The sequence below is a fragment of the Streptomyces guryensis genome (genome assembly GCF_021261325.1).
GTDB lineage: Bacteria > Actinomycetota > Actinomycetes > Streptomycetales > Streptomycetaceae > Streptomyces > Streptomyces guryensis.
Map to the genome: position 1 here is coordinate 113,087 of NZ_JAJSBI010000008.1, position 57,671 is coordinate 170,757.

Below are 57,671 nucleotides of genomic sequence, written 5' to 3' on the forward strand. Positions count from 1 at the left end.
GTCCTTCACCGCCGCCCGCTGTGCCGTGCGCACCTCGTTCACCCGGTTCTCCAGCTGCGCCACGGTGATCCGCTGACCGCCGACGACGGCTGCGGCACCGGGGTGCGCGTCGCTTCCGCAGGCGGTGAGCAGGGGGGCCGCGGCGGCGATCGCGGCGGTGAGGACGAGCGCGGTGCGACGGCGGCGGTGCAAGGTAGCCTCCCGAGGAGATTGTGCGACGGTGCACAAGGTCTTGCGGTGATCGATGGTAGGCAGTGGGTCGGCTGTGGCCAACCCATTCGACCAACGATTCACCACGACTTCGGGCACCGCCGCGTCCCTCGCCGCCTGCACGCGCGTACCGGGGTCAGCCGGTGATGGCCACCGGGGCGTCCCACGCGTCACGGTCCACGGTGATCGTGTAGCCGTTCCGCGTCTCCTTGCTGTTGACCAGGTACTGGTGACCGCGGCTGTGGTTCGTGTACTGGGTGGCGCCGAACGGCCAGTCCGTGGCTGTGGTGTTCTGCTTGTCCCACAGGGCGTACCAGAGGTTGCCCGGCAGATCGGTCTTGTCGGTGGCGTTCGCGATCGCCTTGGCGCTGGAGCTGGTGAAGCCGTAGTAGCCCGCGCGGTACACCTTGGCGCGCAGTTCCTTGTCGAAGGCGCGTACGTAGGTGAGCACGGCGTTGTTGCACGACGTGTTCGTGATGTCGTACGACTCCATGTCCAGGTAGATCGGGCTGCCGGCCTTCATGCCGAGCGCGGCGGACTTGGCGACGGCGTCGTCCGCGTCCGTCCTGCCGAGGGAGGCCGCGGTGGTGGCGGTCAGCTTCTCGGGGCTGGAGCCCGACTGGCAGGGCGGCTGGGCGCCGACGTAGAGCGGGATGAGCTTCCAGCCGACCGTGCTGACCGACTTCACCCAGGAGGCGGTCAGGTTGGGCTGGGAGCAGCCGCGGTTCCTGCCGCCGACGTAGACGGCGGCGGCTCCGTAGAGGCCGCCGTGCCATGCCTTCATCGCGGAGAGGGAGGGCGCGGCGCAGGTGTCGAAGGCGCGTCCGGTGTACGTCTTCTGCGCGGGCCAGGCGGTGGCGGCCATGGAGCTCTGCGCGGCGAGACCGGCTCCCGCGACCACGGCGGCACCGGCGACGGCCCAGGTGACGTATCTGCGCTTCTTGGACTGCCGATGGCCTGCCATGTGTACCCCACCCCTGGTTGCGCGTCGCGTGTGTCGTGCGTCGCGTGTTGTGCGTTGTCTGGTTCTGCGTCGCCTGGCGTAAAACGAACGGCAACCTATCCGGCGCCGGTCATGCGTTCGGGAAACGTAAGCCCTCAAAGATCACAAGAATCCCTCACGGCTCGGTAAAAACTAGCCGCGCACCTGCCCCAACCACCCCAGAGTGCGGCGGATTTCGGCCGCGAGCGGGTGGCCCGGGCCGCGCAGCCGGTCCACGTCGAGCAGCAGCCGGGCGAGCGTGTCGTGGGCGGCGGTGCGGTCGCCGAGGGCGAGCAGGAGCAGGCCGATGCGGCGGCGGACGTCGTGGGCGAGCTCGGGGTCGCCGGCCACGTACTGGTTCTCGTAGTACGGCAGCAGCGCGCGGTACTCGGCGAGCGCCGCCGCCGGTTCACCGAGGGACTCCAGGCACTGGGCGGCCTCGTAGCGGAAGCGGAGCGAATGCGGGTCCGCCTGGCCCGCCTCGGCGGCGCGTTCGTCGGCGAGGCGGCGCAGTTCGGGCAGTGCGCGCCGGTACTGGCCGTCGTCCATGAGGGTGGCCGCGTACTGCTTGCGCAGGGTGCGGACGACCGGGGAGTGCTCGCCGTGCTGTTCGGCGGCGGCGGGCAGGATCGCGCCGAGGATGTCGACGGCCTGGGTGATGCGGCCCTCGCCGAGGAGCCGCTTGACCTCGTCGACGGCGCGCGCGACGTCGGGCTTCTCGGCCGCGGTCGGCACGGGCGAGACGGGGGCGGGCTGCGGCGCGGGGGTACGCGCGCGGTCCGGCCACGGGGCGTGCGGGCGCAGGAAGGGGCGCGTGGGGTCGAGGGGTGCCCCGGTGGGCGTCCCGCGCGCGGGCAGCATCAGCGCCAGGTGCTCGTACACGTCCTGCGCGGACGCCGGACGGTGCTGCGGGTCCTTCGCGAGCAGGCGCAGGACGAGGTGTTCGAGCGGCTCGGGAACTTCGGGGCGGATACGGCGTACGGGCACCGGCGGCTCGTACAGGTGCCGGTGCAGCACGCCGAGCGCCGTGGAGCCCGCGAACGGGACGTCGCCGCTGAGGAGTTCGTGCAGCAGCACACCGAGCGCGTACAGGTCGGTGTACGGGCCGACCGCGCCGCCCATGGCCTGCTCGGGCGCCATGTAGGCGGGCGAGCCGATGGGTGTGCCGGTGTGGGTGAGGCGGGTCGTGTCGGCGTCCATGACCGAGGCGACACCGAGGTCGAGGACGGTGACCGTGCCGTCCTGCTTCACCATCACGTTGCGCGGCTTGAGGTCGCGGTGGACGATCGGCACGGCGTGCACGGCGCTCAGCACGGCGCACAGCTGGGCTGCGACCGCGACCGCCCACTGCCAGGGGTACGGGTCGTGCTCGGCGAGGTGGTCGGAGAGGTCGGCGCCGTCGACGTACTGCATGACGAGGAACAGCTCCTCGCCCTCGCTGCCCGCGTCGTGCACGGTGACCAGACCGGGGTGGTCGACCTGCGCGGTCACCCGGCACTCGCGCACGAACCGGCGGCGCAGTTCGTCGGCCTCCTGCCCGGCCACCTTGTCGGGGCGCAGCAGCTTCACCGCCACACGCCGGTCGAGCCTTTGGTCGTACGCCGTCCAGACCTGGCCCATGCCGCCCTGCCCGATGAGCGTCGACAGCGCATAGCGGCCGGCGACGACCCGTCCTGCCGCCACGGTCACCTTCCGCCCTCGTGGTTGCCCTCGGAGTGGCCGGGGTGCTGGCGCAGATAGTCGCTGAGCTCGTCGAGTTCGGCGCGCACCTGGTCGATACGGGCGGGCGCGGGGCGCTGCGGCGGGGGCGGCGGCACGGGTATGGGGGTGTGGTGCCCGGGCGCGGGCGCCACCGGCGTCTGCGGGAGCGTGGCCGCGTACGGCGACGGGGGCTGCGGGTAGCCGTAGCCCGGCGCGCTGGGCTGCTGCCCGGCGTAGGCCTGGTGGGGCCGGTGGAAGTGACGTATGTCCGCGTAGAGGTAGTAGCCGGCGCAGACCACGGCGTTCAGCAGCAGGATGATCATGCCCGTGTTGCCGTTCGGGGTGCTGAAGTCATCGGTGTGGTCGGTGCTCAGGAAGCCGAAGCTGATGCCGAGGACCACCACCGAGGCCGCGAAGATCCACCAGTCGGCGGCCCTGCGGGTCACGATCGCCGCGCGGAGCGTCGCCACCCACGCCAGGAATCCGATGCTGAGGAGCGCCACCGCCACGAAGATCACGCGCAGCAGGACCAGCACCCCGGTCGAGGGTCGACGGGGCGGAGGCGCGGCGTAGCCGTGGCCCTGCATGGCTGCTCCTGGAGGCCTGATGGGGACGGACGTGAGTACCGGCGTGAGTACCGGGTCCGAGCGTATAGGCCGACAAGGACAACGCGTCCCGGGTTGTACCCAACAGTTGTCGCGCTGGTCACGTGCCCCGATCGGGAACGTGTCAGTCCGGTGCGACCGTCCCGTCCGTCAGTCCGTCGTACATCCCGCGTACGAGTTGCTCTCCGAGACGGCCCGTGTGCCTGAGGGCGCGCTCGAAGTCGTCGAGGGCGCGGAAGCGTTCGCCGTAGCGTCGCTGTTCCTCCAGGGGCAGCCGGGGCAGTTGGAGGCGGCGCACGTCGAGGCGGGTGGCGGTGGAGGCGTAGCTGCTGGCCTGGCGGTTGTTGGCGGTGCCGCGCAGGAAGCCGGCGAGGAACCAGGGGTCGAGGGCCGCGGGATCGGGGCGCAGCAGGACGAGGTTGCGCCCGAGGGCGGCGCCCGCGGTCGCGTCGTCGATCACGCGCGACACCGAGCCGCCGCCGAGCACCGGCACGACGACGTCGCCCGGCTGTGTCAGCACGGCGTCCTCGTCGCTCTCGGGAAGGGCTCCGGAGGGGGCGGTCTGGGCGAGGACGTCGTGGTCGGTGAGGACGGGCACGCGCGCGTGGCCGCCGTTTCCGCCGGTACGCAGCACCAGCGCTCCCCCGCGCGCGAGTTCACCGACGGTGGTGAACGGCCAGCGGGGCGCGGGCTGTGCGTGGTCCGCGGGCGGCGGGGTGAGGTCGGCGGTCAGCCGGAGGGTCGCGCCGAGGCGTTCGCGTACGGCGGTCAGCTCGTCTGCGCCGCCGCCCGGGGCCGGCGGCGGAAGGTGGCGGGCCGGGGCGAGGTCGACGTCGTCGTCGAGGAGGTCGATGACGGGCAGGGAGCGGGCCAGGCCGGGGCGTTCGTCGAGCGTCCCGGCCCGGTCGAAGGCGCCCCAGGCGTCGAGCACGGCCTCCCGCACGGCCCGCCAGTCGGGCCCGCCGCGCCCTTCGGTGGCGTACTGCCCGGTGTCGGCGAGCAGCACCTCGGGCTGCGCGGGCGCCTTGTCGGGGCGGCGCAGCACCCACAGGTGGAGCGGGATGTTGTACGGGGGTGCCGCGCCGAGGGGCAGGGCGACGACGGCGCGCAGTGCGCCGCGGCGCAGCAGGTCGGCACGGATGCGGCGGCCGGAGCGGCGGGAGGCGGCGGCGGGTGGCATGAGCAGGACGGCGGTGCCGCCGTCGCGCAGGCGGGCGAGCGCGTGCTGGGCCCAGGCCAGCTCGGATTCGTTGCGGGCCGGGAAGCCGTACTCCCAGCGGGGGTCGTAGGCGAGTTCGTCGTGGCCCCAGTTGCGTTCGTTGAACGGCGGGTGGCACAGGACGGCGTCGGCGCGCAGCTCCGGGTAGGCGTCGGCGCGCAGGGTGTCGCCCGCGGCGCCGCGCACGGTGGCCTGCGTGTGCAGGGCGAGGCGGAGAGCGGTGAGCGCGGCGAGGTCGGGGGCGCTGTCCTGGGCGTAGAGCTCCTGGTCGGGGCGGGGGGCCACGGCGCGCAGTAGGGCGCCGGTGCCGCAGGCGGGGTCCAGGAGGGAGCGGGCGGGGCCCGCCAGGTCGGCCATGAGGCCGGCGAGTTCTGCGGGGGTGAGCGTGTACTGGCGCGGGTTGGCGTCGAGGTGCCGGCCGAGCAGGAACTCGAAGGTCTGGCGGGCACCCGATGCGGCGGCGAGTTCGGCGACACCGCGCAGGAGGGGGGCGGAGGAGAGGAGCTGGGGGCCGGAAGGGGTGTGCACGGCGGGCGGAACCGGGGTGGGGAGGGAGGCGGCGGAGGCGGCGTTCACAGCAGGCGGGGAGTTCACACCTGACGGTCCCCCTCCGGCCGATCCTCTGTGAACACCGAGCCCTCGAACCGCCGCCCCGAAGCGCGGCACGAGGACTTCCTCCAGCGCCCCCGTCAACATCGCCGCCAGCCGTTCGTCCGATCCGGCGCTCGCCTCCAGCCAGACCGTCGGCCGGTCATGGATGAGCAGCAGTGCGCAGCCGGCGTGCGTCAACGCCGTGACCGGGCCCTCGGGGTGCCCGGCGAGCTGTTGCCAGACGCGTTCACGGAGCGGTACCTCGGCGAGTTTGCCCTGCTTGCGCAGCCATCCCTCGACCTCGGCGAGCGCGAAGGACGGGCTCGTCTCGGTGCCGCCGACGGGCTTGGGGAAGTCGGAGTGGCGGCGCCGCCAGTTGCTGACGGCGGCGCGGCCGACGCCGGCCAGCCGGGCGATCCCGGCGGCGGTCACCTCTGTCGCGTTGTCCTGCACCCGCCCGGCTCCCCTCGTTGTCCGCACTGTGACGCCGAGCATACCGACGCACGCAAGATCCATGCATTCACGCCCGTGTACACACTCGGCCCCGTGCATCGTGTTGACTCGGTTCACAAGCTCTGCTCTTATTGACCCAGCGAACACCGTGAACGGCAACCGCCGGAACCACGGCGGTCGCCACATCCGAACGTCCGAGGGGGGACATCGCCATGGGCATGAAGGGCAAGATCGCGCTGGGCGCCGTCGTGGGGGTCGTGGTCATCGGTGCCGTATCGGCGAACGCAGGTGCCAAGGGAAGCGGTTCCGCCTCCGACTCGGGCTCCGGCAAGCGCTCCTCGGCCTCCGCGCAGCACGGCTCCGGGGGCGAGAAGGCGCAGGCCGCCGAGAAGAAGAAGGCCGCGTTCGCCGGGGACGGCGACTTCCAGGTCGGCTCCGACGTCAAGCCCGGTACCTACCGCACCACCGGCAACACCGACGGCATGTGCTACTGGGAGCGCGCCAAGGACGCCAAGGGCGAGACGGACTCGATCCTGGCCAACGACAATGTGAGCGGCACCAGTTACGTGACCGTCAAGGCCACCGACAAGCTCTTCAAGTCGAACGGCTGCAAGGACTGGGAAGCCGTCGACGCCAAGGCGAAGAGCACCCCCGCCGCCAGGATGGCCGGTGACGGCGGGATGTTCAGAGTCGGCTCCGACATCGCCCCCGGCACCTACAGGTCCACCGGCAACAAGGACGACTCCTGCTACTGGGAGCGCGCCAAGGACGCCGATCACTCGCTCCGGTCGGTCATCGCGAACAACAACGTGACCGGCACCGCCGTCGTCACGATCGGCGCCTCGGACGGCTACTTCAAGACCACCGGCTGCGGCGACTGGAAGAAGACGGCCTGACCCGGCCCCTCCCGTGACCGCCGCGGCCCGGGCACCCGGCACGGCGCCGGGTCCCCGGCCGCCCGGGCCCCACCCCGGATCCGGCTGCCCCCCGCCCCCACGCTTACGATGACCGCTCGCCGCCGACCGAGCCGGTTCCACCGGCTCCGACGGGTGGCCCCACACCCCACCCCCCGCGCCCCGGCCGCTTCCGGCCGACGTACGGCACGCCGTGCACTCCCCCGTCAGCACCATCCTCTGAAGGACTGTCATGCGCCTCTCGCCCCGTGTCGCCACCCTGCTCGCCGTCGCGGCACTCCCCTTGGCCCTCACCGCCTGCTCGTCCGGTTCCTCCGGCAACGGGGGCGCGGCTTCCTCCGACAAGGCGGTCGCGGCCAAGGCGAAGGACCCCAACGCCGGTCTGCCCACCGGTACGCAGTTGAAGAAGGCGCTGGCACCCGCGTCGGCCTTCCCCGTCGGGCTCACCCTTGAGGCCGCCGGTTCCACGGACACCGGTGGCACCTTCCTCTCCGCCTCCGGCGAAAGCACCGCGAAGCCGGACTGCACCAAGCTGGAGGCCACGTCCTGGATCCAGGTGAGCGGCTACAAGGGGGGCGTGTCGTTCGCGCAGAACGACTACGCGAACAAGGACAAGACGCAGGAGGTCGCCCAGGAGATCGACACCTTCCAGGGCACCACGGCCGCCGCGGTGATGAAGAAGCTGCGGACCGTCGCCACCGAGTGCGCCACGTTCACGGACACCGACGCGCACGCCAAGGTGAAGCTCGCCGGCAAGTCCACGGCCGGGCTCGGCGACGAGGGCTACTCGATGACGCTGACGAGTGCCACCTGGGAGAACGGCACCTCGCTGATCGCGACCCGGGCCGGGAACTCGGTGATCACCGTGCTGTCCACGGCGGGCGGCGACAACGGCGCCGCGTCCGCGAAGAAGGTGACGACGGCGGTCCTCGCGGCGCTGAAGAAGTAGGCGAGGCACCGACGACGCGGCCCCCGGCCGCTCCGTCCCGGGCTGCAACCGGTGCCGCATCCACACGTTGGGCTCGACGTACACCGCGTATCCCCGCTCCGGTTCGCAGCGCACCGGCACGAGCGCCCCGGGCACCTCGATGTCGCCCTGGTTGTCGAAGGGCAGCCCCGTCCAGCCGCGCCACTGTTCCAGCCGGAGACGGTCATGGAGGCCGGTGCCACCCGTTCGACGGTGGCGCCGGCCCCGGCGTGCACGCGCGGCCACGGGTCGTGGGGCAGCCCGTCGGGCCGTACGCGGTGGGCGTACTCCTCGCTGGGGGTGTGCGGTTCGAGGTGCTTGGCGCTGGGGCGGACCGGGGCGACGGCTTCGGTGAAGCCGTGGGTGCGGGCGTTGTCGCGCATCGCGCAGAGCGTCCTGGCGGACGGGCCGCGGCTCTGGACGTGCGGGGCGACCACGATCGAGATCGCGCAGACCGTGTCGGGGCGCACGCCGCGGCGCAGGTCGGCGAAGGCCCGCACGAGCACCCCGTCCCAGCACCGCGGGCAGTTCGCCGCCGCCCTCCGCGGTGAGCCGGAAGGGCACGCTGTACGCGTGCGCGACGACCTCGCCCCGCTCGTCCTCGGCGAACAGCACGTACTGCGGGAACTCGGCGGGAATCCGCCCGTGGTGGGAGTCGCCCACCGGGGCCTGGGCCGTGAACTGCGGCCGGCTGTCGGGCATGTCCAGCACCGGCCGCAGCATCTCCGGGCGTGCGGCGAGACCCGACACCTTCAGCTCCATGAGGTCACGTGACCCCGGGCACCCCCGTGTCAGTCCGCGTGGAACCTGGCCGGCGCCTCCGTCGGGTTGCCGCCGGACGGGAGTTTCTGCCCCGGGCAGGTCCCGAGCACCTTCTCCATCGCGGCCTTCTCGGCGGCGGTCACCCACAGCCCGTACTTCTTCTTCACCGCCACCTGGGCGGCGACGTACGTGCACCGGTAGGCCTTGTTGGGCGGCACCCAGGTCGCGGTGTCGCCGTCGCCCTTGGAGCGGTTGGTGCTCGCGTCGACGGCGAGCAGGTTGAGCGGGTCGTTGGCGAGGGCTATGCGCTTCCTCGCGTCCCAGTACTTGGCGCCCGTCTGCCAGGCGTCGGAGAGAGCGACCATGTGGTCGATGTCGACCAGGCTGCGGCCACGTTTGTAGGTCACCTTCTGGCCGGAGTACGGGTCCGACTCCAGGACGCCGTACGACACCTTGCAGGTGCCGCCGGTGAACTTCACGTCGCGCAGGTCCCGTTTGAGGATGTCGTCACGGGTGTCGCAGCTGTTGGTGTCGGTGTCCGCCCAGGCGGCGCCGAACCTGTCCCGGGCGTAACCCGTCTTCGGTGCCCTTCCCTTCACGGTCAGCGACTCGGCGGCCGAGAGGGCCGCGCCCCCGCCTCCGGTCTGTGTCGGCCCACCGGCCCCCGTCTTCGTCTCCGCCTTGCATCCGGCCACGGCGAACACCAGCACGACGGCGGCCACAGCCCCGCCCCTAAGACGCCTCACGGTGCGCCCTCCCCTTTGCCTGAGCAGTCCCGCCCCCGCACGGACGGTCTTCCCTCGTACGAGTTTCCGCACACCGTAGCGACAGGGCGCGCGGTGGCACTCGGGAGGTCCAGACCACAACCGGACTAAAGTGGGCGTTCCGCCCTCAACGGCCGTATCGTCGATCCTGAGTCACCTCGGGAAGGAGCTCTGGATGGGCATCTTCGACAGGTTCAAGAGCAACCGCCAGATGCAGGACAAGGCCAAGGACATGTCCGACGCGGCGGAACGCAAGGTCAACGAGAGAACGGGCGACAAGTACGAGAACCAGGTCGACGAGGCCCAGCAGCGCATCGAGGGACAGCTCGGCATGGATCGCGACAGGCCCGAACAGCCGTAAGGCCACGGCCGACGGCCCTGGGGCCACAACGCCAGCCGTCCGCGGAACCCGCCTCCCGCGGACGGCTTCTCATGCCCCTCTTCTTCTGCGGCCCTACGACCCTGCCCCTCTTCTTCTGCGGCCCTACGACCCCAGGATCGACGCCAGGAACTCCCCCACCCAGCCCAGCAACTCCCGCCCGACCAACGGCTTTCCGCCCACCTTCGCCGTCTTCGGGCGCGGGACCAGCACCTGGTGGACCGCCGGCTTGATGACGGTCCCCGGGTAGAGGCGCTTGACCCTGAGCTCCTGGGACTCCCTCAACTCCACCGGCGCGAAGCGGATGTTGTTGCCCTGCAGGACGATCTCGCCGACCTCGCAGGCGCGGGCGAGCATCCGCAGGCCCGCCACCAGCAGCAGGTTCTCCACCGGTTCGGGCAACTTGCCGTAGCGGTCGACGAGTTCCTCGCGTACGGACTTGATGTCCTCCTCCGTGTTGGCGGAGGCGATGGCCCGGTAGGCCTGGAGGCGGAGCCGCTCGCCGGGGGCGTAGTCGTGCGGGACGTGCGCGTCGACGGGGAGCTCGATCTTGACCTCCAGGGGCGGCTCCTCCTCCACCCCGCCCTCCAGGGAGGCCCGGTAGTCGGCGACCGCCTCGCCGACCATGCGGACGTACAGGTCGAAGCCGACGCCCGCGATATGGCCGGACTGCTCGCCGCCGAGCAGGTTGCCGGCGCCGCGGATCTCCAGGTCCTTCATCGCCACGTACATGCCCGCGCCCATCTCCGTGTGCTGGGCGATGGTGGCTAGCCGCTCGTGGGCGGTCTCCGTCAGGGGCTTCTCCGGCGGGTACAGGAAGTAGGCGTACCCGCGCTCGCGTCCACGCCCCACCCGGCCGCGCAGCTGGTGCAGCTGGGAGAGGCCGAAGTTGTCACCGCGCTCCACGATCAGGGTGTTGGCGTTGGAGATGTCGATGCCGGACTCGACGATCGTGGTCGAGACGAGGACGTCGTACTTCTTCTCCCAGAAGTCGACGACCACCTGTTCGAGGGTGGACTCGGACATCTGGCCGTGGGCCGTCGCGATCCGTGCCTCGGGGACGATCTCGCGCAGGCGGGAGGCCGCGCGGTCGATGGACTCCACCCGGTTGTGGATGTAGAAGACCTGGCCCTCGCGCAGCAGTTCACGGCGGATCGCCGCGCCGATCTGCTTCTCCTCGTACGGCCCGACGAAGGTCAGCACCGGGTGGCGCTCCTCCGGCGGGGTGGTGATCGTGGACATCTCGCGGATGCCCGTCACCGCCATCTCCAGGGTCCTGGGGATCGGGGTCGCGGACATCGTCAGTACGTCGACGTTCGCGCGCAGCTTCTTCAGCTGCTCCTTGTGCTCGACGCCGAAGCGCTGCTCCTCGTCGACGATGACCAGGCCGAGGTCCTTGAACTTCGTCTCCGAGGAGAAGAGGCGGTGGGTGCCGATGACGACGTCCACCGAGCCCTCGCGCAGGCCCTCCAGGACGGCCTTCGCCTCGGTGTCCGTCTGGAAGCGGCTCAACGCCCTTACGTTGACCGGGAATTGGGAGTACCGCTCGCTGAACGTCCCGAAGTGCTGCTGCACCAGCAGGGTGGTGGGGACGAGGACCGCGACCTGTTTGCCGTCCTGTACGGCCTTGAAGGCGGCCCGGACCGCGATCTCCGTCTTGCCGTAGCCGACGTCGCCGCAGATCAGCCGGTCCATCGGGACCGACTTCTCCATGTCGTCCTTGACCTCGGCGATGGTGGTGAGCTGGTCGGGCGTCTCCGCGTACGGGAAGGCGTCCTCCAGCTCGCGCTGCCAGGGGGTGTCCGGACCGAAGGTGTGGCCGGGGGCCGCCATGCGCGCGCTGTACAGCCTGATCAGGTCGGCCGCGATCTCCTTGACGGCCTTCTTCGCGCGTGCCTTCGTCTTGGTCCAGTCGGCGCCACCCAGGCGGTGCAGCGTGGGGGCCTCGCCTCCGACGTACTTGGTGATCTGCTCCAGCTGGTCGGTGGGGATGTACAGGCGGTCGCCGGGCTGGCCGCGCTTGGCGGGGGCGTACTCGACGACCAGGTACTCGCGGGTGGCGCCCTGCACCGTGCGCTGCACCATCTCGATGTAGCGGCCGACGCCGTGCTGCTCGTGGACGATGTAGTCGCCCGCCTCCAGGGTGAGCGGGTCGATGGTCTTGCGGCGGCGGGCCGGCATCCGGGCGCCGTCCTTGCCGGCCGCCTTCTGGCCGGAGAGGTCGGTCTCGGTCAGGACGGCCAGCTTGAGCGCCGGGTCGACGAAGCCGTAGTCGATCGAGCCGCACGCCACGTGCACGACGGACGGGGAGATCGCCCCGAGCTCGACGTCGAGGCGGGCCGCGATGCCCTCGCCGCCCAGCACCTCGACCGTACGGGCCGCCGGGCCGTGGGCCTCGGTGACGTACACCGTGCGCCAGCCGTCGGCGAGCCAGCCCTTGGTGTCGGCGAGGGCCTTGGCGGTGTCGCCGCGGTAGGTCTCGGGGGCGTGCATGCCGACCTTGAGGGTGTCGGCGTCGAGTTCCTCATCGGCCGCGAACGGCGAGACCGACCACCACATCATGTCCAGTTCGCGCGCCCGGTCCCGTACGTCCGCGATGGACCAGAGCGAGGCCGCGCCGACGTCGATCGGGGCCTCGCCGCCGCCCGCCGTCGCCGCCCAGGACGCCTGCAGGAACTCCTGGCTGGTGGCGACCAGATCGGCGGCACGCGTGCGTACCCGCTCCGGATCGCAGACGACGGCCATGGCGCCCTTGGGCAGGACGTCGATCAGCAGCTCCATGTCGTCGACCAGGACGGGGGCGAGGGACTCCATGCCCTCGACAGCGATGCCCTCGGCGATGTTGCCGAGCAGTTCGCCGAGCTCGGGGTGGAGTTCGGCGAGGGTGCGGGCACGCGTGCGTACGTCGTCCGTGAGCAGGAGTTCACGGCAGGGCGGCGCCCACAGGCCGTGATCGGCGACTTCCAGGGAGCGCTGGTCGGCGACCTTGAAGTAGCGGATCTCCTCGACGTCGTCGCCCCAGAATTCCACGCGCAGGGGGTGTTCCTCGGTGGGCGGGAAGACGTCCAGGATGCCGCCTCGTACGGCGAACTCGCCGCGCTTCTCGACGAGCTCCACGCGCGCGTACGCGGCCGCGGCGAGGGATTCCACGATCTCGTTCAGGTCGGCGGTCTGCCCGGTGCGCAGAGCCACCGGTTCCAGGTCCCCGAGGCCCTTGACCTGCGGCTGCAGCACCGACCGTACGGGCGCCACGACGACGGAGACCGGGCCGGTCTCGGGATCGTCGGGGCGGGGGTGGGCCAGGCGGCGCAGGACGGCGAGGCGTCGTCCCACGGTGTCGCTGCGGGGGCTCAGCCGTTCATGCGGGAGTGTCTCCCAGGACGGGTAGTCCACGACGCCGTCCGGCGGCAGCAGTGAGCGCAGGGCGGCGGCCAGGTCCTCCGCCTCGCGTCCCGTCGCCGTCACCGCCAGCACGGGGCGGCCGGTCTCGCGGGCGAGGGCGGCGACCGCGAAGGGGCGGGAGGCGGGCGGGCCGACGAGGTCGACGTGCATGCGGTTGCCGTCTGCGGCCGCCTTGACGGCTTCTGCGAGGGCGGTGTCCTTGACGACGGCGTCGAGCAGACCGTGCAGGCTCATTCGGGGCGGCTTTCGTCCGGGGGTGGGCAACGCGAATCGCCCGACGCGGTGACCGGGCCGGGGGTCTCCAGCGTACGTCGGCGTCGGCGCTGGTGCCGGAGGCTGTGGACAACGTCCGCCGCGGGGGCGCCGGGCCCCGGCTTTTCTCGCCCCCGCCGCCCCTTCCCGTCCCGTCCCTGGGGGCTGCGCACCCCAGACCCCCGCTTTCGGCCTGAACGGCCTCGTCCTCAAACGCCGGACGGGCTGAAAGCTCAAACGCCGGACGGGCTGAAAGACAAAGGACGCCGGACGGGCCGAAAGACGAAAGACAAAACTGCCCGGTGCCGGTGAGTCCCCCAGGACTCCCCGGCACCGGGCGCTCCCCCGCAACCCCCGTGTGCGGTGGCTGTGACCGATCGCTACTCGGTGGCGATCGCGTTCAGTACGTTCATCCGGCCCGCCCGGAACGCCGGGATCAGTGCCGCGAACAGGCCCACGAAGGCCGAGCCGATGAAGACGCCGATGATCGTCGGCCAGGGCACTTCGAGGGTCTTCAGGCCCTCCAGGGCGAGGAGTTTCTGGGCGGTTGCGCCCCAGCCCATGCCCAGGCCCAGGCCCAGCAGTGCGCCGAACAGGGCGATCACGACCGACTCCATGCGGATCATGCGGCGCAGCTGGCGGCGGGAGAGGCCGATGGCGCGCATCAGACCGATCTCACGGGTCCGCTCGACCACCGAGAGGGCCAGGGTGTTCACCACACCCAGGATCGCCACGATGATCGCGAGTGCCAGCAGGCCGTAGACCATGTTCAGGAGCTGGCCGATCTGGTCCTTCAGCTCCTGCTTGTAGTCGGTCTGGTCCCGGACCTCGTACTGCGGGTACGGCTTCAGCGCCGTCTTCAGGGCCGCGTATGCCTGCTTCTCCTGGCCGTCCCTGGCCTTGGCGAACATGATGACGTTCGGCGGGATCTTGCCGGCCGGGAGGTACTTCTTCATCGTCGCGATGCTGGTGTAGCGCGCACCCTGGTCGATGGCGACGTCGTCGTCGGTGATGGCCGCGACCTTGAGCCTGGCCGTGGCGCCGCCCTTGAAGGCGACCGAGAGGGTGTCGCCGACGTGCACGCCGTGCTTCTTGGCGTACTTGGAGCCGACCGACATGGCGTCGGTGCCGTAGGCGGCCGTGAGGGTGCCGGCCGTGGTCGCGCGGCGCAGGTCCTGGGCGTAGGACGGGTCGGCGGCGGTGAGGCCGTCGGTGTCCTTCTGCCCGTCGGGCGAGGTCAGTGTGGCGTCGAGCTGCTTGTAGCGGGTGACGTGGGCCAGGCCCGGTGTCTGCTCCATGGCCTTCTCGGCCTGCGGGACGATCCGCTGCTTGCCCTGGACGATGAAGTCCGCGCCGACCGACTTGTCCAGCTCGCCCGTCGCCGAGGCGACCATCGAGGAGCCGACCACCGACAGGCAGGCCACGAGTGCCAGGCCGATCATCAGGGCCGCGCCCGTGGCACCCGTACGCCTGGGGTTGCGCAGCGCGTTGCGCTCGGCCATGCGGCCGACCGGACCGAAGGCCCGCAGCAGCACCGCGCTGATCACCCGGACGACCCCGCCGGCCAGCAGCGGGCCGATGACCACGAAGCCGATCAGGGACAGTACGACACCGAGGCCCAGCATCCCCGATCCGTCGGTCGCCTTCTTCGCCGAGGCCGCCGCGTACAGGGCGGCCCCTCCGGCCCCGGTGAGGACGAGCCCGATCAGGGCGCGTACCCAGCCCGCCCTGCCGTCGGCCGGCGTACCGGCGTCGCGCAGTGCGGCCATCGGGGAGACCTTGCCGGCGCGGCGGGCCGGCAGGTAGGCGGCGAGGACGGTGACGACGATGCCGAGGAGCATGCCGGCCAGCGGCGTGGTCCACTTCACCGTCAGGTCCCGCGTCGACAGGTCCATGCCCATCGACCCCATGAGCTTCATCAGGCCGACCGCGATACCGACACCGGCCCCGACGCCGAGCGCGGATCCGACGACCCCGAGCAGCGTCGCCTCGACCAGCACCGAACGGTTGACCTGCTTGCGGGACGAACCGATCGCCCGCATCAGGCCGATCTCGCGGGTGCGCTGGGCGACCAGCATCGAGAAGGTGTTGATGATCAGGAAGATGCCCACCAGGAACGCGATCCCGGCGAAGCCGAGCATGGCGTACTTGATGACGTTCATGAACGCGCCGACGCCCTTGCGGTTCTCGTCGGCGTTCTCCTTGGCGGTCTGCAGCTTGTACGTCCCCGTACCGAGCGCCTGCGCCATGTTCTGCTTGAGCTGCGTGTCGGAGACGCCGGCCGCGGCGGTGATGCCGATCTGGGTGAACCGGCCGGTGGCGCCGAGCAGTTCGCGCTGTGCGGTGGCGGTGTCGAAGTAGACGACGGCGGCACCGGGGTTGGTCACCTTGAAGGTGGCGATGCCGACGATCCTCGCCTTGAAGTCGCCGGTCTGCGCGATGGTGCGCAGTTCGTCGCCCATCTTGAGGTGGTGCTTGTCGGCGGTGTCGGCGTCGACCATCACCTCGGTCGGCCCGCGCGGGGCGTGCCCGGAGGTGATCTCCATCGAACGCAGGTCGTTGCTGGTCCAGTTGCCGGCGATGGTGGGTGCGCCGGTGCTGGATCCCATGTTGTCGTTGTGGCTGTTGACGACGGTCACGTTCATCGAACTGACCCCGCCCTCGGCCGACTTGACGCCCTCGGCCGTGCGGGCCCGCTGCAGCACGGAGGCGGGCAGCGACTCGGGCACCCCGTTCTGCGGTGTGTCGTCGCTCTTCGCGGCCTTCGGGGAGACGGTGACATCGGACGCGGTGACCGCGAACAGCTTGTCGAAGGTGGTGTTCATGGTGTCGGTGAAGACCAGCGTCCCGCAGACGAAGGCCACCGACAGCAGCACGGCTATCGCCGACAGGGCCATCCGCCCCTTGTGCGCGAAGAAGTTGCGCATCGACGTCTTCAGCACGGTCATGACGTGCGCCCCCGGGCGTCGAAGTCCTTCATACGGTCCAGGACGGCGTCCGCGGTCGGCTTGTGCATCTCGTCGACGATCCGGCCGTCGGCGAGATACAGCACACGGTCCGCGTACGAGGCCGCCACCGGGTCGTGCGTGACCATCACGATGGTCTGCCCCAGCTCGTCGACCGACCTGCGCAGGAAGCCCAGCACCTCGGCTCCCGCACGGGAGTCCAGGTTTCCGGTCGGCTCGTCACCGAAGATGATCTCGGGCCGCGCTGCGAGCGCACGGGCCACGGCGACGCGCTGCTGCTGGCCGCCGGAGAGCTGGGTGGGCCGGTGCCTGAGCCGGTCGGAGAGCCCGACCGTGTCCACGACCCGCCCCAGCCACTGCTTGTCCGGCTTACGGCCCGCGATGTCCATGGGCAGCGTGATGTTCTCGAGCGCGTTCAGCGTCGGCAGCAGGTTGTACGCCTGGAAGATGAACCCGATCCGGTCCCGGCGCAGCTTGGTGAGCTTCTTGTCCTTGAGCCCGGTGATCTCGGTCTCGTCGAGGTAGATCTGCCCCGACGAGACGGTGTCGAGCCCGGCCAGGCAGTGCATGAGGGTGGACTTGCCGGACCCCGAGGGGCCCATGATCGCGGTGAACTGCCCACGGGCGATGTCCACATCCACATGATCGAGGGCGACGACACGGGTCTCCCCGGCCCCGTACGCCTTCACGACCTGCCGCGCCCGCGCGGCAACGGCCGTACGCCCTCCAGTGCCCCCGTGCCTGGGAATGGTCACGGCCGAAGTCATGGTATTTCTCCTATGTCGGTTACGAAGGTGACGCACGATTGCTGCGTCGGCCCGGTCCTGCCGGTCGTGCTGTGCTGGTTACGCGGTTGAGTCTGGCGCCGGAGAGGGGTCCGGCGCGCTGGTGCCCGGCACCCTCTTGTGCTGGGGAAAACCCCACCCCCGCCGGTTCGGTCAACCACCCCTCACCGGCTCCCCAGCGGCGTAAGACCAGGTTAAGGACGGCCTCGGCCGCTCTCCTCCTCCGACGGTACGAACCCTCCCCGGGCCGTAGTACGGAGGAACCCCTAGGGGCAGTCCACCGACGGGTGGAGACGTTCTCGGGGTTGCGGTCCACCCACCGGCCCAGTCAGCTTCCACCCTCCCGTCGCGTCAGGGTCAAGTGGGAAGCTGTCCGGCGGCGGACAGATGCAAGGGGAAGGAATCCTGTGGACCAGGGGGAGACGGACATACGGACGGCCGCAACCGACCGGATGCCGGACACACGCAGACGCGGCGCCGTGGTCGCCGCGCTCATGCTGGCCATGGCGCTCGCCGCCCTCGACGCCACGATCGTCTCGACGGCCGTCCCGCAGATCGTCGGTGACCTGGGCGGCTTCTCGGTCTTCTCCTGGCTGTTCTCCGGCTATCTGCTCGCCGTGACGGTGACGCTCCCGGTGTACGGCAAGCTGTCGGACACCTTCGGCCGCAAGCCGGTCCTGATCGCGGGCGCGGCGGTGTTCCTGGCCGGTTCGCTGCTGTGCGCGGTGGCCTGGAACATGGGCGCGCTGATCGCTTTCCGCATCCTCCAGGGCCTGGGCGGCGGGGCGCTCCAGGGCACGGTCCAGACGCTCGCCGCCGACCTCTACCCGCTCAAGGACCGCCCGAAGATCCAGTCCAAGCTGTCCACGGTGTGGGCGGTGTCGGCGGTGGCCGGCCCGGGCGTGGGAGGCGTCCTGGCCGCCTACGCCGACTGGCGCTGGATCTTCCTGGTCAACCTCCCCATCGGCGCGTTGGCGTTGTGGCTGGTCGTCCGCCATCTGCACGAGCCGGAAAGGGAGTCCACGGGCCGCCCCCGTATCGACTGGGCGGGCGCGCTGGCGGTGTTCGCGTGCGGGGGCGTCCTGCTGACGGCCCTGGTGCAGGGCGGGGTGGCCTGGCCCTGGCTGTCCGGACCCTCAATCGCCTTGTTCGGTACGGGACTTGCGCTGGCCGGCGTCGTGGTCGTGATCGAACGCCGGGCCGCGGAACCGATCATCCCGGGCTGGGTGTGGCGCCGCCGTACGATCGCGGCGGTGAACCTGGCGTTGGGCGCACTGGGGTTGCTGATGGTGGCCCCGTCCGTCTTCCTGCCGACGTACGCACAGTCGGTGCTGGGCCTGGCCCCGGTGGCGGCCGGCTTCGTCCTCTCGGTCTGGACGCTGAGCTGGCCGGTCTCGGCGGCCCTGAGCCAGCACGTGTACGGACGCATCGGATTCCGCAACACGGCCATGCTGGGCATCGGAATCGCGGCGCTGCTCCTGTTCGCGTTCCCGTTCCTGCCCTACCCGGGCTCGGCCTGGCAGCCGGCCCTGCTGATGCTGCTGTTGGGCGCGGCCCTGGGCCTGTTCCAACTCCCGCTGATAGTCGGCGTGCAGTCGACGGTGGGCTGGGCGGAACGCGGCACGACAACGGCATCGGTCCTCTTCTGCCGCCAGACCGGCCAGACCGTCGGCGCCTCGGTCTTCGGCGCGGTCGCCAACGGGGTGCTGGCCTCGCGGCTGGGCGGCGCGGGCGACCTGGACTCGGTGACGCGGGGCCTGGGCGCCGGTGCGGTCCCGGAGACCACACGGCGGGCGATCGCGGACGCGGTGCACGCGGTGTATGTGGGCGCGGGGTGCGCGGCGGCGGTCGCGTTCCTGGTGCTGCTGTTCTTGGCGCCGAGCCGCTTCCCGGTGCTCCAGGACTGATGGTCCGACGGGGGCACCAGCCGCTCCCCGGCCGCAAAAGTCCGAGTTAACGCGGGTAACACCGCAGGTCAGAATAGTAAGCGCATACCGACCGGCCAGTTTGGTGAAAACGTCGCGCGGCCTGAAACCGGCGAGTAGCGTGCGTGGCTCCGCACGCCCCCCAACCTCCCTGCGGTCCCCCGCACAGGACCCGAGCCACGCAAGGAGCACCGGGATGTCCTACGACCGGTCCCCGTCGCACCCGTACCGCCATGCACCCGAGAACACGTCCCTGCCGTACGAGGCCACGTACCCGTGGATGCCGCCCACCCCGCCGCCGCCCGAACCGGCCGGAAGGCGCCGCCCTCCGCAGCCCGCTCTCGGGCACCACAGCGACCTGCGGATCCTGCGCAGCGCACACCGCTGGCAGCGGCGCACCGCCACCTTCACCGCGCTCGGCTACTTCACGCTGTTCCTGATCCTTTCGGCGTTCGCACCGTCGTTCATGACGACCACCGCCATCGACGGGCTGCCGACCGGGCTGCTGCTGGCCCTGCTCCAGATACCCGTCACCTGGCTGGCGATCGCGCTGTACGAGCACACGGCCCGCCGCTACGTCGACCCGATCGCGGACCGCATCCGCAAGCAGTCCGAGCTGGACGCCAAGCGGGAGGCGGCACGATGACGACCGGATTCAGCGGAAACGCCCAGGCCATGTCCCTCGTCGCCTTCTCCACCGTCGCCGCGATCACCCTGCTGCTGTGCGTGATGACCGGCCCGGACGGCGACGACCTCGACGAGTTCTACACCGGGTACAGCTCCCTCTCCCCCATGCGCAACGGCCTCGCGATCGCCGGCGACTACATCTCCGCGGCGAGCGTGCTGGGCACCGGCGGCGTGATCGCCCTGTGCGGCTACGACGGGATCGCGCTGGCCCTGAGCACCGCCCTGTCGCTGATGCTGCTGATGTTCCTGCTGGCCGAACCCCTGCGGAACGCGGGCCGGTTCACGATGGGGGACGCGCTTGCCCGCCGTATGCCGGGCCGGGGAGTGCGGATCACCGCCTGTGTGGTGACCATCGCCGCCCTGCTGCCGCTGATGCTGGTCCAACTGGCGGGCACCGGACAGCTGTTGGCTTTCATCCTCGGCTTCTCCGGCGACTCCCTGAAGACCGGCTGCATCATCGGGCTCGGCGCCCTGATGATCAGCTATGCGGCGATCGGCGGCATGAAGGGCACCGCCCTCATCCAGATCCTGAAGATCGTGATGCTGCTCGGCTCGGGCGCCGTGGTCGCCCTGCTGGTACTGCGGCGCTTCGACTGGGATCCGGGCGCCCTGTTCAACGCGGCCGCGGCACAGAGCGGGGTCGGGTCCTCCTTCCTGCACTCCGGCGTCGAGTTCGCCGGCAGCCCCACCCCCCGTCTGGACATGATCACTTCGGAGCTCACGATCGTCGTCGGGGGCGCCTGCCTGCCACACGTCACCATGCGCATGTACACCGCGCGCAGCGCCCGTCAGGTGCGGCGCTCGATGTCGTGGGCGGTGTCGTCGGTGGTGCTGTTCGTCCTCATCATGACGGTCGTCGGGTTCGGCGCCACCGCCCTGATCGGCCGGGCGGTGATCGCACAGGCCGACCCGCAGGGCAACACGGCCTACCTGCTCGGCTCACGGGCCGCCTTCGGTACGAACGTGTCGGCGCCGGAGACCTTCCTGTTCACCACCGTCACCACGGCGATCTTCCTGACTCTGCTCGCCTCGGTCGCCGGGATGATCCTCGCCTGCGCCAACTCCCTCGCCCACGACGTCTTCGCCACCCGCGTGCGGGAGATGTCGGAGCGCCGCGAGATGCTGCTCGCCCGGGTCTCGGCCCTCGCGGTGGGCATCCCGGCGATCCTGCTGGCCACCCTGGTCCAGCACCGCAGCCTGCAACCTCTGGTGACCCTGTCCTTCTGCCTCGGCGCCTCCGCGATCGCCCCCGCCCTGGTCTACAGCCTCTTCTGGCGCCGCTACACCCGTTTGGGCCTGCTGTGCACCCTGATCGGCGGCACGCTCGCGGTCCTGCTCGTGATGCCAGGCACCAACCTGGTCTCCGGCTCCCCCGTCTCCGCCTTCCCCGACGCCGACTTCAACTGGTTCCCCTTCACCACCACCGGCCTGGTGACGATCCCCCTGGGCTTCGCCTTCGGCTGGCTCGGCACGGTGCTCTCCGGCCGCCGGGCATCGGAGGAACAGCGGCACCAGTACGAGGCGGTGGAGGGGTGGATCCTGGCGGGGGCGGTGCGCAGGGGCGGGTGACGGGACGGAACACGGATGACCGCGGTCGGCGGGTCGGCACATGCACGCCGGCGGCCGGCGGGACCGACGCGCAGCTGACCGTGGCCGTCGGGACCGATGCACAGCTGACCGTGGTCGGCGGGACGAAGGCGCGGTCGGTGCCAGGCGCCTCCGTCCCGCCCGTCACTCCCCCGGGGCCGACCCCGTCAACGCCGTGAGGCTGTTGCGTACGTTGTCCATCTGCACCTGCATCTCGTCCGCCCGCTCGCTGTGCTTCTGCAGCTCCTGCTCCGTCTCCCGGGCGATCTGCTCCTCCCGCAGCCGCGCCGCCGCGAGGATCTCCGCGGCGCGCGCGTTCGCCTCCTCCTGGCAGCGGTGGGCGTACTCCTCCGCGTCCATGAACTCCCGCTTCGCCTCGGTCAGTTCGGCATCCGCCCGAGCCGCCCGCCCGGCGTGCCGCGCATCGTGTGCCGCCGCGCGCTCGGCCTCGGCCTGCTCCACCTCGTCCCACCGCTCGGCGAACTCCTTGGCCTGCTCGGCGAGTTTCACGGTGGCGCGCTGCCGTGCCTCCCTGAGCACGCACAGCAGGTCACCCCGGCCCTCCTTCAGCGCGCGCCGGGCACCGATGCGGATCTCGTCGGCCTCGGCGCGTGCCACCATGAGCCGCTGACCAGCGTGTTCCTCGGCGTCGGCGCGTACGGCGTCGGCGTGCGCCTGGGCGGCGTCGAGCACGCTGCTCGCGTGCGCCTGCGCCTCCCCCACCAGCCGGTGAGCCTCCTGCCGGGCGCGCTCCCGGACCGCCGCGGCCTCCGCCTGCACCATCTGGAAGAGATGCCGGGCACCCTCCCCGAGCGCCTCGTACGTCTGCGGGGACAGCTGCGACACGGTCTCCTGCAGCAGCGCGGCCTCCGCCTCCATGTCCTTGGCGAGCACGGTGAGCCGGGCCGCCCGCTCCCAGGCGGCATCCCGGTCCAGGGAGAGCGCCTCGGCGAAGACTTCGACCTGTTCGGGACAGTAACCGCGCCCCCGAACGGCCCCGAAGCCATGGGGCGAGATCGGTGTGCTGCTCATCCTGGAACCCCTCTCCGCCGAACTCTCCGCCGTACGGGCGCGCAATGATGATTTCGCGCACATCTTGATATATCGGGCAGAAGTGTTCATAACGCGACACTCCGTACGCGGATCGCGATCGGCGTACGGACGCGGAAGGGCCGGGCCGGTCAGGACGACCGGCCCGGCCCTTCAGGATCAGGTTTTCCGAGCAGTTCGGGTTTCTCGGGAACGCTGCGTCAGCGGTGACGGGTCAGCAGTGGTACGTCACAGCAGCCCGTCCCACATCTGCTCCAGCAGCACCGACCACCAGCTCTCCGGCGAACCGAGCGCCGCCGGGTCCAGGGAGGCCAGCTGGGCCTGGAAGTCGACGGTCCAACGGCCCGCCTGCTCCTGGTTCAGCCCGAACCTGAGGCGCCACATCCGGCCCAGCAGCGCCAGACACCGCTGGAACTCGGGCAGCCCCGTGTTCACGAACTGCGGCGGCACCGGCGCACCGCCGGGGCCCGCCTCCACCGGCACGGCCACGATGTTCGCGGTGCCGTACTGCACACAGACCGCCCGGCCGAAGTCGCTGCCCATGACGAGATACGAGCCCGCGTCCGAGGCCGGCTGCACCCCGCGCTCCTGCGCGAGTTCGGCGAGCGTCGGCACCGGCCGCCCCGGCTGGGCCTGCGCCCAGAAGAACGGACCCATGTCCCCCGGCAGCCCAGCCGCCACCAGCGAGTGCGCCACCACCGGCGGCACACCCTGCCGGGACACGGCAGCCTGCTCGAACCGGAACACACCCGGCCCGAACGCACCCGCCAGCTCCTGCCCCACCGCCTCCGGCGGAATCGGCGCCGCCGCCTGCACCGGCGGCAACGGCGCCCGCACCGGCGCCGGACGCGCGGGACCGTCCGCCACCTGGTGCAACTCGCCCTGATGCACCAGCAGTTGCTGCATGCCCTGCTGCCGGCTCGCGTGATCCGTCCCGTACGGCGCGATACTCGTGATCCGCGCCTGCGGCCACTGCTCGCGGATCATCCGCGCACAGTACGCACCCGGCAGCTCGCACGACTCCAACTCCGTGTGCAGCTCCAGCACCTGGTCCGGCGGCACGTTCATACCGCGCAGCTCGTGGAACATCTGCCACTCCGGGTGCGGCGTACCCGGCGCCGACCGCCGGATCAACTGCTGCTCCGACCCGTCCTGCGCACGGTAACGCAGCACGGCCTGATACCCGGGCCCCACCGTCGGCTGCCCCTGCGGCTGCGGGTAGCCGTACGCGGGCGGCGGCACCGCACCGGGCGGTTGCGGAGCACCGGTCGGCGCCATGCCGGGAGCCTGCGGGGGCGCGCCGGGGGCGCCGACAGGAGGCGCACCGGGCGCACCCACGGGGGGCCCGGCCAGCACGGTCTCCGCATGGTGCACGGCACCTCGACCACCGGCGGAACCGCCCGGAGCACCGGGGGCACCGGGCATACCGGGGGCGGCAGGGGGCGGCGGGGTGCCGGGGGCACCGGGTCCGCCCGGCGGCTGCGGGACGCCCTGACCACCGGGACCAGCCGGAGGCTGCGGGACCCCAGAGCCACCAGGAGCACCGGGAGGCGGGGGGAAGCCAGGCCCACCGGGGCCGCCGGGAGGCTGCGGGGCGCCGGGACCGCCCGGAGCACCGGGAGGCTGGGGCATGCCAGGGCCACCGGGAGCGCCCGGAGGCTGGGGCACACCAGGACCACCAGGACCACCAGGGGCGCCCGGACCAGCCGGAGGGCCCGGAGGCGGGGGGAAGCCAGAGCCTCCGGGGCCGCCTGGAGGCTGCGGGACGCCGGGACCACCAGGAGCACCAGGAGCACCAGGAGGCTGGGGCATGCCAGGGCCACCGGGAGCGCCCGGCGGCGGAGGCACACCAGGACCACCCGACTGCTGCGGAACACCAAGTGCACCAGACGCACCCGGAGCCGCAGGAGGCGGCGGCACATTCATGCCCGGAGCACCTGGGGCGAATGGCGCGCCGGGCGCGCTCGGTCCACCCGGCCCGCCGGGAAACGCCAGCGCACCGGGCCCGCCCGGGGCACCGGGAGGCTGCGGCGCACCCGGAACCCCGGGAGGACCGGGAGGCTGCGGCGCACCGGCACCCGGAACACCAGGCGCACCCGGAGGCTGCGGCGCGCCCGGCCCCATCCGGCCGGGGTCGGCCAGCATCGTGGCCGCTTGGTGGACGTTGGCCGGAGGCGTACCGCCGGGCGGGTGGGGGACGCCCCGCTGATTCGGGGCGCCGGGCGGATTCGGGCCACCAACCGGAGGCGCCGGCGACTGCGGAGCCCCCGGCCCGGCAGCACCCTCGGGGCCGTCCGGACCGAGCGCCGACACCAGTTGCGTCGGCACGTACCCACCCGCACCGGGCCCCGGCGGAGGCGCGCTCCCCGGCCGCCCACCCGGCGTCCCGGGGGCGCCCGGCGGAGGCGGCACGGCCGAGCCCTGGCGCGGCGAAGGAGCCGCCTTGCTCGTCGCGGCGTCGGCGATGTCCCCGGCGTTCGGCGCAAGCGGTCGCGACGGGGCCCCGGGCGCCTGCGGATAGCCGTAGGAAGTCGGCGCATGCGGGGCACCCGGCGCCTGCGGATAGCCGTACGACGAAGGCGAAGGCGGAGGCGGAGGCGGCCCCGGCACCGCCGCACCCTGCGGGTATCCATACCCCGGAGGAGACGGCGGCGGAGTGCCACCCGGCACCGGGCCGGCACCCTGCGGATACCCATAGCCCGGGGGCGGCGGAGGCGTACCGCCCGGCACACCCGGAGCCCCCGGCTCATCGAACGCCGGCTCCACCGCCGTCCGCGGAAGCCTGCTGCCGCCCGCCATCAGCGCCGTCTCGGCGTCCGACGGCGTTTCCTCGCCCCCATCGTTCAACGGCGGCGCGAACACGGTCGCGGGCAGCGGGACGGAAAGGTCCTCACCGCCACCGTTGGTGTCCGTCCCGGCCCAGGGAGTCCCCCCGGCGGGCGAACCCGGCCCACCGGGCGCATCACTCGCCCCGGCCTCCGGCCACCCCGCACCGGCACCCGACGAACCCGCCGCAGCCGCACCACCCCGCCGATCCGCCATCCCCAGCTTGTCCGCCGCCTCCTGCAACCACTCCGGCGGACTCAGCAGGAACGACGTCTGATTCAGATCCACCCGCGCCGAAGACGCAGGCACCCGCTCCGGAGCCTTGTCCGCACGGCCGTACCGCTCCTCGTACCGGCGAATCACCTCACCCACCGGCAACGACGGCCACAACGTCGCCTCACCGCTGTCCCGGGCGATCACCAGCCGCTGCAGACCCCCGTCCGAACGCGGCCCCTCCGCCCGGTCCTCGGCCCACACCACGAACCCGAGCCCGAACTCCCGCACCCGCACCTCACGATGCTGATACGACGGCACATCCCCGTTGATCCACTCCTCGGCGCGCTCCTGCGCCTGCGCGAAAGTCACCATCGCAACGCTCACTCCCCCACCGGAGAGACGGAAGAGACCGGAACGGAATGCGCGAACCCGCCGTCCACCATCAGATTCGCCACCGTCTCCAACTCCGGCGGATCGCCCGCGAGCCGCGACAGGAACGCGTCGAAGTCCTCACCGCACGGCAGCAACAACCGCTCCACCCGGTCCGCCGGCGCCCACGAAGGATCCACGTCCCGAGCGTCGTCATACGCACAGAACCACACCGAACCGAGCCGCTCGCCCTTCACCTTCACCGCCAGCAACCCGCCCTGCACAAACCCAACACCCAAGTAATCCTTGGTCAGATGGTCACGCAGACACTTGTTGACGTAGACCAGATCATTGACCGCCGCCTCGTCCCGCACCGTGAAGAACGGCTGGTCGACCAACAGCCCCAACTCGGCGTCCAGCGCCGCCCCCACCGGCGCACACCCACCCGCCGCCTTCAGGAACGAACGGTACGCACCCGGCAGCCGATACCCGAGGTCCTCCTCGACCCCCTGCACCTGCGACTCCGTCACCGCCACACCCGACTTCGGCAACCCGAAATGCGCCGGCCGCGTCTCCTGCAACGGCCGCGTCCCCCGCTTGCCCTGATCCACCGCCGCCGTCGCGATCCCACCGTGATGCCGCAGCAACGCCTTCACCTCGACCGGCACCAACTCCAGCCGCCGCGAACCCACCACGTGATGCCACGTCCAGCCATGCGGCGTCGCCACCGCCGGCACCGTGTCCCACAACTCATGACCCGTCGCCGCCAACGCCGCATTCGCCGACACATAGTCCGTCAGCCGCAGCTCGTCGACACCGAAACCCTCCGGCGGCTCCGCAATCTCCGCAGCGGCACGCGCATAGACCGAGAAATCGGGGTAACCACGCTCGTCAACCCGTACCCCTCTCGGGTGACGTGCGGCCCGGACCGGATCCGGGAAATGCACGACCTGCCCGGCATAGGCCGCGTTCGGCGGCGCGGCTTGCTGCCCGAGCCGACCTGTCGTCATGGCGGTTGCCCCCTGCGGCGTTCGTTACGGACCGCGATGACCGCCATCGGCCAACCCGCCCCGTATCTCCTGTACAACCCTCTCCACACGTCCGCCGCGTGGATCGCGGTGCCGACAGCCTATGCGGTACGACCGCACCGGTCACCGGGCACCGGTCAGCCGCCCTCCGCTTCCGTGACCAGCCGTCACCCCGCCGTGACAGCCCGCCCAAACCCGGGCGTGTCGCACCGCCCCAGCTTCCGCACCAGCCACGGCATTTGGCACTCTGTGACGTCCGGGGGAGGCTCGGGAGGGGATGACGATCATGAACTCGACGCAGGCGGGACCACACACGGCACCGCACACAGGGCCGTCCGGCGACCCCCGCATCGGCTGGAGCGCCACCGACACCCCCCACGCACCCACCCTGCTCCACCGCCGCGACGGCATACTCCCCACCGTCGCCGCCGCACTCTCCGTCCGCGGCGCCACCCTCACCGGCACCGCCGCCCGCGGCGACCGGCCCCCACCCCTGCACCCACTCGTCCAGGACTTCCTCGACACCCTCACCAGCGCCCAACGCGACCGCTTCACCGGCCGCTGCGCCGAAACCATCCTCATCTCCCGCCACATAGCCAACGCGGACGCCGCCCGCAGCAAACGCGCCACCCGCAGACCCATGACCCACGGCGAAGCCCGCAAAGCCCTCAAACAGGCCAAACTCACCGCCCGCCGCATCCGCGAGGACGGCGACCCCCTGCACGGCAGCTTCGCCACCCCCTGCCGCGCCTGCACCGCCCTCAGCGCCCACTACGGCGTCCGCATCGTCGACCCCGCAGCAGACAACTGACCCCCACCACCACACGCGAAACGGCCCCGCGCCCACCCAGGACCTCGACGATCGAAGGGCAGATGCACCCCGACCGCACCTCGACCACGCGCTTCCCCGTACCCGTCGACGCCGCCCTCCGCGCCGCCGGCTGGCAACCCGGACGCTGGGACATAAAACAAGCCGAGATCTGGGCCGACGCCCTCCGCGACCACACCTCACCAGCAGGCCACCGCCACGCCGTCTTCCCCGCCGCCGTCGAAGCCTGGGCCGAATTCGGCGGCCTCCACATCACACCCACCGGACCGGGCCGCCAGATCGCCCCCTCGGCCCTCCACCTCGACCCCCTGCACGGCCTCCACATGGCCCGCACCCTCAGCGACCTCGGCCGCGCCCTCGACACCGAAGTCAGCCCCCTCGGCACCGAAACCGAAACCCATTCCCTCCTCGCCGTCGACACCGAAGGCCGCATCTACGCCCTCGATCACACAGGCGACTGGTACCTCGGCCCCGACATCGACCAAGCCCTCGGCAGCCTCGTCTCAGGCATCGAACCCGTACGCCTCACAGCAGGCTGAACCCCCGGACACACACAGGGGCCGCTACGCCGCCGGAATCACCGCGGACACCCGGAAACCCCCGGCATCCGTCGGCCCCGACACGAACACCCCACCCAACGCGGTCACCCGCTCCTTCATCCCCACCAGCCCGTTCCCCCCGGACGGCAACCGCGCCGACGACGCCGAAGCCACCTCCGGCGGCGGCTCGTTCTCCACCTGCATCGCGATCTCCGACACCCGATGCGCAAGCCGCACATACGTCTTCGCACCCGCCGCATGCTTGTGGACGTTCGTCAACGCCTCCTGCACGACGCGATACGCGGTCTGCTCGACCTCAGCGGCATACGACCGCACATCCCCCTCGACGGACAGATCCACCACCATCCCCGCAGCCGCCGACTGCCCGACGAGCTCCTCCAACTCCTCCAGACAGGGCCCCTCCCCCTCATCCACGGCCTTCGAAGCCGCCACCGCAGCAGCCACCCCCACCGCCACCAACGGAACGGCCTGCTCGGCCCGCCGAGCACCACCGTCCCCACTCCTCAACACCCCGAGCATCTCCCGCAACTCGGTCAACGCCTGCCGCCCCATGTCCCCCACCAACGCCGCGTTCTTCACGGCCTTCTCGGGGTCCTTACGGGCAACGGCCTGCAGCGCAGCAGCATGCACAACCATCAGGCTCACCCGATGGGCCACCACGTCATGCATCTCCCGCGCAATCCGAGTCCGCTCCTCGTTCCGCGCCCACTCGGCCCGCTCCTCAGCCCGCTCGGCCAGCAGCTGCAACTCACGCTCAAGACTGTCCGCCCGCTCCCGCAAGCTCTCCATCAACCGCCGCCGGGCCCCCACGTACAAACCCAGCAGCAGAGGCGGCGCAGTCATCCCGATCGCCGTCGTGATCGCCGCGAACGGAACGAACCAGTCCCCCAGATCCCAGGACCCCTTGTCCATGTCCTGCCGCACCCGCACGAACATCACGATCAACATGCCGACGAGCGACATCCCCGCCAGCGAAGCGATGATCCGCCGCGGCAACTCGGAAGCGGCGAGCGTGTACAGCCCGACGATCCCCATCAGATAGCCCATCTGGGCCGGGGTGATCGCGATGGACACCAACACCACGGCAATCGGCCACTGCCGCCTCACAAGCAGTGCCGAGCCCGCCAACGCCCCGAACACAACCCCCGCGGCCACCGGAATCCCCGCGTCCCGAGCGAACCGAACACCCTCGAACGCACACTCCACCGCGGACGCCACCGCAAGGCCGACATCCAACACCGCACTGCGCCACCTGGCCCACCACCACGGCCCTCCCCGGGCCGCCATGCGCTCTTCCCCCGTCGTGGTCATGCCTCCAGCCTAAGGGCGCCCGCGCCCCGTTTTCCGGCGAGTTTCCGCGATGGGTCTACACCACAGTCCGTAACCGAACGTAAGCGAAACAGACCAATATCCCTCGAACTGCTGAATCACACATCGTTCGACCCCGGAAGCCCGGATTCCGCCCGGACGGTATGCCCATGGCACATTCACACGGCAAATACGCCGACTTCGAAGGACTGCGGGAGCAGGCGGTCGCGCTGCGGCGCGCAGGACTCAGCCGCCGCCAGATCCGCGACCGCCTGCACGTCGACAACAACGACATCCTCAACCGCCTCCTGGAGGGCGAGCCCCCTCCGGAATGGACGAAGCGCCCGAACGCGAAGGACGACCTCCGGCACAGGGCGAGGGGCTACGACTCCAGGGCTGGACGTACGACCAGATCCAGGTGGAGCTGGGGTGCTCGAAGAGTTCGATCTCGTTATGGGTACGGGATCTGCCGAAGCCGGAGCACAAGCGCAGCCCCGAAGAGGCTTCGGCCATCGCCAGGCGCGGCCGGGAAGCAACGTTGCAACGACGCGACGAGGAGCGCCAACACACGAAGGCGGTCGCCAAGCAGGCCGTCGGCGACCTGTCCGACCGGGAGGTGTTCCTGGCGGGCGTGGTCCTCTACTGGGCAGAGGGCGCCAAGGGCAAGTCGTACAGTCGCCGCGAGCGGCTGCACTTCATCAACAGCGACCCGAATGTGATCAGCTTCTTCATGCGCTGGCTCGACGTCCTGGGCGTCGAGCGCGAGCGCCTGCGCTTCAGAGTCAGCATCCACGAGTCGGCCAACACAACTGACGCCGAGGAGTTCTGGGCCCGGCTGGTGGGCGTGGAGCCTTCGACGTTCCAGAAGGCCACCCTCAAGAAGCACAACCCGAAGACGAACCGGAAGAACACTTCGGAGGCCTACCGCGGTTGCCTGATCGTCTACGTGCTCCGGAGCGCCGACTTGTATCGTCGCATGGAGGGCGCCTGGTACGGCATAGTAGGAGGCGCCGCTCGACAGCCTGGCTAAATGTCTGGTTTGGTCGAGATTATTCCCCCGTGGTGTAATTGGCAGCACTGTGGCTTTTGGTGCCATCTGTCCGGGTTCAAGTCCTGGCGGGGGAGCTCAACCAAGTTCGGGTCCTGACCGGTGACAGCACCGTCAGGGCCCGCTCCCATGTCCCCCACGAAACGCCCCGGTATCCTGCGGATGTCCCCACCCACTCCACAGCCGAAGGGCAACCCCGTGAGCGCCATTCGCCCGGCAGCCGTCGTCGTTCTCGCAGCGGGTGAGGGCACCCGTATGAAGTCGGCCACACCCAAGGTCCTGCACGAGATCTGTGGCCGCAGCCTTGTGGGGCATGTGCTCGCCGCCGCCCGTGAGTTGGACCCCGAGAACCTCGTCGTCGTGGTCGGGCACGCCCGCGAGAAGGTCACCGCCCACCTCGCCGAGACCGACCCCGCCGTGCGCACCACCGTGCAGGCGGAGCAGAACGGCACGGGTCACGCCGTACGCATCGCCCTGGACGAGCTCGGCGGCAGCGTCGACGGCACGGTCGTCGTCGTGTGTGGCGACACCCCGCTGCTCACCGGTGAATCGCTCCGGCAGCTCGCCGCCACGCACACCACCGACTCCAACGCCGTCACCGTGCTGACCGCCGAGGTCCCGGACGCCACCGGTTACGGCCGGATCGTGCGGGACGAGGCGACCGGTGCCGTCGTCGAGATCGTCGAGCACAAGGACGCCACCGAGACGCAGCGCGGGATCCGTGAGATCAACTCCGGTGTCTTCGCGTTCGACGGTCTGCTGCTGGCGGACGCGCTCAAGAAGGTCCGTACGGACAACAGTCAGGGTGAGGAGTACCTGACCGACGTCCTCAGCATCCTCCGTGAGGCCGGTCACCGGGTGGGGGCCTCGGTCGCGGGTGATCACCGTGAGATCGCCGGGATCAACAATCGTGTGCAGCTGAGCGAGGCGCGGCGGATCCTCAACGACCGGCTGCTGACCGAAGCGATGCTTGCCGGCGTCACCGTGATCGACCCTGCGACGACCTGGGTCGACGTCACCGTCACCTTCGAGCAGGACGCGGTCGTCCACCCCGGTACGCAGCTGCACGGCTCCACGCACGTGGGTGAGGGTGCCGAGGTCGGGCCCAACACTCGCCTGACCGACACGCACGTCGACGCCGGGGCGCGTGTCGACAACACGGTGGCCGACAGCGCCTACGTCGGCCCGCAGGCCAAAGTGGGCCCGTTCGCCTATCTCCGTCCGGGGACCCGCTTGGGTGCGAAGGGCAAGATCGGTACGTACGTCGAGACGAAGAACGCCTCCATCGGCGAGGGGACGAAGATCCCCCACCTCTCCTATGTCGGTGACGCGACGATCGGTGACTACACCAACATCGGTGCTGCCAGCGTGTTCGTGAACTACGACGGTCAGGAGAAGCACCACACGACCGTCGGGTCGCATTGCCGGACGGGTTCGGACAATATGTTTGTGGCTCCCGTCACGGTCGGGGACGGCTCGTACACCGCTGCGGGGTCCGTGATCACGAAGGATGTGCCGCCCGGTTCGCTGGCTGTGGCCCGTGGTCAGCAGCGGAATATCGAGGGTTGGGTGGCTCGTAAGCGTCCGGGGAGTGCGGCGGCGAAGGCTGCTGAGGCGGCGTCTCGGCAGGTCGAGGGCGAGGACTGACCGGAAACGGGTGCGCCGGACACGGCGTACCGTGATAGGTGCACACCCAGTTGAGACACCTCTGAGGAGACAGCTGTGACCGGGATCAAGACGACCGGCGAGAAGAAGATGATGTTCTTCTCCGGCCGCGCCCACCCCGAGCTTGCCGAGGAGGTCGCCCTGCAGCTGGGGGTCGGCGTCGTCCCGACGAAGGCTTTCGACTTCGCGAACGGTGAGATCTACGTCCGTTACCAGGAGTCGGCGCGTGGCGCGGACTGCTTTGTGATCCAGAGCCACACCGCTCCGATCAACCAGTGGATCATGGAGCAGTTGATCATGATCGATGCGCTGAAGCGGGCGTCGGCGCGTTCCATCACGGTGATCGTGCCGTTCTACGGTTACGCGCGGCAGGACAAGAAGCACCGTGGTCGTGAACCGATCTCGGCGCGGCTGGTGGCTGATCTGATGAAGACGGCGGGTGCGGACCGCATTCTGACCGTGGATCTGCACACCGACCAGATCCAGGGCTTCTTCGACGGGCCGGTGGATCACCTGTTCGCTCTTCCGCTGCTTGCGGACTATGTGGGTGGGAAGGTCGATCGGGCCAAGTTGACGGTTGTGTCGCCGGATGCGGGTCGGGTGCGGGTGGCGGACCGGTGGTGTGACCGTTTGGGTGCGCCGCTGGCGATCGTGCACAAGCGTCGTGACAAGGACGTCGCCAACCAGGTCACCGTCCACGAGGTCGTGGGTGAGGTGAAGGGTCGGGTGTGTGTGCTGGTCGACGACATGATCGACACCGGTGGCACGATCTGTGCGGCGGCCGACGCGCTGTTCGCGCATGGCGCCGAGGACGTCATCGTGACGGCGACTCATGGTGTGCTGTCGGGGCCTGCGGCGGACCGGTTGAAGAACTCCCGGGTGAGTGAGTTCGTGTTCACGAACACGTTGCCGACGCCGGCTGAGCTGGGCAGGGATCTGGACAAGATCACGGTGTTGTCGATTGCGCCGACGATTGCGAGTGCGGTGCGTGAGGTGTTCGAGGACGGTTCGGTGACGAGCCTGTTCGACGAGCAGTAAGGGTTCTGCGCCGGCGGACCCTGGTGTAGATCGTTTTGGGTGTGGCCTCCCTGTCCGAGTAGACTGCTGCAGTTGCTCGGCGAGGGAGGCCGTACCCGTTTTTGGCGGGGTATGGCTGTCCGTTATCGACGCGCTCTTCGTAGCAGGCCGTTCGTGGCCGGGTGACCACGTCCGTATCTACCTGTACGAGGAGTGATCATGTCCGAGGTGAAGCTCACCGCCGAGACCCGTACCGAGTTCGGTAAGGGTGCTGCCCGTCGTATCCGTCGTGACAGCAAGGTTCCCGGTGTTCTGTACGGCCACGGTTCCGACCCGCTGCACCTGACCCTTCCGGGTCACGACCTGCTGCTGGCGCTGCGTACGCCGAACGTCCTGATCGCGCTGGACATCGACGGCAAGACGAACGAGCTGGCGATCCCGAAGTCGGTTCAGCGTGACCCGATCAAGGGTTTCCTGGAGCATGTCGACCTGCAGCTGGTGAAGCGCGGCGAGAAGGTCACCGTGGAGATCTACGTCCACACCGAGGGTGAGCTGGCGCCGGGCGGCAACCTGCTGGAGCACGTGCTGAACGCGCTGCCGGTCGAGGCCGAGGCCACGCACATCCCCGAGTCCGTCACGGTGTCCATCGAGGGCCTGGAGGCCGGTGCCTCCATCCTGGCGAAGGACATCCCGCTTCCGAAGGGCACGACGCTGGCCGTCGAGGAGGACACCGTCGTCCTGCAGGTCCTCGCCGCGCAGGCGGAGGAGGCCGCTGAGGGCGAGGAGGCCGCGGGCGACGAGGTCGCCGAGGCCTGATCCTCACCCTGTTCGACCGTTCGTCAGCCGCTGTTCCCGTAGGGGGCAGCGGCTGGCGCGTATCAAGGAGAGATGGATGTGACCACCCCCGTCAATGGCCCCTGGCTCGTTGTGGGCCTCGGGAATCCGGGACCGGAGTACGCCATGAACCGGCACAACGTCGGGTTCATGGTGGCCGATCTGCTGGCCGAGCGGATCGGGGGAAGGTTCAAGCGGGCGGGCAAGGCGCAGGCGCAGGTCGTGGAGGGGCGGATCGGGCCTCCGGGGCCGGCGAACCGGCGGGTGATTCTGGCGAAGCCGATGTCGTACATGAATCTGTCGGGTGGTCCGGTGAACGCGCTGCGGGATTTCTACAAGGTGCCGGTGGCGAACGTCGTGGCCGTGCATGACGAGTTGGACATCGAGTACGGCACTCTCCGGTTGAAGCTCGGTGGTGGGGACAACGGGCACAACGGGCTGAAGTCGATGACGAAGGCGTTCGGTGCGGAGTATCACCGGGTGCGGTTCGGGATCGGGCGGCCTCCGGGTCGTATGCAGGTCGCCGACTTCGTGCTGAAGGACTTCTCGTCTGCGGAGCGCAAGGAGCTGGACTACTTCGTGGACCGGGCTGCGGATGCGGTGGAGTGTCTGGTGATCGAGGGCCTGGAGCGGGCGCAAAGCACGTACAACTCCTGACTTGTCGCCCGCTGGATCCGGCGGGAGTTGACCTGGCGTGGGGGCATGGCCAATGATCCCGGCCATGCCTGCCACAGCCGCTTCGTCCCGTCAGGTCTCGCGCCGGGCCTCGGTCACCGCGTTGCGGTTCGGGCGTTTCGCGGTGATGGGTGCGGTCGCGGTGGTGATTCTGATCGCCGGGGTGTGGGCGTCGTGGCGGACGGCTCCGTATGTGATGCTCACGAAGGGCCGGGAGCGCGGCACGATCGAGGTGACGCGGTGCGGGGACGATTCGTGCACGGGTCGCTATACGCCGATTTCGCGGGGTTCTTCCGTTCGGGACCGGGTCTTCATCGAGAAGACGGTCGCGGTGCGGAAGGGGCGGACGTACACGGTGGTGGTGAAGCCGGGCGGCGATGAGGTGGTGCGGTCGGGGCCGGCGGGGATTCTGTATGCGTGGGTTCCGTTCGGCGGGGCGTTGCTGCTGGCTTCGGTGGTGGTGGCCGGGGGGCTGGGGCGGACGCGGGCCGCGTGGGTCATGGCGGGGTCGGGGGTCGTGTTGCTCACGGCAGCTTTCGTGACTGTCTGACGACTTTGCCCGTTCTCCGTCCTGTGGAGAATCCGAGCGTTGTGCGTTCGTGATTGACCTTGGGTCAGGTGTGGCTGGATGCTGAGCCGCCCCCTCCACATCTTCCCGTCCGTAACTCGAAGATGGACTGCCCCATGCGTACCCTCACCCGCGCCGGCGCCCTGTCCGCCGTCGCCGCGACGGCGCTGTTCTCGGCGCCCGTTGCCGCTCACGCCACTGTTCCCGGTGACAACGGGACTGTGAAGATCCATGACGCCACCACCGGCGAGGCGCTGAAGCGCAACGAGCCGCACGTCTGCACGTTCTATCTGGACGCGTTCGGCTTCGACGCGGTCCAGAAGGTCGACTGGCACATCGAGGCCTGGGCTCCGACGGCCGGTGTGAAGGGCAAGACGGTGAAGACCGGTGCCATCACGCTGGACTCCGGGGGGCATGGCCGTACGGCGGACATGTCGCTGCCCGACGGGCACTACAAGCTGTTCTGGAACTTCGACGGTGAGAAGGGTGCCGCCAAGCACAAGGTGTTCTGGACGGACTGCAAGGACTCGGCGGGCGGCGGCGGTTCGACGCCTTCGCCGTCGGCTTCCTCGTCGGCGTCCTCGTCCCCGTCTGCGTCCTCGTCGGAGTCTCCGTCGCCCGGGTCTTCGTCTTCGTCCGCGCCTTCGTCCGGGTCCGCGTCCGCTTCCGCGTCCCCGCGGGGTGGCGACCTGGCCGAGACCGGTAGCAGTGCTCCTGTGGGACTGCTGTCGGGTGTCGCGGCCGCGCTGGTGGCCGGCGGCGGTTACCTGGTGGTGCGCCGGCGCCGGGCCTGACGTACGGCATGAGGGTGCCCCCGGGCTTCGTACGAGCCGGGGGCACCCTCATATGTGTGGGGCTCAGCCGGTGTTACGCAGGCCCGCTGCCACGCCGTTGACGGTGAGCAGCAGGGCGCGGGCGAGCAGCGGGTCGGGCTGTTCGCCCGCGGCCGCGGCTTCGCGCTGGCGCTTGAGCAGGGTGACCTGGAGGTAGGAGATGGGGTCCAGGTAGGCGTCGCGGATGGTGAAGGTCTGCTTCAGCACCGGGGTGGCGTCGAGGAGTTCGTCCTCGCCGGTCACCTTCAGCACCTCGCTCACCGTGAGTTCGTGCTCGGCCTTGATGGTGTCGAAGACGTGCTTGAGCTCGTCGGGGACGAGCGTGTCGACGTAGTGGGAGGCGATCCTGAGGTCGGTCTTCGCGAGCGTCATCTCGACGTTGGAGATGAAGTTGCGGAAGAAGTGCCACTGTTCGTGCATCTCGTCGAGCACGGTGTCGAGGCCGGCCTCGCGCAGGGCCTTCAGGCCGGAGCCGACGCCGAACCAGCCGGGGACGATCTGCCGGGACTGGGTCCAGCCGAACACCCACGGGATGGCGCGCAGTCCGTCGAGCGAGACGCCCGAGCCGGGGCGGCGTGAGGGTCGCGAGCCCAGGTGCAGGTCGGCGAGTTGGTCGACCGGCGTGGAGGCGAGGAAGTACGTCGGCAGATCGGGGTCTTCGACGAGCCTGCGGTAGGCGCCGTGGGCGGCGTCGGAGACGACGTCCATGGCCGCGTCCCAGCGGGCGAGGGCCTCGACGGACTGGCGGGGCGCGGTGTGCAGGGCGGAGGCCTGGAGGGTGGCCGCGACCGTGAGTTCCAGGTTCTCCCTGGCCAGCGACGGCACGAGGTACTTGTCGGAGATGACCTCGCCCTGCTCGGTGACCTTGATCTCGCCTTCGAGGGTGCCCCAGGGCTGGGCGAGGATGGCGTCGTGGGAGGGGCCGCCGCCGCGGCCGACGGTGCCGCCGCGGCCGTGGAAGAGGCGCAGGCGTACGCCGTAGCGGTGGGCGACGTCGCGCAGTCGGCGCTGGGCGCGGTGGATCTCCCACTGGCTGGTGGTGATGCCGCCGAACTTGGAGGAGTCGGAGTAGCCGAGCATGACCTCCTGGACGTCCCCGCGCAGCGCCACGAGGCGGCGGTAGGACGGGTCGGAGAGCATCTCCTCCAGGATGGTGTCGGCGGCCTTGAGCTCGTCGGTGGTCTCCAGCAGCGGGACGATGCCGATCTTCGCCCAGCCGGCGTGCAGGTCGATCAGCCCGGCCTCGCGGGCGAGGACCGCGGCGGCGAAGACGTCGTCGGCGCCCTGGCACATGGAGATGATGTACGACTCGACGACCTCGGGTCCGAAGACCTCCAGGGCCCGCTTGACGGTCTGGAAGACGCCGAGGGTCTTCTCGCCGGGTGCGTCGACGGGGGCCGGGGTGGGGGCCAGGGGCCTCCTCGACCTGAGTTCCTTGGCGAGGAGCTTGGCCCGGTACTCGCGGGGCATGTCGCTGTACCGCCAGGACTCCTCGCCGAGGCGGTCGAAGAGCTGTCCGAGGGCGTGGTGGTGGGCGTCGGCGTGTTCGCGTACGTCCATGGTGGCGAGCTGGAGGCCGAAGGCGGCGAGGGTGCGGATGGTGCGGTTCATCCGGCCGTCGGCGAAGAGGCCGCCGCGGTGCTCGCGGAGGGAGGTCTGGATGAGGGTGAGGTCCGTCAGCAGTTCGCCGGTGCCGAGGTAGTCGCGGCCGGTCTCGTGCGGGGTGCCCTTGGCGAGGCGCTGCTTGGTGTTCTCCAGCTTCTGCCGGATGCAGGTGGCCTTGAGGCGGTAGGGCTCCTCGGCGTTGAGGCGCTTGTAGCGGGGGCTGATCTCGGGGAGGCGTTCGAGGTCGGCCTGGAGGGATTCGAGGAGTTCCTCGGTGGCGCCGGTGTAGCGGATGGAGTTCGACAGGAAGCCGCGGAGTTCGTCGATGAGTTCCAGGGCGTCGTTGATGCCGTGCTCGTGCTGGAGGATCAGGACGTCCCAGGTGACCTGGGGGGTGACGTTCGGGTTGCCGTCGCGGTCGCCGCCGATCCAGGTGCCGAAGGTGAGGGGGCGGGTGTCGTCGGGGAGCTTGACGCCGACGCGCTCCAGTTCGGCGGTGAGGTCTTCGAGGACGTCGCCGACGGCGCCCGCGTGGAGCTCGTCGAGGTAGTAGATGGCGTTACGGGCCTCGTCGGCGGGCTCGGGGCGGACGACGCGGAGCTCGTCGGTCTGCCATACGAGGTCGATGTTCTCGGCCAGTCGGGTGTCGTAGCGGCGGCGGTCGGCCTCGATGACCGGGGTCTCCAGGAGTGCGGCGATGCGCCGGAGCTTGTTGAGGACCGACCGGCGCGCGGCCTCGGTGGGGTGCGCCGTGAACACGGGGCGGACGTTGAGGTTGCGGACCGTCTGGCGCAGGTGCTCGGGGTCGGCGTCCTTCAGCCGGTCGGCGGTACGGGCCAGTAGTCCGCCCTCGGCGGCGCGGCGCTCGCGCAGTTCGCGGCCGCGGTGGACCTGCTCGGTGACGTTGGCCAGGTGGAAGTAGGTGGAGAAGGCGCGGACCAGCTTGGCCGCGGTCTCCAGTTCGGTGCCGCGCAGCAGTTCGGCGGCGGCCTCTCCGTCCTCGCGGGTGAGGCGGCGGACCTTCTCGACGAGTTCCAGCAGCTCTGGGCCCTCCTGCCTCACGAGGGTCTCGCCGAGGAGGTCGCCCAGTCGCCGGATGTCGGCGCGCAGGTCGCTGCTCGTCGTGGTGGTCTGGTCGTCGGCACTGCTCACAGGTGCGGCTCCTTGCAGTGTTGAAGCTCGTCCGGGAGGGGAACCCGGCGTCTGGGGCCGCGCGGCGGGCGCCGCATACGGCCCTGACATCCGGGAAAGGAATCAGAGCGGACCGCGCTGTCCGACCGACTCCAGGATAGGTGTCCATGCGGACGCGCATAATTTCGGGCTCTTGCCGCCGGGTGACTCGCTGCCATACTTACGACGCCGTAGGTTACGGAACCGTAGGGACCGTCGTAACGGAAAGCGGGCATGGTCCCCACGGCCGGCCCGGCCTCACCCTCACAACCCTCGACCCCACAGGGGACGCCCCATGACCACAAGCTCCGATGTGATCGACGACGCCCCGAAGGCGAACAACGACACCCCAGTCTCGGCAACCCTCGGCGGCGAGAAGAAGGGGTCCGTCGAGCAGTTCGCCCTTCTCCTCTTCATCGTCGTCCCCTTCCTGGCGCTCCTCGCGGCTGTCCCGCTGGCCTGGGGCTGGGGCGTGAGCTGGCTCGACCTCGGCCTGATGGTCTTCTTCTACTACCTCGGCTGCCACGGAGTGACGATCGGCTTCCACCGCTATTTCACCCACGGCTCCTTCAAGGCGAAGCGCCCGCTGCGCATCGCGCTCGCCATCGCCGGTTCGCTGGCGGTGGAGGGTCCGCTGGTGCGCTGGGTCGCCGACCACCGCAGGCACCACAAGTTCTCCGACGCGGAGGGCGACCCGCACTCCCCGTGGCGCTTCGGCGAGACCCTTCCGGCGCTGATCAAGGGTCTGTGGTGGGCGCACATCGCGTGGATGTTCGATGAGGAGCGGACGCCTCAGGACAAGTACGCGCCGGATCTGATCAAGGACCCGGCGATCCGTGCGATCTCCCGGCAGTTCATCCTCTGGACGGTGCTGTCGCTGGCTCTGCCGGCGCTGATCGGTGGTCTGGCGACGATGTCCTGGTGGGGTGCGTTCACCGGCTTCTTCTGGGGCTCACTCGTTCGGGTGGCTCTGCTGCACCATGTGACCTGGTCGATCAACTCGATCTGCCATGCGGTCGGCAAGCGGCCCTTCAAGTCGCGTGACAAGTCGGGCAACGTGTGGTGGCTCGCGGTGCTGTCCTGCGGCGAGTCCTGGCACAACCTGCACCACGCCGACCCGACCTCCGCGCGGCACGGTGTGATGCGCGGCCAGCTGGACTCCTCGGCGCGCATCATCCGCTGGTTCGAGGCGTTCGGCTGGGCGTACGACGTGCGCTGGCCGTCACGCTCGCGTATCGATTCACGCCGTAACACAGGCCAGGACGGCTCTCAGCCCCGGAAGGAGTCGGCGGAGGCGGCATGATTGACGCCGTGGCGACCGACTCCAGCAGCACCCCGACGAATGAGAAGCCGCGGCGAGCCCGGCGCACCCGGATGACGGGGGCCGAGCGCCGTCAGCAGCTGCTCGAGATCGGTCGCACCCTGTTCGCCACCAAGGGCTTCGAGGGCACGTCGGTGGAGGAGATCGCGGCGAAGGCCGGGGTGTCCAAGCCGGTGGTGTACGAGCACTTCGGCGGCAAGGAGGGGCTGTACGCGGTGGTGGTGGACCGCGAGATGCGGCGCCTGCTGGACATGGTGACGAGTTCCCTGACGGCCGGTCACCCCCGTGAGCTGTGCGAACAGGCGGCCTTCGCGCTCCTGGACTACATCGAGGAGAGCACGGACGGTTTCCGCATCCTGGTCCGTGACTCCCCCATTCCGCAGTCGACTGGTTCCTTCGCGTCACTGATCTCGGACATCGCCACCCAGGTGGAGGACATCCTGGGCCGCGAGTTCAAGTTGCGCGGCTTCGACCCGAAGCTGGCCCCGCTGTATGCGCAGGCCCTGGTGGGCATGGTCGCCCTGACCGGCCAGTGGTGGCTGGACGTGCGCCGCCCGAAGAAGGCGGAGGTCGCGGCTCATCTGGTGAACCTGGCGTGGCACGGGCTGGACGGGCTGGAGGCCAAGCCGCACCTGATCGGGCGCCGGAAGAGCTGAGACAGACACGCGGCGGGACCCGGTGCGAGGTCCCGCCGCGTGTGTCCCGCCCGTCAGTGCTTGAAGACGTCCTTCGCCTTCTCCTTGGCCTGGCGCGCGTCGCCCTTCGCCTGCTCGCCCTTGCCCTTGGCCGTCATGCTCTCGTTGCCGACGGCGCGCCCTGCCGCTTCCTTGGCCTTGCCCTTGGCCTGTTCCTTCTTGCCCTTCGCCTTCTGGTCCTTCGCCACCGTCGATCAACTCCCGGTCAGGTTGGACTTCGGTGTCAGGAGGGCGGGTAACCGTCACGGTGCCGGGCAAACCCGGGTCAGCGCTTCGGCTCCAGGAACTCCAGCCGGTTGCCGACGGGGTCCTCGGAGTAGAAGCGCCGGTGTCCCGGCAGGTTGCCGTCCCAGGTCACCGCGGCCCCATGCGCCTCAAGTCGGGCGGCGTACGCCTCGATGTCCGTGACCCGCAGCCCCGGGTGGGCCTTCTGCGCGGGCCGGAAGTCCCTCTCGATCCCCAGGTGCAGCTGCACCCCGCCCCCCGCCTGGAACCAGCACCCGCCCCGCGCCGCGAGCACAGGCGGCTTCGGGATCTCGGTCATCCCGAGGACGTCGGTGTAGTACGCCCGCAGCCGGTCCTCGGAGCCGGGCGGTGCGGCGAGCTGGACGTGGTCGACGGCAGTGATCACGTTCATGCCTCCTTGCGGGCGACGGCGAAGATCCGGCGGAACGGGAACGCCGTACCGTGCGCACCGGACGGATAGGCCTTCCGCAGGGCCGTCCGGTACTCGTCCAGGAACTCCTCCCGTTCTGCCGGGTCGTCGGCGAGGGCGGTGAGGACCGGCCGCAGCCCGGTCCCCTTCACCCAGTCGAGCACCGGGTCCTCGCCGGTCAGGAGATGGACGTAGGTGGTCTCCCAGACGTCCGCTTCGCAGCCGAGGGCGGTAAGGCGCTCCAGGTAGGTCTCGGGCGCGAGGACGGCGTCGTCGTGGCGGAGGGTGTCGGCGAGGCGGTCCCTCCAACGGGCGGAGTGGGCGAGTTCGCGCATCAGCCGGTGGCTGGGGGCGCCGAAGTTGCCCGGGACCTGGAAGGCGAAGGTGCCGCCGGGCTTCAGTCCCGCGATCCACTCCCCGAAACGCTCCGCGTGGCCGGGGACCCACTGGAGGGTGGCGTTGCTGACGATCAGGTCGTACGGCTGTGCGGGCGCCCAGGTCCGTGCGTCGGCGGGGGCGAAGTCGAGGCGGCCGCCGCCGGGGGTGGGGCCGGCGTGGTCGGTGTGGGCCTTGTCGAGCATCTCGGGCGAGTTGTCGTAGCCGGTGATGTGGGCGGCGGGCCAGCGGTCGGCGAGCAGGACGGTGACGTTGCCGGGGCCGCAGCCGAGGTCGGCGACGGCGGGCGCCTCGGACGGCAGTCGGGGGACGCGGGCGAGGAGGTCGGCGAAGGGGCGGGCGCGGTGGCCGGCGTGGCGGAGGTACTGGGTGGGGTCCCAGGTGGGGGTGCTCATGTCCCCTACCTTCCCCGCCCACTTATCTCGATGTCAAGAGACTTGACGTCAAGAGACTTCACGTCGACACAACCACTACACTGATCGTCATGGAGGACGAGGTCGATCGACTGGTCGCAGCATGGCGCCGGGAGCGTCCGGACCTCGACGTGGAACCGCTCGAGGTGCTCAGCCGGGTGAGCAGACTGGCCCGGCACCTGGACCGGGCGCGCCGGCTGGCCTTCGCCGAGCACAGCCTGGAGCCCTGGGAGTTCGACGTGCTGACGGCGCTCAGGCGCGCGGGCACGCCATATCAGCTCTCGCCGGGACAGTTGCTGACGCAGACCCTGGTCACCTCGGGCACGATGACGAACCGCATCGACCGCCTGGCGAAGAAGGGCCTGGTGGAGCGGCTGCCCGACCCGAGTGACCGCCGCGGTGTGCTGGTGCGGCTGACGGACGAGGGCCGGGACCGCGCGGACCAGGCCCTGGCGGGACTGCTCGACCAGGAGCGCGCGATCCTCGCCGAGCTGTCGCGTGCGCAGCGCGGGGAGCTTGCGGGGTTGCTGCGGCAGCTGACCGCGCCGTTCGACAACATCCCCGGCTAGGCGCAAGGCGCTCCGCCGGGAGAGCCGTGTGGGTGGTACCGCGACATGCCCGTCGGTCGTCTGCGGCTTCGTCGTGGCCGGTCGCGCCCGCGCGGCGGAGCCGCATGTCAAATGCAGCCCCGCGCCCCTTCGGGGCGCTACGGGCACCGGCGTTCATCAGGCGCTGCTGCTCTCCTCCGGCAGGATCCGGGCCGCGGGGCCCAGGTCGACCGGGCCGACCCCCGCCCGCCGCGCGAGCGCGACCGCAGCCAGTGTCGAGTGGACGCCCAGCTTGCCGAGGACGTTCTGCATATGGGTGCGGACGGTGTGCGGGGAGAGGAACAGGCGCTCGGCGACGGCCTTGCGCCCCAGCCCCGCGACCATGCACCGCAGCACTTCCCGCTCCCTCGGTGTGAGGGACTCCACCAGCCGCTCGCTCTCCGTGCGGTGCTTGCGCGCGGCCGTCAACTCCCTGAGGACGCCCGTGAGCAGGGCGGGCGGCAGATGTGTCTCGTCGCGCAGGACGCCCCGGATGACGTTGAGCAGCCGGGACAGCGAGCAGTCCTTGGCCACCCAGCCGGAGGCCCCGGCCTGCAGGGCGAGGGCGGCGCGCCGCGGGTCGTCCTTCTCCGCGAGCACGACGATCCGTACGCCCGGCTGCCCGGAACGCACGCCGGCGACCAGCGAGATCCCGTCGACCAGCCCCTCCTCATTGCCCTCCTGGACGGGCACGGCGGGCCGTACGCCCGGCACGTTGCCGCCCAGGTCGGAGTCGACGAGCAGCACGTCGAAGCGGCGCCCCTCGGCTGCCGCACGCTCCAGGCTGCGCAGCGCGGCGGGACCGCTGCCGGCCGCGGAGACGTCGACGTCGGGCTCGGCCGCCAGTGCGGCGGCGAGCGACTCGGCGAAGATGCGATGGTCATCGACGACCAGGACTCGGATGCGAACCACGAAACCCCCTTCCCCGAGCTCTCGAAGAGCAGGGGATACCCCATTGTCGGGAGACGGCACGGGCGCAGGTACGGCGCCCGAAGCGCCCCAGGTCGACCTTTGAGCACCTGGGACTGGAACGGCACACCGCACGGCCGCCGCCGTGCGGAAACTGCTACCCCCACTTCGGGCGTCGTACCCGACTGTCTCGCCCCCTGATCGGCACCGGCCCCCACCGGTGCTGTTCATCAGGGTACGGCCGGGGGCCGGGAGCGGAAGGTAATTTGCAGAACTGGCTGGCCGACGCGTTTATCGTGAGCCGCATGTTTCGTCTTGAGACAGAAGTCGACAGGGCCCGGCGCGATCTTCTCCGTTCCCGACTGCGCGACACCAACACGAAGGCCTCCCCCGTGCTGCGCGCACTGCGCAGAACCCCGGCCGAACGTGAACTTCCGCTCCATGTGTGGGTGTTGGACGAGCGGGACGAGCTGGCCGCGGGCCTGGTGGGCCACACCTGGACGACCTGGCTGCACGTGGCATACCTGTGGGTGGACGAGCGGTGGCGCGGCGCGGGCCTCGGTTCACGGCTGCTGGCGGAGGCGGAACGGATCGCGCACGACGAGCGGGGCTGCACGTCGGCCCGGCTGGAGACATGGGACTTCCAGGCACCGGGGTTCTACCGGAAGAAGGGGTACGACGTGGTGTGCGTGATCCCCGACTATCCGCCGGGGATCACGGAGTACACCTTGACGAAGCGGCTGGGGTGACACCCACTCGGCCCGTCCGGGCTTTGAGGACGAGGCCGTTCAGGCCGAGAGCGGGGGCCCGGGGGCTCAGCCTCCAGGGGCTCAGCCCAGGCGCCGCGCACCCGCCGAAGGCACCGCCTCGAACACCCTGGGAGCCGTGTGACCGCCGGAGGCGAACGCCTCCTCGACCGCCTTGGTGATGGTGTCCACGTCGGACGCCTCCGCCAGGACGATCGCCGAGCCGCCGAAACCGCCGCCGGTCATGCGGGCGCCGAGGGCCCCGGAGGCCAGGGCCGTGTCGACGACCAGGTCCAGCTCGGGGCAGGAGATACGGAAGTCGTCGCGCAGGGACGCGTGGCCCGCCACCAGCACCGGGCCGATCGCGCGGGTGTCGCCGGCCTCCAGCAGGGCGACGACCTTCTCCACCCGCTCGTCCTCCGTGACGACATGGCGGACCAGGCGGACCGCCTCCTCGTCGTCGCCGAGGCGGACGAGGGCCGCCTCCAGGTCGGCGTACGGGATGTCACGCAGGGCGTCGACGCCCAGCAGCGCCGCACCCCGCTCGCAGCCCGCGCGCCGCTTGCCGTACTCGCCGTCGCTGTGGGCGTGCTTGACCTGGGTGTCCACCACCAGCAGGCGCATGCCCTCCGCGGCCAGGTCGAAGGGGATCTGTTTCTGGGAGAGGTCCCGGGTGTCGAGGAAGAGCGCGTGGCCCTCCTCGCAGCAGGCCGACGCCGTCTGGTCCATGATGCCGGTGGGGGCGCCGACGTAGACGTTCTCGGCGCGCTGGCACAGGCGGGCCAACTGCCAGCGCTGCAGGCCCAGTTCGTACAGGTCGTTGAGCGCCAGGGCCACGACGACCTCCAGCGCCGCCGAGGACGACAGGCCCGCGCCCGACGGGACCGTCGACGACAGGTGGACGTCCGCGCCGGTCACCGCGTGACCGGCCTCGCGCAGGGCCCAGACCACACCCGCCGGGTAGGCGGTCCAGGCGCGGTCCGACTCCGGGGTCAGCTCGTCGAGGCGCAGCTCCACGACACCGCCCTCGACGTCCGCCGAGTGCAGGCGCAGCACACCGTCCGTGCGGCGCGAGACCGCCGCGATCGCGGTGTGCGGCAGCGCGAAGGGCATCACGAAGCCGTCGTTGTAGTCGGTGTGCTCACCGATGAGGTTGACGCGGCCCGGCGCCGACCAGAGACCCTCGGGCGCGGTCCCGTACAGCTCCTCGAAACCGTCCCGCACCTGCACTGCGCCCACTACTGCTCCCTCGCGATGTTCTGTGCGAACTCCCACGCGTCCGCCACGATTCCCGCGAGGTCCGCGCGGGACGGGTTCCAGCCCAGCTTCTCGCGGGCCGTGGCGGCCGAGGCCACCAGGACCGCAGGGTCACCGCCGCGGCGCGGGGCCGCGACCTCCGGGATCGGGTGGCCGGTGACCTGCCGGACCGTCTCGATGACCTGGCGGACCGAGAAGCCCTCGCCGTTGCCCAGGTTGCAGATGAGGTGCTCGCCGGAGGTGGCGGCCTTCAGCGCGAGCAGGTGGGCGTCGGCGAGGTCCGCGACATGGATGTAGTCGCGGACGCAGGTGCCGTCCGGCGTCGGGTAGTCGTCGCCGAAGACCGAGATCGCCTCCCGCCTGCCCTGCGCGACCTGCAGCACCAGCGGGATGAGGTGCGACTCGGGGTCGTGGCGCTCACCCTGCTCGCCGTAGGCGCCCGCCACGTTGAAGTAGCGCAGCGAGACGGCGCCCAGGCCGTGCGCCGCCGCCTCACCGGTGATCATGTGGTCGACGGCGAGCTTCGTGGCGCCGTAGGGGTTGGTCGGCGAGGTGGGCGCCGACTCGACGATCGGGACCTCCTTCGGCTCGCCGTAGGTGGCGGCCGTGGAGGAGAAGACCAGCTTGCGGACGCCCGCCTCGCGCATCGCGCCGAGCAGCGCCATGGTGCCGGCGACGTTGTTGTCCCAGTACTTCTCGGGCTTCACGACCGACTCGCCGACCTGCGAGAACGCGGCGAAGTGCAGGACCGCGCCGTAGGAGGAGTCCAGCCATTTGGCGGCGTCGCGGATGTCCCCCTCGATGAACGTCGCACCGGCCGGGACGCCCTCCCGGAAGCCCGTGGAGAGGTTGTCGAGTACGACGACCTCGTGGCCCGCCTCCAGCAGATGCTGGGCGACCACGCTGCCGACATAGCCCGCGCCCCCGGTGACCAGGTACTTACCGCTCATCAACTCGCTACCTCTCGCAGTCGCTCGGCCGCGCGCTCCGGCGGCACGTCGTTGATGAACACACTCATGCCGGACTCGGAACCCGCGAGGAACTTCAGCTTGCCGGAGGTCCGGCGGATGGTGAAAAGCTCTAGGTGGAGCGCGAAGTCGTCACGGTTGACGCCCTCGAAGTCCTCCAGCGCGCCGAACGGTGCCTGGTGCCAGGCCGCGATGTAGGGCGTGGGCGGTTCACCTTCGCCGAAGATCCGGTCGAAGCGCCTCAAGAGTTCCAGATAGACCTTGGGGAACTCTGTGCGCGCCTCCTCGTCGAGGCCGAGCAGGTCGGGCACGCGGCGCTTGGGGTACAGGTGCACCTCGTACGGCCAGTGCGCGGCGTACGGCACGAACGCCAGCCAGTGTTCACCCTCCAGGACGACCCGCTCACCGGCGAGTTCGCTCTCCAGGATGTGGTCGAAGAGGTTCCCCCCGCCCGTCGCCTCCCTGTGCTGGGCGACCTGGCGCAGCATCAGGGCGGTGCGAGGCGTCGTGAACGGGTAGGCGTAGATCTGGCCGTGCGGATGTCCGAGCGTCACGCCGATCTCCGCGCCCCGGTTCTCGAAGCAGAACACCTGCTCCACGGAGGGGAGATGCGACAGCTCGGACGTACGGTCCGTCCATGCCTCCAGGACCAGCGCCGCCTGCTCCTCGGTGAGGTCGGCGAAGGACGCGTTGTGGTCGGAGGTGAAGCAGACGACCTCGCAGCGGCCCGAGTCGCCGGCCAGGGAGGGGAAGCGGTTCTCGAAGACGACGACGTCGTACGACGAGTCCGGGATCTCGCTCAGCCGGCCGTCCTGGGAGGGGCACAGCGGGCACTCGTCGGCCGGCGGGTGGTAGGTGCGGCCCTGGCGGTGCGAGGCGACGGCGATCGCGTCGCCGAGCAGCGGGTCACGGCGGATCTCGGAGGTCGTGACCGTCCGCTCCAGCGGCCGGTGGTCCACCGCGTCGCGCACGTTGTCGTCGCGCAGGTCGTAGTAGATCAACTCGCGACCGTCGGCCAGGCGGGTCGAGGTCTTCTTCACTGCGGACTCCCTATTCGAGCCACATCAATCATCAAACAGAACCAAACACATTGGAACACGCACCCCCCCATCCGTCAACATCACAATCCAACAAAGAGCATCAACAGGAGTGTTCAATTACTGAACACGTCGGCGTAGGTTCCGCTCTGGATCAGTTCACGCGACGAAGCGAGTACTTATGCAAACCCCCACATATCAGTCCATGCAACTGGCCGCCGAGCTACGACTCCCCACGAACGGGCTCGACTACACGATCCTCGGTATCTACTTCGCCGTCGTCCTCGGCATCGGATTCGCCGCCCGCCGGTCGGTGAAGACCAGCCTCGACTTCTTCCTCTCCGGGCGCTCACTGCCCGCCTGGATCACCGGCCTCGCGTTCATCTCGGCCAACCTGGCCGCCACCGAGATCCTGGGCATGGCCGCGAACAGCGCGCAGTACGGCGCCTACACCGTGCACTGGTACTGGATCGGCGCCATCCCCGCCATGGTCTTCCTCGGCCTGGTGATGATGCCCTTCTACTACGGAAGCAAGGTGCGCTCGGTCCCCGAGATGCTGCTGCTCCGTTTCGACAAGTGGGCACACATCCTGAGTTCGGTCCTGTTCGCGTTCGCCGCCATCCTGATCGCCGGTGTGAACCTCTACGCCCTCGCCATCGTCGTCGAGGCGCTGCTGGGCTGGCCGCAGTGGGTGGCGATCGTGGTCGCCGGCGCCTTCGTGCTGGCGTACATCACGCTCGGCGGCCTGTCGTCCGCGATCTACAACGAGGTGCTGCAGTTCTTCGTGATCCTCGCGGCGCTCATCCCGATCGTGGTGCTGGGCCTGAAGAAGGTCGGCGGCTGGGGCGGGCTGACCGACAAGCTCACCGCGAGCCACGGCGCGAACTTCACCACCGCGTGGGGCGGCACCGGCATCGGCAGCTCCAACCCGCTGGGCGCGAACTGGCTGACCATCGTGCTCGGCCTCGGTTTCGTGCTGTCCTTCGGCTACTGGACGACGAACTTCGCCGAGGTGCAGCGAGCGCTGTCCGCGAAGAACCTCTCCGCTGGCCAGCGCACCCCGCTGATCGCCGCGTACCCGAAGATCTTCATCGTCTTCCTGGTGATGATCCCGGGCCTGGTCGCCGCCGCGCTCGTGCCGAAGTTCGGCACCCCCGCCTCCGGCTACCAGTACAACGACGCCATCCCCTACCTGATGCAGGAACTGCTGCCCAACGGCGTCCTGGGCATCGCCGTGACCGGTCTGCTCGCCGCCTTCATGGCGGGCATGGCGGCCAACGTGTCGTCCTTCAACACCGTGTTCACCACCGACATCTGGGCCCGGTACGTGGTCAGGGGCCGCGAGGACGGCTACTACGTCCGCTTCGGCCGGCTGATCACGGTGGTCGGCGTCTGCGCCTCGGTCGGCACGGCCTTCCTGGCGTCGTCGTTCTCGAACATCATGAGCTACCTCCAGACCCTGTTCTCCTTCTTCAACGTGCCGATGTTCGCCGTCTTCATCGTCGGGATGTTCTGGAAGCGCGCGTCCGCCAAGTCCGGCTTCTGGGGCCTGCTCACCGGCACCGTGGCCGCGATGGTGAACTACTTCGTGATCTACAAGAGGGGGATCATCGACATCCCCTCCGACCAGGGCGCCAACTTCGTCTCCGCGATCGTCGGCTTCGTCGCCGGTGCGGTGGTCATGGTGGTCGTGTCCCTGTTCACCAGGCCCAAGCCGGCCGAGGAACTCCAGGGCCTGGTCTACGGCACCACCTCGCCCGGCGTGGCCGAGCCGCCCGCCGCCGGCGACGACGCCTGGTACCGCAGGCCCACGCTGCTGGGCTGGGGTGCGGTCGTGCTGGCTGCCGCCTGCTACATCCCGTTCTCGTTCTGACCGCGGGAGGATTGAGACACCATGGCTGAGTTTTCCGAGCACTCCGAGCACGACGTCCACCGGGAAGTCACCGAACTGGAGGGCAAGTCCGCGACCGCCGCGCGCATCTTCGACCTGCGGCGCATCATCGGCGGTCTGTTCGTGTTGTACGGCGTCATCGTCACGATCGCCGGGATCACCGACGGTCAGGCCGCGATCGACAAGGCGCAGGGCGTCAACATCAATCTGTGGACCGGGATCGGGATGCTGTTGCTCGGCATCTTCTTCCTGGCCTGGCTCCGGCTTCGGCCGACGCCTCCGCCCGTTCCTCCGGAGGAGGGGGCGGAATAGCGCCGTACGACCCGGGCTCGTGTGCCGTCCGCGGGTGTGTGGGGGCTGGTCGCGCTCACGCGGCGGCAGCCGCATATCGACACAGCCCCGCGCCCTCAAAGGAGCGGCTGCTCCGAAGGTGAGGTCACCGGGCCGGCTCGGTCCAGCAGACCCGTTCGTGCCGCCAGGGCCGCTGCCTCCAGGCGTGATCCCACGCCCAGTTTCATCAGGACCCGCTGGACGTGGGTGCGCGCGGTGCTGGGGGCGATGCCCATGCCGGCCGCTATCAGGCGGGTGTCCTCGCCGTCGGCGACCCTGACCAGGACCTCGACCTCGCGCGGGGTGAGCATCTGGAGCAGGCGCTGGCCCTCGTCGTCCGGTTGGGCGGCGGGGTTCAGGAGCTCGCTGAAGGCTCCTTGCAGGAGTTGCGGGGCCACCGCCGCCTCGCCCGCCCTCGCCTTCATGATGGCGCGCTCCACGCCCTCTATGCGCTCGTCATGGCGTACGTAGCCCGAGGCACCGGCGGCGAAGGCGGCGGCTATGCCGCGCGGGCTCGGTACCGGGCCCAGCACCAGGACCGCCACCTGCGGACGCTCCCGCTTGATCTTCACCACCGGGTCGAAGATGCCCGGCTCGGCCGGGGTCGCAGTACCCAGCAGGCACACCTCCGGCGCGCGGGTGATCACCAGCTCCGCTGCGCCCGCGGCAGGCGCCGCCGCGGCGAGCACCCGGTGCCCCCGCAGCTTCAACGCCGAGGCCAGCGCCTCGGCGAGCAGTCGGTGGTCGTCGACCACCATGAGCCGCACTCCCATCGAGTAACCCCCCAGTCCCCCCGATGGATCCCCATGGATGCCGCACTATGGATGCCCACCGGTCCGCGCGGACAGGAGCCCCCTCCCGGCTCCCCCGCTCTTCATGCCCCCGGAAGCTACACGCTTGTTCGACATTGCGCTCCCCCTACCGGTGAGAAGTGCCCCTGATCGACGGAATTTCTGGCTTTCCGCGCATTCGAGGGTGATGGGCGGTACGCGCACGGCCCCGCCCCTGACCAGGGACGGGGCCGTGGCCGCCGAGCAGTGGTTCAGCCGCCGGCGCCGAGCGCGAGCGCCAGGACCTTCTCCCCCGAGACCGAACTCGACAGCTTGTCGGCGAACTGGCCGGCCATGTACAGGTGGCCCTGCGAGTAGAGGATCTCGGAGTAGTCGGGTGACAGGGTGCCCTCCAGGTTCCGCACCGACCCCGCCGCCGGGTTCTCCAGCAGCTTGGTCTCCTTGAAGGAGCCGCCGTCGATGCTGACGATCTGGCCGCCCTTGTTGTACGGAGGGCGCTTGTACGCGATCACGTTGCCGCCGTCCATGCGCAGCGGGGTGATCGTGTAGCCGTCGCCGGCGTCGGCGCGCTGGCCGTTCTGCTTGCCGGAGTCCAGGTCGAAGGCGACGATCTCGTTGGTCTGGCTGTAGTTCTCGGTGCCGTCGTGCGCCTCGGTCGGGAGGTACAGCCTGCCGTTGCCGACCGCGACACCCGTGCAGTGTTCGAGCTCGGAGATCGCGTCGCAGCGGGCCGCGTAGTCCTTGCCCGGTGCCGAGATGCGGGTGATCAGCTTGCCGGTCTTGTTGTCGATGGAGAAGAAGTCCGAGATCTCACTGCCGTCGCCCGCGCTGTGGCCGACGTCGGCCGCCACGACCAGCGGGTTCGTCGACACGACGGCGGCGTACTCGATGCCGGCGGCCAGCTTGTACTCGGAGATCGTCTTCCCGGACTTCGGGTCGATGGTCTGGATGTGCAGCTGCGGGTCGTCGAACGAGCCGCACTTGAGCACCGCGACCAGCTTCTCGCCGCCGCCGTAGCCGGCGTCGATGCAGGTGTCCTTGGGCTTCGGCGCCCACAGCTGTCTGCCGGCGGCGAGGTCGAAGGCGACGCCGCCGTAGTTGCCGCCCGCGGCGACCGTGTTCGCGCTGACGGTGACGTTCTCGAACGTCATCGCCTGGCCGCTGGATTCGAGCGACTTCGTCCACAGCTTCCTGCCCGCGTCCAGGTCGATCGCCGCGACCTGGCTGCACCCCGCCGACCTGCCCTTCGGCGGCATCCGGGGCTGGAAGACGACGGCGGTCCGGTCGTCGTCGGTGGTGTGCGTGCTGACCGTGCAGACCGGGCCGGGCAGCTTGATCGTCCACAGCTTGCTGCCCTTGTCGAGGTCGTACGCGTTGATCTCGGCGACGCCGCTCTTCACGTACGCCTTGTGCGTGAGCCAGGAACCGGACACGACGGTGGTGTCGCCGACGTGCGGCATCGGGACCTTGAACAGCATCTTCGCGCCGGTGTCGGCGGGCACCTTCTCCTCGCCCTTGGCCGTGCTGCCGCCGGTGCCTCCGGTGCCGCCGCCCCCGGTGCCGCCACCGGAGCTCGCTGTGTCGTCCTTCTTGCCGTCGTCCTTGCCGGACGAGGCGTACCAGACGCCGCCGGCGACGAGCAGCGCGACGGCGACGACCGCCGCGAGGATGATCAGTGCCTGCGCGTTGCCCTTGCGCCCGCCGGCGGGCGACCCGGGCTGCGGGTGCGGCGGCACGGGCGGCTGCGGGTAGCCGTAACCGGGCTGCTGGCCGTAGGGGTTGGGCGCCTGGCCGTACGGTGGCGTGGGCTGTGCGTAGGGGTTGGGCTGCTGCGGCGGTTGGCCCTGGGGCGGTTGGCCCTGGGGCGGTTGAGGCGCCTGCGGGTAGCCGTATCCGGGCTGCTGCGGAGGCTGCGGCGCCTGGGGATAGCCGTATCCCGGCTGCGGGGGTGGCTGCGGTGGCCGCTGGTCCTGGGGCGGGCCGAAGCCGCCCTGCTGCGGGGGCTGGTGGGGCGGCGGGGGCTGGGTCATGGGGTGGGTACCTCGTGAGCGGACGGCGGGGACGACGGGGTGTGGGGAGAGGTCACTTGCCGTAGGCGAGCATCAACTTGCCCTTCGAGTCGTCGTTCCCGCTGATCCGGGTGGGCGAGAGATAGAAGCGTCCGTCGACCCAGTCGAAGGTCTTGGTGAAGAGTGCGCTCTCCAGGCCCGCCGTGCTCTGCGGGTTCTGCAGCAGCGTCACCGGCGTGTGGCTGGAGCCGCTCGTCGCGATCGACACGACCCGGCCGCCCGCGTCGTACGACGGCTGCACATAGGCGATGAGCCTGCCGCCCTCGACCTTGACCGGCAGCATCGACTCGTCCGCCGGGGACTTGACGCGCCACTTCTCCTTGCCGCTCGCGAGATCGATCGCGACGATCTCGTTCGGCCCGGTGGTCGCGTCGGTCGGCAGGTAGAGGGTGTTCGCGTCGGCCGTCACGCCCTTGCATGCCTGGAGGTCACGTTCGAGGAGCGTCCAGCCGCACTGGGGGGCGAAGTTCTCGTCGACGCGGACCTGGGAGCGGAACTTGCCGTTCGCGCCGAAGGTCGAGATGTTCCAGGCCTTCTTGTCCTGGTTGGTGCTGTAGACGACCAGCGGGTCGACGGAGTACGTCCGCGTGACCGACCAGCCCTTGTCGAACTTCTGCGTCCACTTGGCCCGGCCGGTGGCCGGGTCGAGCTCCTGGATCTCGTCGTGCTCGTTGGGCTCGCTGGCGTCGCAGGTCGCGACGGAGATCAGCCTGCTGCCGCCGGCGAACGCGGTGGGGAAGCAGGCGCTGCCGTACTTCTTCTTGTCGAACAGCTTCTTTCCGCTGTCGATGTCGTACGCCACTCCGGACTGCGAGCGGCCCACCAGCACCGTCCGGCCGGTGACGGACAGGGAGATGTCGAGGGTGCTGTCGAACAGCGCGCCCTCGGGGAGCGTGCCGCTCCAGCCCTTGTCGCCGGTGCTCAGGTCGAGTTGCTGGAGCTGGTTGCACTTGGCGCGCTGGCCGGTGCCGCTCTCGTAGGCCACCACGATCTTGTCGTCGGCCGACTTCTGCGGGGTGACCGCGCAGATCTTCTGCGGGAAGGTGACGGTGTCCCAGGCCGGGCTGCCGTCGGCCACGTCGTAGGCGAAGACCTGCTTGTAGGCCGCCTTCACGGCCGCCTTGTCGGTGATCCACATGCCGGGTGCATCGGCGCCCGCACCGGGCGCGTCCGGCGGCGACTTGTACCAGAGCACCTTCGCCTCGCCCGCCTTGCGGCCCGAGTTGAGGCCCTCCGGGTCGGAACCGCCGCCGCTGCCACCGGAGTCGCCCGAGCCGGTGGCGGTGGGCTTCGCGTCGTCGCTCTGCCCGGCGACCGGCTTCTTGTCGTCGCCGCCCCCGCTCGTCACGGCGTAGACGGTGCCGCCGATGACGGCCAGCGCGGCGACGGCCGCCGCGATGACCAGGCCCGGCTTCCCCTTGAAGGGGTTGCCGGAGCCGGGCGGCGGGGTGCCGGGCGCACCGGGGTACTGGGGCTGCGGCGGATAGCCGTAACCGGGCTGCGCGCCGTACGGGCCGGGCTGCTGCGGTTGGCCGTACGGACCGGGCTGTCCGTAGGGGCCGGGTTGGCCATAGGGGCCTGGCTGTTGGGGATAGGAGCCCGGCTGACCGTAAGGGCCCGGCGGTGGGCCCTGGGGTGGTGGGGGCGGGGCCCCGAATCCGCCCTGCGGCGGCTGGTTCGGCGGCTGGGTCATCAGCGCGTTCCCCCGTTCATCACTGATTTTTAGCCACGCCCTGAGGTGCGTAAAAGACTCAGAGTCGTACTCAGAAAGTTCTCAGACGGCTCTTTGTATCACCCGCCACTGACAGCGCAGCGGGCCGGTTCAGCCCCTGTTCCCAAGGGAGAACCGGCCCGTGATACCGCCGTTATGGGCCTTCACGCGGCCTTCACGCGTCTTCGGCGAGTTCCAGCCAGCGCAGCTCCAGGTCCTCGCGCTCGCCCGCCAAGTCCCGCAGCCGGGCGTCGAGTTCGGCCACCTTGGCGAAGTCGGTGGCGTTCTCGGCGATCTGGGCGTGCAGCTTGGTCTCCTTCTCGGAGACCTTGTCCAACTGCCGCTCGATCTTCTGGAGTTCCTTCTTCGCGACGCGCTGGTCGGCCGCGCTCTTCTCGGCGGCGGGCCTGGCCGCGACGGGGGCGGCGGCCGCGACCGCCTCCTCCATCCTCTGCCGCCGCTCCAGGTACTCGTCGATGCCGCGGGGCAGCATCCGCAGGGTGGCGTCACCGAGCAGCGCGAACACGCGGTCGGTGGTGCGCTCGACGAAGAACCGGTCGTGGGAGATGACGATCATCGAGCCGGGCCAGCCGTCGAGGACGTCCTCCAGCTGGGTCAGGGTCTCGATGTCGAGGTCGTTGGTGGGCTCGTCGAGGAAGAGGACGTTGGGCTCGTCCATGAGCAGACGCAGCAGCTGGAGCCGGCGGCGCTCACCGCCGGACAGGTCGCCGACCGGCGTCCACTGCTTCTCCTTGCTGAAGCCGAACGTCTCGCACAGCTGCCCGGCGGTCATCTCCCGCCCCTTGCCGAGGTCGACGCGCTCGCGGACCTGCTGCACGGCCTCCAGGACCCGCAGGTTCGGGTTCAGCTCGGCGACCTCCTGGGAGAGGTAGGCGAGCTTGACGGTCTTGCCGACGGCTACCCGCCCGCCGACGGGCTGCGTCTCGCCCTCGGTGCGCGCGGCCTCGGCCATGGCCCGCAGCAGGGAGGTCTTGCCGGCGCCGTTGACGCCGACCAGGCCGATGCGGTCGCCGGGGCCGAGCTGCCAGGTGACGTGCTTGAGCAGCACCTTGGGGCCGGCCTGGACAGTGACGTCCTCCAGGTCGAAGACCGTCTTGCCCAGCCGGGAGGAGGCGAACTTCATCAGCTCGGAGCTGTCCCGGGGCGGCGGGACGTCCTTGATGAGCTCGTTGGCGGCCTCGACCCGGAAGCGCGGCTTCGACGTACGCGCGGGTGCCCCGCGCCGCAGCCAGGCCAGCTCCTTGCGGACCAGGTTCTGCCGCTTGACCTCCTCGGTGGCGGCGATCCGCTCGCGCTCGGCACGCGCGAAGACGTAGTCGGAGTAGCCGCCCTCGTACTCGTAGACGTCGCCTTTCTGCACATCCCACATGCGCGTGCACACCTGGTCCAGGAACCAGCGGTCGTGGGTGACGCAGACGAGCGCCGAGCGGCGCTCGCGCAGATGCCGGGCGAGCCAGGAGATGCCCTCGACGTCGAGGTGGTTGGTCGGCTCGTCGAGGACGATCAGGTCCTGTTCCTCGATGAGCAGCTTGGCGAGCGCGATACGGCGCCGCTCGCCACCGGAGAGCGGCGCGATGACCGTGTCGAGGCCCTGTGGGAAGCCCGGCAGGTCGAGCCCGCCGAACAGGCCGGTCAGCACGTCCCGGATCTTGGCGTTGCCCGCCCACTCGTGGTCTTCCATGTCCCGGATGACCTCGTGCCGGACGGTGGCCTGCGGGTCGAGGGAGTCGTGCTGGGTGAGCACGCCGAGGCGGAGCCCGCCGGAGTGGGTGACCCGCCCGGTGTCGGCGTCCTCCAGCTTGGCCAGCATGCGGATCAGGGTGGTCTTGCCGTCGCCGTTGCGCCCGACCACCCCGATCCGGTCGCCTTCGGAGACGCCGAGGGACACGCCGTCGAGCAGGGCACGAGTGCCGTACACCTTGCTGACGTTCTCGACATTGACCAGATTGACGGCCATTACGCTCCTGCCCAGGGGCTGTGCTCGACATGCGGCTCCGCCGCGGGGGTCAGCCTCCCAGCCTAATGTGCGCCGGTCGGTGACCGATCCCGCGGCGGATCACCGCAGGTCAGCGGGCTGCTGCCGCCCTGACCTCGGCGAGGAGGCCGTACATCGTCTGCCCGGGGCACTCGGTGTCGAAGTAGTCCCGGTGGCCGCCGATGGTGTTCGTGTCCTTCTTCACGCCGTTCACGGGGTTGGTGTAGGTGACCTTCGCCTGCGGGTCCAGGCCCTTGATCCGGCAGATCACCTTGATCAGGCGGATCAGGGAGGCCTTGGCCGCGTCCGTGGGGGCCTTGTCCTGGAGGGTGCCGATCAGGGCGATCCCGAGGTTGCCGGAGTTGTAGCCCACGGAGTGGAAGGCGGTCACGAGGTCGCCGTCCTCGTTGAAGGCCGGGATGCCGTCGTCGCCGGAGTAGCGGCCCTCGTAGACGGTGCCGGACTCGTCGATGAGGAAGTGGTAGCCGATGTCGCCCCAGTCGTTGGTGATCGCGTGGTACTCGTAGATCGCGCGGACGGTGGCGGCCGGGTCGGGGTCGTCGTTCGGCGTCGCGGTGTGGTGGACCGTGAGCACCTGCAACGGGTAGTACTTCTCGGGCGAGTTGACCTTGCCGTCCTTGTACCGCTTGGACTCGTCGGCACCCCAGGCCGGACGCGAGAGGTAGCGGACGCCCCGCATACGGGTCGGCTCGCTCGGCACGTGGAAGGTACGGCCGGGGCCGTCGGTGCAGTCGATCGCCAGCGAGTGCAGGGCGGAGACGTCGCTCGCGGCCTTCACGGCGTACGCGGTGGCGTTCCGGGCGGCGACCAGGGCCGTGCCGCCCTCCTCGACGGCCGCGCAGCCGCTGGTCAGGGTCTGCCAGGCGCCGTCCGCGAGCTTGATGGCGGTGCCGTCCTTCGCGCCGGACCAGCGCACCCCGACGTAGGAGGCGGCGAAGGCGGTGGTGGCCTCGCCGGTGCCGGTGGCGGCCTCGGTCCGGGTGGCGGGGAACTTCTCCGGAGTCGTACCGGAGCCGCCGGAGCCGGAGCCGGAGGTGGAGCCGTCACCGTCGCCGGAGCCGGAGCCGGTGGCCGCGAAGACCGCCGGGGTCACGGCGGCCGCGCCGGCCACGGCGGCGGCGGCACC

Annotated in this window: 46 protein-coding genes, 1 tRNA gene and 2 pseudogenes (2 of these 49 running past the window's edge); 22 read left to right on the forward strand and 27 right to left on the reverse strand. The window is 70.3% G+C overall.

The features are described from left to right. The 5 genes from LJ657_RS18060 to LJ657_RS18080 form a co-directional block, all read right to left on the reverse strand. Positions 1-192, reverse strand: partial view of a SurA N-terminal domain-containing protein gene (locus LJ657_RS18060; protein WP_232649646.1) — the 5' end (the start) only. The gene continues 456 nt to the left of window position 1, outside the view; 192 of the gene's 648 nt are visible here — the first part of the coding sequence; it begins with the start codon at positions 190-192; its stop codon lies off the left edge, out of view. Between the two features lie 154 nt (positions 193-346). After that, positions 347-1,174, reverse strand: coding sequence for a glycoside hydrolase domain-containing protein (locus LJ657_RS18065; protein ID WP_232649647.1), 828 nt, complete (start codon positions 1,172-1,174; stop codon positions 347-349). Positions 1,175-1,345: 171 nt separating this feature from the next. Beyond that, positions 1,346-2,839 (reverse strand): serine/threonine-protein kinase, encoded by a 1,494-nt coding sequence (locus LJ657_RS18070; protein ID WP_269786638.1) that lies wholly within the window; start codon positions 2,837-2,839, stop codon positions 1,346-1,348. A gap of 38 nt (positions 2,840-2,877) precedes the next feature. Then, entirely contained in the window at positions 2,878-3,480 is a 603-nt protein-coding gene (locus LJ657_RS18075) for a YppG family protein (protein WP_232649648.1), read from the reverse strand. 142 nt (positions 3,481-3,622) lie between these two features. Next, positions 3,623-5,761: an N-6 DNA methylase gene (locus LJ657_RS18080; protein ID WP_232649649.1), complete on the reverse strand. Its 2,139-nt coding sequence runs from the start codon at positions 5,759-5,761 to the stop codon at positions 3,623-3,625. 212 nt (positions 5,762-5,973) lie between these two features. Here LJ657_RS18080 and LJ657_RS18085 point away from each other — a divergent pair, with 212 nt between their 5' ends. Both LJ657_RS18085 and LJ657_RS18090 read left to right on the forward strand, forming a co-directional pair. Further along, on the forward strand, positions 5,974-6,657 hold the full coding sequence (locus LJ657_RS18085; protein WP_232649650.1) for an Rv1352/Rv1906c domain-containing protein: 684 nt from the start codon (positions 5,974-5,976) through the stop codon (positions 6,655-6,657). Positions 6,658-6,907: 250 nt separating this feature from the next. Continuing rightward, the gene (locus tag LJ657_RS18090) at positions 6,908-7,624 is read left to right on the forward strand and encodes a hypothetical protein (protein WP_232649651.1); all 717 of its coding nucleotides are present in this window, start codon (positions 6,908-6,910) and stop codon (positions 7,622-7,624) included. A gap of 45 nt (positions 7,625-7,669) precedes the next feature. Here the strand turns inward: LJ657_RS18090 and LJ657_RS18095 are convergent. Beyond that, positions 7,670-8,404 (reverse strand): annotated as a pseudogene (locus tag LJ657_RS18095) (N-acetyltransferase); the annotation flags it as partial. A 29-nt stretch (positions 8,405-8,433) separates the two neighbouring features. Continuing rightward, a complete protein-coding gene (locus LJ657_RS18100; RefSeq protein WP_232649652.1) occupies positions 8,434-9,150 on the reverse strand; it encodes an HNH endonuclease family protein in 717 nt (238 codons plus the stop codon). A 193-nt stretch (positions 9,151-9,343) separates the two neighbouring features. Here LJ657_RS18100 and LJ657_RS18105 point away from each other — a divergent pair, with 193 nt between their 5' ends. Further along, a complete protein-coding gene (locus tag LJ657_RS18105) occupies positions 9,344-9,529 on the forward strand; it encodes an antitoxin (RefSeq protein WP_232649653.1) in 186 nt (61 codons plus the stop codon). 123 nt (positions 9,530-9,652) lie between these two features. On the opposite strand, the gene mfd is transcribed toward LJ657_RS18105, so the two are convergent. From mfd to LJ657_RS18120, 3 genes are all read right to left on the reverse strand, one after another. Then, positions 9,653-13,183 carry a transcription-repair coupling factor gene (mfd, locus tag LJ657_RS18110; RefSeq protein WP_232649654.1) on the reverse strand — a complete coding sequence of 1,177 codons (3,531 nt, stop codon included), beginning with the start codon at positions 13,181-13,183 and terminating at the stop codon, positions 9,653-9,655. A gap of 398 nt (positions 13,184-13,581) precedes the next feature. Continuing rightward, positions 13,582-16,149 carry an ABC transporter permease gene (locus LJ657_RS18115; RefSeq protein ID WP_232649655.1) on the reverse strand — a complete coding sequence of 856 codons (2,568 nt, stop codon included), beginning with the start codon at positions 16,147-16,149 and terminating at the stop codon, positions 13,582-13,584. Next, positions 16,146-16,934: an ABC transporter ATP-binding protein gene (locus LJ657_RS18120; RefSeq protein WP_232649656.1), complete on the reverse strand. Its 789-nt coding sequence runs from the start codon at positions 16,932-16,934 to the stop codon at positions 16,146-16,148. The genes LJ657_RS18115 and LJ657_RS18120 overlap by 4 nt, the downstream gene beginning before the upstream one ends. Before the next feature lie 470 nt (positions 16,935-17,404). Here LJ657_RS18120 and LJ657_RS18125 point away from each other — a divergent pair, with 470 nt between their 5' ends. The 3 genes from LJ657_RS18125 (at position 17,405) to LJ657_RS18135 (ending at position 21,133) form a co-directional block, all read left to right on the forward strand. Beyond that, positions 17,405-18,859, forward strand: a complete 1,455-nt coding sequence (locus tag LJ657_RS18125; RefSeq protein ID WP_232649849.1) for an MFS transporter — start codon at positions 17,405-17,407, stop codon at positions 18,857-18,859. A 214-nt stretch (positions 18,860-19,073) separates the two neighbouring features. Next, the gene (locus LJ657_RS18130; RefSeq protein ID WP_232649657.1) at positions 19,074-19,523 is read left to right on the forward strand and encodes a DUF485 domain-containing protein; all 450 of its coding nucleotides are present in this window, start codon (positions 19,074-19,076) and stop codon (positions 19,521-19,523) included. Beyond that, the gene (locus tag LJ657_RS18135) at positions 19,520-21,133 is read left to right on the forward strand and encodes a sodium/solute symporter (protein WP_232649658.1); all 1,614 of its coding nucleotides are present in this window, start codon (positions 19,520-19,522) and stop codon (positions 21,131-21,133) included. Before LJ657_RS18130 ends, LJ657_RS18135 begins: the two co-directional genes overlap by 4 nt. Positions 21,134-21,295: 162 nt before the next feature. Here the strand turns inward: LJ657_RS18135 and LJ657_RS18140 are convergent, their stop codons facing one another. The 3 genes from LJ657_RS18140 to LJ657_RS18150 all read right to left on the reverse strand — a co-directional run bounded on the left by LJ657_RS18140 (position 21,296) and on the right by LJ657_RS18150 (position 26,622). Further along, positions 21,296-22,183, reverse strand: a complete 888-nt coding sequence (locus LJ657_RS18140; protein ID WP_232649659.1) for a cellulose-binding protein — start codon at positions 22,181-22,183, stop codon at positions 21,296-21,298. A gap of 246 nt (positions 22,184-22,429) precedes the next feature. Continuing rightward, a complete protein-coding gene (locus tag LJ657_RS18145; RefSeq protein ID WP_232649660.1) occupies positions 22,430-25,615 on the reverse strand; it encodes an SUKH-4 family immunity protein in 3,186 nt (1,061 codons plus the stop codon). An 8-nt stretch (positions 25,616-25,623) separates the two neighbouring features. Further along, positions 25,624-26,622: an SMI1/KNR4 family protein gene (locus tag LJ657_RS18150; RefSeq protein WP_269786613.1), complete on the reverse strand. Its 999-nt coding sequence runs from the start codon at positions 26,620-26,622 to the stop codon at positions 25,624-25,626. 295 nt (positions 26,623-26,917) lie between these two features. On the opposite strand from LJ657_RS18150, the gene LJ657_RS18165 reads away from it, so the two are divergent. Together LJ657_RS18165 and LJ657_RS18170 are read left to right on the forward strand one after the other, a co-directional pair. Then, the gene (locus LJ657_RS18165; protein ID WP_232649661.1) at positions 26,918-27,451 is read left to right on the forward strand and encodes a YwqJ-related putative deaminase; all 534 of its coding nucleotides are present in this window, start codon (positions 26,918-26,920) and stop codon (positions 27,449-27,451) included. Between the two features lie 62 nt (positions 27,452-27,513). Beyond that, positions 27,514-28,008 carry an SUKH-3 domain-containing protein gene (locus LJ657_RS18170; protein WP_232649662.1) on the forward strand — a complete coding sequence of 165 codons (495 nt, stop codon included), beginning with the start codon at positions 27,514-27,516 and terminating at the stop codon, positions 28,006-28,008. 24 nt (positions 28,009-28,032) lie between these two features. Here the strand turns inward: LJ657_RS18170 and LJ657_RS18175 are convergent, their stop codons facing one another. After that, complete coding sequence (locus tag LJ657_RS18175) at positions 28,033-29,340, reverse strand: sensor histidine kinase (protein WP_232649663.1); 1,308 nt, start codon at positions 29,338-29,340, stop codon at positions 28,033-28,035. A gap of 167 nt (positions 29,341-29,507) precedes the next feature. Here LJ657_RS18175 and LJ657_RS18180 point away from each other — a divergent pair. From LJ657_RS18180 to LJ657_RS18215, 8 genes and pseudogenes are all read left to right on the forward strand, one after another. Further along, positions 29,508-30,367 (forward strand): annotated as a pseudogene (locus LJ657_RS18180) (hypothetical protein). A gap of 23 nt (positions 30,368-30,390) precedes the next feature. Next, positions 30,391-30,462, forward strand: a tRNA-Gln gene (locus LJ657_RS18185). Between the two features lie 121 nt (positions 30,463-30,583). Continuing rightward, complete coding sequence (glmU, locus tag LJ657_RS18190) at positions 30,584-32,032, forward strand: bifunctional UDP-N-acetylglucosamine diphosphorylase/glucosamine-1-phosphate N-acetyltransferase GlmU (RefSeq protein ID WP_232649664.1); 1,449 nt, start codon at positions 30,584-30,586, stop codon at positions 32,030-32,032. A gap of 75 nt (positions 32,033-32,107) precedes the next feature. Further along, positions 32,108-33,088 carry a ribose-phosphate diphosphokinase gene (locus tag LJ657_RS18195; protein ID WP_232649665.1) on the forward strand — a complete coding sequence of 327 codons (981 nt, stop codon included), beginning with the start codon at positions 32,108-32,110 and terminating at the stop codon, positions 33,086-33,088. A gap of 198 nt (positions 33,089-33,286) precedes the next feature. After that, complete coding sequence (locus LJ657_RS18200; protein ID WP_232649666.1) at positions 33,287-33,883, forward strand: 50S ribosomal protein L25/general stress protein Ctc; 597 nt, start codon at positions 33,287-33,289, stop codon at positions 33,881-33,883. Positions 33,884-33,955: 72 nt separating this feature from the next. After that, complete coding sequence (pth, locus tag LJ657_RS18205) at positions 33,956-34,558, forward strand: aminoacyl-tRNA hydrolase (RefSeq protein ID WP_232649667.1); 603 nt, start codon at positions 33,956-33,958, stop codon at positions 34,556-34,558. Between the two features lie 52 nt (positions 34,559-34,610). After that, positions 34,611-35,126 carry a hypothetical protein gene (locus LJ657_RS18210; protein ID WP_232649668.1) on the forward strand — a complete coding sequence of 172 codons (516 nt, stop codon included), beginning with the start codon at positions 34,611-34,613 and terminating at the stop codon, positions 35,124-35,126. Positions 35,127-35,260: 134 nt separating this feature from the next. After that, positions 35,261-35,938 (forward strand): LAVTG motif-containing sortase-dependent surface protein, encoded by a 678-nt coding sequence (locus LJ657_RS18215; protein ID WP_232649669.1) that lies wholly within the window; start codon positions 35,261-35,263, stop codon positions 35,936-35,938. Between the two features lie 63 nt (positions 35,939-36,001). Here LJ657_RS18215 and ppc read toward each other — a convergent pair whose 3' ends face one another. After that, positions 36,002-38,734 (reverse strand): phosphoenolpyruvate carboxylase, encoded by a 2,733-nt coding sequence (gene ppc / locus LJ657_RS18220; protein ID WP_232649670.1) that lies wholly within the window; start codon positions 38,732-38,734, stop codon positions 36,002-36,004. A gap of 313 nt (positions 38,735-39,047) precedes the next feature. On the opposite strand from ppc, the gene LJ657_RS18225 reads away from it, so the two are divergent. Continuing rightward, positions 39,048-40,055 carry an acyl-CoA desaturase gene (locus tag LJ657_RS18225; protein ID WP_232649671.1) on the forward strand — a complete coding sequence of 336 codons (1,008 nt, stop codon included), beginning with the start codon at positions 39,048-39,050 and terminating at the stop codon, positions 40,053-40,055. After that, the gene (locus tag LJ657_RS18230; protein WP_232649672.1) at positions 40,052-40,729 is read left to right on the forward strand and encodes a TetR/AcrR family transcriptional regulator; all 678 of its coding nucleotides are present in this window, start codon (positions 40,052-40,054) and stop codon (positions 40,727-40,729) included. Before LJ657_RS18225 ends, LJ657_RS18230 begins: the two co-directional genes overlap by 4 nt. Positions 40,730-40,782: 53 nt before the next feature. Here LJ657_RS18230 and LJ657_RS18235 read toward each other — a convergent pair whose 3' ends face one another. The 3 genes from LJ657_RS18235 to LJ657_RS18245 form a co-directional block, all read right to left on the reverse strand. After that, positions 40,783-40,956 (reverse strand): CsbD family protein, encoded by a 174-nt coding sequence (locus LJ657_RS18235; protein ID WP_232649673.1) that lies wholly within the window; start codon positions 40,954-40,956, stop codon positions 40,783-40,785. Positions 40,957-41,033: 77 nt separating this feature from the next. Beyond that, positions 41,034-41,399 (reverse strand): VOC family protein, encoded by a 366-nt coding sequence (locus tag LJ657_RS18240; protein ID WP_232649851.1) that lies wholly within the window; start codon positions 41,397-41,399, stop codon positions 41,034-41,036. Positions 41,400-41,401: 2 nt separating this feature from the next. Next, positions 41,402-42,214: a trans-aconitate 2-methyltransferase gene (locus LJ657_RS18245; protein WP_232649674.1), complete on the reverse strand. Its 813-nt coding sequence runs from the start codon at positions 42,212-42,214 to the stop codon at positions 41,402-41,404. An 89-nt stretch (positions 42,215-42,303) separates the two neighbouring features. On the opposite strand from LJ657_RS18245, the gene tamR reads away from it, so the two are divergent. Further along, the gene (gene tamR / locus LJ657_RS18250; protein ID WP_030941878.1) at positions 42,304-42,801 is read left to right on the forward strand and encodes a MarR family transcriptional regulator TamR; all 498 of its coding nucleotides are present in this window, start codon (positions 42,304-42,306) and stop codon (positions 42,799-42,801) included. 156 nt (positions 42,802-42,957) lie between these two features. On the opposite strand, the gene LJ657_RS18255 is transcribed toward tamR, so the two are convergent. Beyond that, positions 42,958-43,731, reverse strand: a complete 774-nt coding sequence (locus LJ657_RS18255) for a LuxR C-terminal-related transcriptional regulator (RefSeq protein ID WP_232649675.1) — start codon at positions 43,729-43,731, stop codon at positions 42,958-42,960. Positions 43,732-44,021: 290 nt separating this feature from the next. Here LJ657_RS18255 and LJ657_RS18260 point away from each other — a divergent pair, with 290 nt between their 5' ends. Beyond that, positions 44,022-44,477, forward strand: a complete 456-nt coding sequence (locus LJ657_RS18260) for a GNAT family N-acetyltransferase (RefSeq protein WP_232649852.1) — start codon at positions 44,022-44,024, stop codon at positions 44,475-44,477. Between the two features lie 81 nt (positions 44,478-44,558). Here the strand turns inward: LJ657_RS18260 and galK are convergent, their stop codons facing one another. Genes galK through galT form a run of 3 tightly spaced genes read right to left on the reverse strand, consistent with a single transcriptional unit; the run spans position 44,559 to position 47,739 of the window. After that, a complete protein-coding gene (gene galK / locus LJ657_RS18265) occupies positions 44,559-45,713 on the reverse strand; it encodes a galactokinase (protein ID WP_232649676.1) in 1,155 nt (384 codons plus the stop codon). Continuing rightward, positions 45,713-46,681, reverse strand: a complete 969-nt coding sequence (gene galE / locus LJ657_RS18270) for a UDP-glucose 4-epimerase GalE (RefSeq protein WP_232649677.1) — start codon at positions 46,679-46,681, stop codon at positions 45,713-45,715. The genes galK and galE overlap by 1 nt, the downstream gene beginning before the upstream one ends. Further along, positions 46,681-47,739: a galactose-1-phosphate uridylyltransferase gene (galT, locus tag LJ657_RS18275; RefSeq protein ID WP_232649678.1), complete on the reverse strand. Its 1,059-nt coding sequence runs from the start codon at positions 47,737-47,739 to the stop codon at positions 46,681-46,683. The genes galE and galT overlap by 1 nt, the downstream gene beginning before the upstream one ends. 178 nt (positions 47,740-47,917) lie before the next feature. Between galT and LJ657_RS18280 the strand changes: the two genes are divergently transcribed. Together LJ657_RS18280 and LJ657_RS18285 are read left to right on the forward strand one after the other, a co-directional pair. Further along, positions 47,918-49,609, forward strand: coding sequence for a sodium:solute symporter family protein (locus tag LJ657_RS18280; RefSeq protein ID WP_232649679.1), 1,692 nt, complete (start codon positions 47,918-47,920; stop codon positions 49,607-49,609). 21 nt (positions 49,610-49,630) lie between these two features. Then, positions 49,631-49,939, forward strand: a complete 309-nt coding sequence (locus LJ657_RS18285; RefSeq protein WP_232649680.1) for a hypothetical protein — start codon at positions 49,631-49,633, stop codon at positions 49,937-49,939. A 95-nt stretch (positions 49,940-50,034) separates the two neighbouring features. On the opposite strand, the gene LJ657_RS18290 is transcribed toward LJ657_RS18285, so the two are convergent. The 5 genes from LJ657_RS18290 to LJ657_RS18310 form a co-directional block, all read right to left on the reverse strand. Then, entirely contained in the window at positions 50,035-50,730 is a 696-nt protein-coding gene (locus tag LJ657_RS18290; protein WP_232649681.1) for a helix-turn-helix transcriptional regulator, read from the reverse strand. Between the two features lie 269 nt (positions 50,731-50,999). Continuing rightward, positions 51,000-52,778 (reverse strand): outer membrane protein assembly factor BamB family protein, encoded by a 1,779-nt coding sequence (locus tag LJ657_RS18295; protein WP_232649682.1) that lies wholly within the window; start codon positions 52,776-52,778, stop codon positions 51,000-51,002. A 52-nt stretch (positions 52,779-52,830) separates the two neighbouring features. Beyond that, positions 52,831-54,510, reverse strand: coding sequence for an outer membrane protein assembly factor BamB family protein (locus LJ657_RS18300; RefSeq protein WP_232649683.1), 1,680 nt, complete (start codon positions 54,508-54,510; stop codon positions 52,831-52,833). A gap of 193 nt (positions 54,511-54,703) precedes the next feature. Beyond that, on the reverse strand, positions 54,704-56,506 hold the full coding sequence (locus LJ657_RS18305) for an ABC-F family ATP-binding cassette domain-containing protein (protein ID WP_232649684.1): 1,803 nt from the start codon (positions 56,504-56,506) through the stop codon (positions 54,704-54,706). A 109-nt stretch (positions 56,507-56,615) separates the two neighbouring features. After that, positions 56,616-57,671 carry the 3' portion of a peptidoglycan recognition protein family protein gene (locus LJ657_RS18310; RefSeq protein WP_232649685.1) on the reverse strand. Its footprint extends 69 nt past the window's final position, so the window shows 1,056 of its 1,125 coding nt (coding positions 70-1,125); its start codon lies beyond the right edge, outside the window; the stop codon is at positions 56,616-56,618.

Bases quoted from the DNA above. Each gene is read 5' to 3' on its own strand.
- LJ657_RS18065 (WP_232649647.1), bottom strand. From the start codon at position 1,174: ATGGCAGGCCATCGGCAGTCCAAGAAGCGCAGATACGTCACCTGGGCC.
- LJ657_RS18075 (WP_232649648.1), bottom strand. From the start codon at position 3,480: ATGCAGGGCCACGGCTACGCCGCGCCTCCGCCCCGTCGACCCTCGACC.
- LJ657_RS18085 (WP_232649650.1), top strand. From the start codon at position 5,974: ATGGGCATGAAGGGCAAGATCGCGCTGGGCGCCGTCGTGGGGGTCGTG.
- LJ657_RS18090 (WP_232649651.1), top strand. From the start codon at position 6,908: ATGCGCCTCTCGCCCCGTGTCGCCACCCTGCTCGCCGTCGCGGCACTC.
- LJ657_RS18105 (WP_232649653.1), top strand. From the start codon at position 9,344: ATGGGCATCTTCGACAGGTTCAAGAGCAACCGCCAGATGCAGGACAAG.
- mfd (WP_232649654.1), bottom strand. From the start codon at position 13,183: ATGAGCCTGCACGGTCTGCTCGACGCCGTCGTCAAGGACACCGCCCTC.
- LJ657_RS18115 (WP_232649655.1), bottom strand. From the start codon at position 16,149: ATGACCGTGCTGAAGACGTCGATGCGCAACTTCTTCGCGCACAAGGGG.
- LJ657_RS18120 (WP_232649656.1), bottom strand. From the start codon at position 16,934: ATGACTTCGGCCGTGACCATTCCCAGGCACGGGGGCACTGGAGGGCGT.
- LJ657_RS18125 (WP_232649849.1), top strand. From the start codon at position 17,405: ATGCCGGACACACGCAGACGCGGCGCCGTGGTCGCCGCGCTCATGCTG.
- LJ657_RS18130 (WP_232649657.1), top strand. From the start codon at position 19,074: ATGTCCTACGACCGGTCCCCGTCGCACCCGTACCGCCATGCACCCGAG.
- LJ657_RS18135 (WP_232649658.1), top strand. From the start codon at position 19,520: ATGACGACCGGATTCAGCGGAAACGCCCAGGCCATGTCCCTCGTCGCC.
- LJ657_RS18140 (WP_232649659.1), bottom strand. From the start codon at position 22,183: ATGAGCAGCACACCGATCTCGCCCCATGGCTTCGGGGCCGTTCGGGGG.
- LJ657_RS18145 (WP_232649660.1), bottom strand. From the start codon at position 25,615: ATGGTGACTTTCGCGCAGGCGCAGGAGCGCGCCGAGGAGTGGATCAAC.
- LJ657_RS18150 (WP_269786613.1), bottom strand. From the start codon at position 26,622: ATGACGACAGGTCGGCTCGGGCAGCAAGCCGCGCCGCCGAACGCGGCC.
- LJ657_RS18165 (WP_232649661.1), top strand. From the start codon at position 26,918: ATGACGATCATGAACTCGACGCAGGCGGGACCACACACGGCACCGCAC.
- LJ657_RS18170 (WP_232649662.1), top strand. From the start codon at position 27,514: ATGCACCCCGACCGCACCTCGACCACGCGCTTCCCCGTACCCGTCGAC.
- LJ657_RS18175 (WP_232649663.1), bottom strand. From the start codon at position 29,340: ATGACCACGACGGGGGAAGAGCGCATGGCGGCCCGGGGAGGGCCGTGG.
- LJ657_RS18200 (WP_232649666.1), top strand. From the start codon at position 33,287: ATGTCCGAGGTGAAGCTCACCGCCGAGACCCGTACCGAGTTCGGTAAG.
- pth (WP_232649667.1), top strand. From the start codon at position 33,956: ATGGATGTGACCACCCCCGTCAATGGCCCCTGGCTCGTTGTGGGCCTC.
- LJ657_RS18210 (WP_232649668.1), top strand. From the start codon at position 34,611: ATGATCCCGGCCATGCCTGCCACAGCCGCTTCGTCCCGTCAGGTCTCG.
- LJ657_RS18215 (WP_232649669.1), top strand. From the start codon at position 35,261: ATGCGTACCCTCACCCGCGCCGGCGCCCTGTCCGCCGTCGCCGCGACG.
- LJ657_RS18225 (WP_232649671.1), top strand. From the start codon at position 39,048: ATGACCACAAGCTCCGATGTGATCGACGACGCCCCGAAGGCGAACAAC.
- LJ657_RS18230 (WP_232649672.1), top strand. From the start codon at position 40,052: ATGATTGACGCCGTGGCGACCGACTCCAGCAGCACCCCGACGAATGAG.
- LJ657_RS18245 (WP_232649674.1), bottom strand. From the start codon at position 42,214: ATGAGCACCCCCACCTGGGACCCCACCCAGTACCTCCGCCACGCCGGC.
- tamR (WP_030941878.1), top strand. From the start codon at position 42,304: ATGGAGGACGAGGTCGATCGACTGGTCGCAGCATGGCGCCGGGAGCGT.
- galE (WP_232649677.1), bottom strand. From the start codon at position 46,681: ATGAGCGGTAAGTACCTGGTCACCGGGGGCGCGGGCTATGTCGGCAGC.
- LJ657_RS18280 (WP_232649679.1), top strand. From the start codon at position 47,918: ATGCAAACCCCCACATATCAGTCCATGCAACTGGCCGCCGAGCTACGA.
- LJ657_RS18285 (WP_232649680.1), top strand. From the start codon at position 49,631: ATGGCTGAGTTTTCCGAGCACTCCGAGCACGACGTCCACCGGGAAGTC.
- LJ657_RS18290 (WP_232649681.1), bottom strand. From the start codon at position 50,730: ATGGGAGTGCGGCTCATGGTGGTCGACGACCACCGACTGCTCGCCGAG.
- LJ657_RS18295 (WP_232649682.1), bottom strand. From the start codon at position 52,778: ATGACCCAGCCCCCGCCGCCCCACCAGCCCCCGCAGCAGGGCGGCTTC.
- LJ657_RS18300 (WP_232649683.1), bottom strand. From the start codon at position 54,510: ATGACCCAGCCGCCGAACCAGCCGCCGCAGGGCGGATTCGGGGCCCCG.
- LJ657_RS18305 (WP_232649684.1), bottom strand. From the start codon at position 56,506: ATGGCCGTCAATCTGGTCAATGTCGAGAACGTCAGCAAGGTGTACGGC.